This window comes from Rhizobium grahamii (assembly GCF_009498215.1).
In the GTDB taxonomy this organism is placed as follows: domain Bacteria; phylum Pseudomonadota; class Alphaproteobacteria; order Rhizobiales; family Rhizobiaceae; genus Rhizobium; species Rhizobium grahamii_A.
This window is the reverse complement of the sequence record NZ_CP043498.1, coordinates 226,980-283,494: the sequence shown is the minus strand read 5'-3', so window position 1 is coordinate 283,494 and position 56,515 is coordinate 226,980. Positions and strand designations below refer to the sequence as shown.

The window sequence follows — 56,515 nt, the reverse complement described above, 5'->3', positions numbered from 1 at the left end:
GCCGGGGCTTCTTCAGCGTAAGCCGGGGTCACAAAAAACATGCTCACCTCCAGGTGTACTGCAAATGCAAAGGATCACGGCTTGCGGTCTGCAGGCCGTGATCCTTCAGTGCGCCGAAATTAAACGGCGAAGAGCAGGAGGAGAGCGACGAGCAGCGAGAAGATGCCCAGAGCTTCCGTAACGGCGAAGCCGAATACCAGACGGCCGAACTGGCTGTCAGCGGCAGACGGGTTGCGCAGGGCGCCCGACAGGTAGCTGCCGAAGATGTTGCCGAGGCCGAGAGCCGTACCGGCCATACCAAAGCAAGCGAGGCCTGCACCGATGAATTTTGCTGCTTCCGCGTCCATGTTGAACTCCTTTGAAATGGTGTGTTGCGGCGAATTGACTGACGCCCTTGGACGTCAACGTCGGTATCCCTTAGTGGCCACCCGGGTGGATCGCGTCATTGAGGTACATGCAAGTCAGCACCGCAAAGACGTAAGCCTGGAGGAAGGCGACGAGGAACTCGAGACCAGTCAGGGCGACGGTCATGAGGAGGGGAAGGATTGCGCCACCGATGCCGACCGCACCCAGTGCTCCAAGCGAGGCAACGAAGCCTGCGAACACTTTCAGGGTGATGTGACCAGCCAGCATGTTGGCGAAAAGACGAACCGAGAGCGAAATCGGACGGGACAGGAAAGAGATGATTTCGATCGTCACGACGAGCGGCAGAAGAATGCCAGGAACGCCCTGCGGGACAAAAACATTCAGGAAATGGAAGCCGTGCTTATAGAAGCCGTAGACGAGAACCGTGCCGATCACGAGCAGCGCCAGCGCGAAGGTGACGATGATCTGGCTGGTAACCGTGAAGAAGTACGGGAACATGCCGAGCAGGTTTGCGGTCAGCACGAACATGAAGAGAGAGAAGACCAGCGGGAAGAACTTCATCCCCTTGGATCCGGCGCCTTCCTTCAGCATGTTGGCGATGAACTCGTAGGACATCTCGGCAACCGACTGCGAACGGCCAGGAACGATCGCCCGATTCGACGTCGAGAAATAAAGGAAGCCAGCAGCAACGGCTGCGGAAGCCATCATAAAGAGCGAAGCGTTCGTAAACGAGAAATCAATTCCACCGACTTCGATCGGCACAATCTTCTGGATCAGGAACTGATGGGTCGGATCGTTAGACACCGCTTGTTCTCTCTATCTTTAGCCCGCGCGAGACGGGATTATTGCACTGGATCGAACGCCGGAGCGCCCTGCCCTATTTCCGGTTGTCATCGCGCAAATTGGTCTCAGGCTTTGCAACCTTACCCGCAGCGCGCAAAACGTTCAGTACACCGGCACAGAATCCGAGAAGAAGAAGAACAATCAACCCCCAAGGCGCCGTGCCGACAAAACGGTCCAAGAGATAGCCGAGAACGGCACCGACAACGATCGCGGAGATGAATTCGCTCGAAAGCTTCATCGCCTGGGCATAGCCTTTACGGCTCGCCTCGGCGCTGGCTTCGATAGCCTCTTCCTTCCCCGCTTCAACGCGCTTGGTTGCGAGCTCCGCCCCCAGTTGCGCCCGGCGCTTTTCCAGACCTTCCTCTCGGTCATCCGTCATGGTGCTCTCCTCCGCCAGTCATTGTCCGCGATCCCGCTACCCCGGTTTTCAGGACAACGACCCCAAGGTTCGAGAACCTTCCGGCCCGTTTTGAAGTCGCGCGCAACATAGTTTTAGCAAAAAGCATAGTCAAGGCGTAGGCAGTCGATGTCCAGCCATAAAATTATGGCGCAAAAACATATGCTTAGGCCGCGAGAAACGGCTTGCCTGAAAATCGAGGCAAAGAATCCGCTTTTACCGGCGCCGGGAAGCCAGAGAATCTGGTGTTGTAGCCCTTATCAGCTCCAGCCGCCGCCGTAGGTGCGGTAGAAGATGTGGAGCCCGATACGACCGACCTTCTCCATCGTCTTTGCCCATTTCGGGCGAACATAGACGGCATGGTAGTGCGTGGCGGAGCCGACCTGCGGCAACCAGATCTTGCCGGCGGTAACGGCCATCGCGACCTCGCGGGCGATTCTCCAGTGATACTGCGAGTTCACCCGATCCTTGATGTTGTCGCAGGCGAAGGAGAACTGGCAGCGATTGCGCCAGTCCTCGTTCTGATAGACGACACCACAGATCGTTTTCGGGTAGGCCGGATTGCGAACCCGGTTCAGGATGACCTGGGCGACGGCGGCCTGACCCTTCACTGTCTCGCCACGGGCTTCGAAGTAGATGCCGGAGGCAAGGCACTGCTGTTCGGCAGCCGAGAAGACGGACGGCGCCAATACACTTGCTGCCCATGCGTGATCGCGCGGACCGATCTGCGGCACGAAGCGACCGTCGCCGGACTTTTCCGTCAGGATCGAATCGAACGGAGACTGTCGGGAATAATCCGGGCCGGCCGGCGCATAGGCGGTCGCAAGCACGTCCGCCTTGTCGCTTGTCACGAGACCCGCGAGCAGTGGCGACATGCCGCGGTCCGGCTTCGGCGCCTGCTTTGTGTAGAAGCTGGTCGCGATTTCGATCTCCTTGCCCTTGATCTTGGGCTTCACGAAAACCGACTTGTCCTTGATATCGAAGTTCGGCTGCAACAGACGAGTGCGCTGGAGAATGGAGCCGGCGGAGAAATCCTTGGGCGGCTGCACCTGTTCGACTGCGACCACCCGGCCCTTCTTGCCCTGCCGGTTGACGCGATCCTCGTCCGTTGTGTCCTCGTGGCCCTTGTTCTTGGTGACGAAGGCCACCTTGCGCCCATCGGGCAAGACCATTCCGGCGCCCGCGGCGATCGTGCCTGTTACGATGGGATCGGAGAAGGCAAGCTCGGCCTGATGAATGGATCCCGCCGGGGAGTTGGTCATCACCATGCGCCAGTTCTCGCGGCTTTGATCGAGGCCGGCAAGCAGCGCGGCGAGATCGGCATGAGAGGCGACGCTTGGGAAGGCCAGCCATCCGCAGACACCGAAGAATGCGGGAGAGCTCCAGTTTTGAAGCAGAAGGCGCAGTTTGCTACGGGAATGGATATTTCGACGCAACGCGGAACTCCGGCATGGAACGCATGAACATGCCGATGAAAATGTCTTATTAACCTTGATGCTTGGTTAATAGCGGGTGCGAGCCGGCGAAAAGATTAGCATCTTTGAAAATGCAAAAAGCCCGGCAGTGGGCCGGGCTTTCGGGATGAGCGTGGCGCTCGATCAGATAATGACGTGCGAGCCGAGCTCGACGACGCGGTTTGCCGGAAGCCGGAAGTAGTCCGACGGATTGGCCGCGGCGTTGGCGAGCGCAATATAAAGACGGTCCTGCCAGTAAGGCATGCCCGACTTGGCATCGGGAACCAGCTTGCGGCGTCCGAGATAGAACGACGTCGACATGATGTCGAACTTCAGGCCGCTCTTGCGCAAGGTTGCCAGCGCCTGCGAGACGTTCTGCGATTCCATGAAACCGAAGAGCAACTCGACGCGCGAGAAACGCTCGGAGATCGGCTCGACCTTGTAACGATCGGCGCTTGATACGCGCGGCTTGTTGACCGTCCGGATCGTCAGGATCACGTTTTTCTCGTGCAGAACGTGATTGTGCTTCAGATTGTGAAGCAGTGCCGCCGGGGCGGACTCGGGATCGCTGGTCAGGAAGATCGCGGTACCGGGCACTTGCGCCGGCGAATGGTCGCTCTTGCGCTCGATGGAGCTGACGAACGACGCCATAGGGATATCAGTGTGACGGGTCTTTTCCATCAGGAGCGCGCTACCACGGCGCCACGTCCACATGATGATCGTGAAGGCGGCGGCGATCAGCACCGGAATATAACCGCCGTCGTGGATCTTCAGCAGGTTTGCCCCGAGGAAGATCATCTCGAGAACGAGCAGCGGAGCGAGCGCGAGCGTCGCCACCGGGATCGACCAGTTCCAGCGAACGCGGACGAACTCGAACGCCATGATCGAGGTGACGACCATCGCGCCTGTCACCGAGATGCCGTAGGCGGTCGCCAGCGCATCCGAGGTCTTGAAGCTCAGAACGAGGAAGATGACGCCGAAGAACAGGACGACGTTGACCGACGGCACGAAGATCTGCCCGGTATTCGTCTCGGAGGTGAAGAGGACTTCCATCCGCGGCAGGAAACCGAGGTTGATGCCCTGGCGAACCAGCGAGAAGGCCCCGGTTATGACCGCCTGGCTTGCGATGATCGTTGCCGCGGTGGCAAGGATGACAACAGGCAACAGCGCCCACTTCGGGAACATCAGATAGAACGGATCGGACATCGCCATCGGATTGCCGAGCACCAGAGCGCCTTGGCCCAGATAGTTCAGCGTCAGCGACGGGAAGATCAGCGCGAACCAAGCCCACTGGATCGGACGGCGGCCGAAGTGGCCGAGATCCGCGTAAAGAGCCTCCGCTCCCGTTACCGTCAGGAAGACCGCGCCGAGTACGACCACGCCGTAAAAGCCTTCGTGCAGCAGAAAGCTGATCGCGTAATACGGGTTGAACGCCGCCAGGATCCCGAAATCGTCGGAAATGTGGGAGATGCCGGCGGCCGCCATGACGAGGAACCAGAGCGCAGTGATTGGCCCGAAAAAGCGGGCCATGGCGCCGGTTCCGCGCGATTGCACGGCAAACAGCAAAGCAAGGATGAAGACAGAGATCGGTACGATGTAGCTGGTCAAACTGGGCGCGACGAGCTTCAGACCTTCCACGGCCGACAAGACCGACAGCGCCGGCGTGATCATCGCGTCGCCGAGGAAGAGAGCAGCGCCGACGAGACCGAGCAGCATCAGAAGCGCGGTATGTCCGTTGGCCGTCTTCATCAGCAGCGCCAGCAGGGAGAGGGTACCGCCCTCACCTTCGTTGTCGGCGCGCAGCAGGAACAGCACGTATTTGAGGGTAACGATAATGGTCAGAGCCCAGATCATCAGCGAGATCAGGCTGATGACTTCAAAGCGCGTCAGGCCGTCAGCCGCAACCGGCTTCAGGGCTTCGCGGAACGCGTAAAGCGGGCTCGTGCCGATGTCGCCATAGACAACGCCGACGGAACCCAGCGCAAGATAGAAGAGCTTGCGGGGCGACATCGAGCGCTCGTGTGTGTGGCTACCTTCGTGCATGAAATGAAAACAGGCTCTTCAGAGCCAGCCTTTCCATCGAAAAAAGAAGAAGGGAATGATGGCGGACATCACCATGAGCCCGAGGGAAATCGGATACCCGTGGGCAAAGTGCAGTTCCGGCATGAATTCAAAGTTCATGCCGTAGATGGAGGCGACCAGCGTCGGGGGCAAGAAGACGACCGAGGCGATCGAGAAAATCTTGATGATCGAGTTCTGCTCGATGTTGATCAGACCGAGCGACGCATCGAGCAGGAACGTTATGTTGCCCGCGATAAACGACGCGTGCTCGTTCAGCGACTGGATGTCGCGCGACACGGTCTTGCAGAGTTCCTTGGTGTCGCGGTCCTGCTGCACGGCTGGAACGTTGTAGAAGAAGGTCATCAGTCGGGACATCGAGGCCAGACTATCGCGCACCTTGCTGACAAGGCGATGATGGCCGGCGATGTCGCGCAGCTTTTCCTCGAGATAGTTCGAGGGCCGGCGAACCTTACGGGCGCGATCGCCGAAGACGTGCATGGACAGAATATCGATCCGAGCGACCGATATCTCGAGAATTTCGGCGGTGCGGTCGATGATCGTCTCGAAGAGCTTCGACAGAAGGGCGGCGCCGTTTCGGCACTGGGCCGGCACGCGGTGAAGGGCTGCGATGAAGAGCGCGAAGGATTTCGGCAAGGCGTAGCGAATGGTGATCAGGCGCTTGCCAACCAGAATGAACGCGACATCGGTCAGTGTCGGCGCATCCGTCTCCGCCTTCCAGACGAGCGAAGCCGTCATGAACACGGCATCATTCTCGACATAGAGACGGGCCGAGGGCTCGATATCCTTCATGTCGTCGCGTGTCGGCACTTCGATGCCGAGGGCCTTTTCGAGATAGAGCTCTTCCTCGCGAGTCGGCTCGATCATATCGATCCACATGACGTCGTCAGGCAGGGTGCTCGCCTGCGAGATATCGCCGAGTTCAACCGTCTTGCAATTGGAGCAGTAGGCCGCGATCACCGGAACCACCTCCGGCAATCGTTCAATCCTGCTGGAATCACGTGCATCATCGAATGACCTTCCACGGCACTCCGGATACGGGAGCGCCAACGATGCATGGCATCGGTATCTGCGGAAGCGATTGAAGAAAGCTCATGTAACTCCTGGCACATCGGGCCGTGGCCCGGATATGCATTATGCTCAACCGTATCGCAGTCACCAAGCCTTCGACCAAGACAACTCCGATCATGCACTGGCCGAGCCCCAACCGGGACGGCCATCATCGAGCATTCGCAAAGTCGCCCTCATGGCGACGGCGCGCCATATGCAGGAAAGCTGCGAAAGAATCAAGACATCTTACGTACACTGCGCCCTTTGAACACATTTCCTCCGCAATTGGGAGTCTAGGCGCGGCGAAGCGCTTATTCGAATACGATGGCTGGTGCAGGGCGCTCAGGCTGGCCGCCCAGCTGCTCCCAGACCCTGGTTGCGATGTCCCGGTAGATGCTTGCAACGATACCATCCGGCTCGGTGGCGACGAGCGGCGTTCCGGCATCGGACGTCTCGCGGATATTCATCGTCAACGGCACCTCTCCGAGGAACGGAACGCCGATGCGTTCGGCCTCGTTGCGGGCGCCGCCGTGTCCGAAGATGTCGTAGCGCGTGCCGGTATCCGGCGCGATGAAGTAGCTCATGTTCTCGACAATGCCGAGCACCGGGACCTCGACCTTCTTGAACATGTTCAAGCCCTTGCGGGCATCGATGAGGGCAAGATCCTGCGGCGTCGACACGATGACGGCGCCGGCGAGCGGCACCTGCTGCGCCATCGTCAGCTGCGCGTCGCCCGTGCCCGGAGGCATGTCGACGACGAGAACGTCGAGTTCGCCCCAGGCGACCTCGCGCAACATCTGCATCAGTGCGGATTGCACCATCGGGCCGCGCCAGATCATCGCGGTCTCCTCGTCGACGAGGAAGCCCATCGACATCACCTTGAGACCGTAATTCTCCATCGGATTGATGATGCGACCGTCTATCTGGGTCGGGCGTCCGGAGATCTTGAGCAGTCGCGGCATGGACGGGCCATAAATATCCGCATCGAGGATGCCGACCCGCAGGCCGTTTGCCTTTAGACCGAGCGCCAGATTGACCGCCGTCGTCGACTTGCCGACGCCGCCCTTGCCCGATGCGACCGCGATGATCGCGTTGATGCCGGGACGCCGAGCTTGCCGGACCGCTGCTGCGGCGGATGAGGGTGAGCATGGGAATGACCATGATGCTCGTGGCCGCCCTGTCTCTGTGGCTGCGGCTGCGGCGCGGCGCCGGCCTTCTTGTCAGCCGTCAGGGCAACCAGCGCGCCCTTGACGCCGGGTATCTCCTTGATGACACGCTCGGCGGCCGAGCGAAGAGGCTCGAGTTCCTTGGCGCGATCGGCCGGTACGGTGATGGAGAAATAGACCTTGCCGTCGGAGATGAAGACATCGGAGACCATGCCGAGCTCAACGATGTTGTGCTCGAGATCGGGACCGCGAACGGTTTTCAGCGTTTCGAGAACTTGTTCCTTGGTGACGCCGCTCATTCCATCCTCACTGCCTGTTTCGGCAAACTAGATAGAGGAGAGCCGCGGCTTCGCCAAACAAAATCGCAGCGGGCGGCCCGTCGACAGAGCGTGAAGAATGACCGTTGCGCCACCAAGTCCGCCGGGCTTTCGCCCTGATCGCACAACGGCCATCTCCAATCAGTAGATTTTGTAGGGTAGCCGCGGCGAAAGACCAGCCCAGAGCGAGTTAACAATTGCTTCGACGGGCGATGCAGGAAACCGAGTATCAAAAATGCAACAACCGCCGTTCGAGGCCAAGCACGCCAAAAGGCGGCCGCGGCATCGAACGGCGGTGTGCAGGTCGCGCCATTCATACGGCGTCGTTACCAGGTCCCCTCTGGACCGCTGAAAATAAAGAAGCAGAAAATGTGCCAGTTGAAAAGATGCTGTTTGAACGCCGTATTCCTAAAGTGCGGCACAACGGCCGCGCGGAATTTGATGCAATTTTAGGCTTGGAGCAGACATTCGCCTGCGATTTGAGCAAACGTCACTTTATGAGGCCGATGCGCAAAGCCTTGGCGACGGCCTGCGTGCGATTGACCGTGTCGAGCTTCTTTGTCGCGCGGTTGAGGTAGTGATTGACCGTGTGCTCCGACAATCCAAGGATATCGGCGATTTCCACGCTCGTCTTGCCCGCCGCCGTCCAGTTCAAGCAGTCGATCTCGCGGTCGGTCAGGGCTTCGACGACCCTATTGTCGAGGGTCCGAATTTCCGCCAGGCGGTCAAAAACGTGGCTCGAGAGGTAGTGCAGTTCGCGCATCTCTTCCGGGGTAAAGGGCTGCCGGTCTCCCGAGAACGATACCGCGCCACGGCTACCCGAGGGGTCATGCGTCGGGAAATAGGCACAGCGCATCATGCGAAAGCGCTCGAACAGAGCGGACACGATACCCGCCTTGCCGTCCGGACGGTCCAGCTTGGCCTTGGACAGGTCGTTGGAGAAGGGAACCGTCGAGCCTCGCAGCCGGCGCATGACCGGGCTGTGGATCAGCAAGCCTTCGTGATCATAGGCGGAGAGAAGCTCTACCGGCCAGTTGGTAATGACGGTGTTGCTTTGCAGATCGCGTGTCGTTGTCGACGGCAGGTTGAAAACCATGAAGGCACGCGCCTGATACGCCTCCGTCACTCGTTTCATGAAACGGAAAATGTCGAACTGAGTGTTCAGTCCGGCGAGTTCACTTACGTAGACGTCTACGGAAGTAACAGAGTGTGAGGCGTTCATCGATGCATTCAACTTCAGAATTTCGGGACTTCGACTTGCAACACCTCTCCGCGCAAGCCTTGAATGCGCGCGGACGATGTGTGCTAACTGGACATACACCCCAGGACGGGGGATTGACAGGGTGCAATTGTGACGATTCGTCAGAAAATCACAAGACTGTGAGCGGAATACCCGCAATTAGCGTTAAGGGCGCGGCCCAAGGCCGATGCGGATGCCGGCCGAAATGCGGTTTGCGGTCTGCCTGACAGCTTCGGCCCACCCCTCGAGCCGCTCCATGGTCAACCGATATGCAGGCCCGGTGACCGAGATCCCGCCGACATAGGAGAGATTTTCGGATGAAATCGGCGCGGCGACGCAGCGGATGCCAACTTCATGCTCCTCGCGATCGAACGCCACGCAGTTTCGGCGGATCTCACCGATCTCGGCAAGCAGCGTTTCGTGGGTGTGGGTGGCAGGCGTGAAGCGCTGAAAGGTCACTTCCGACAAGAGTGCATCAATGCGGTCATCGGGCAGCAGCGACAGCGCAGCCTTTCCGACCCCAGTGCAATAGATGGGCGAGGCATTGCCGATCTGCGAATACATGCGAACCGGCTGCCGACCTTCAACCTTGTCGAGATAGATGACGGATGCGCCCCTGATCACGCCGAGATGGACGGTTTCGCCGGTCAGATCCTGCAGTTCGCGCAGATACGGCTCGGCGACTAGACGCAGTTCGTTGCGTGCCCAACTTCGCGACGCAAGCTCCAGCAATCGCAGGCCCGTGGAATAGCGGCCATCGGCATCGAGTTCGAGCAGGCCTTCCTCGACGAGGTGAACGAGTTGACGATGAAGCGTGCCACGCGGCTGGCCGCTTGCCGCCGCGATGTCGGTAAATCGCAGGGGACCCTCGGCGTAGGCGACCATGTCCAAGAGAACCATGAGCTTGCCGAGCGTTCCCGTTTCGCGACGCTCCCTCGTCTCATTATTCAATGTGGCCATGATCGCGCGCCCGGATACCTTGACAGAGTGGGTAGCCTAATCCGATAATTCCACATAGTCAAATAAAGTTCCAAATAATGGAACAATCGGAGGAGGAGCATGCATGGCGGAACTTCGGACCCAGTTTCCGGAATTCAGGGACCGGAGCGTGCTCATCTCGGGCGGCGGCTCGGGCATCGGTGCGGCTGTCGTCGAGGGCTTTGCCAAGCAGGGGGCGAAAGTTTCTTTCATCGACATCGCTGAAGACGAAAGCCGCGACCTCGCTCAACGCCTGTCGCGCGACAGCCTGCATCCCGTCCGCTTTCACAAGACCGATCTGCGCGACATCGGCGCGATCCGGCAGACCGTCGAGGAGATCGCGGCCCATTCCGGTCCGATCAGCGTGCTCGTCAACAATGCGGCGCGCGACGATCGACATGAGTTCGAGACGGTGACGGAGGAATACTGGGACAACAACCAGGCGACCAACCTCAGGCATGTCTTCTTCATGTCGCAGGCCGTCGCACCGCACATGCGGGCGGCAGGCGGTGGCGCCATCATCAACATGTCGTCGATCGCCTTTTTGCTCAACATGCCTGACTTCCCGGCCTACTCGACCGCCAAGGCCGGGGTTATCGGCCTGACGAAGAGCCTTGCCGGCAAGCTTGGCAGTGACAACATCCGGGTGAACTGCATCCTTCCCGGCATGATCGTGACCGATCGCCAGATGAAACTCTGGCTGACCGAAGACGGCATTGCCCGCACGGTCGAGCGCCAGTGCATCAAAAAAGTTCTGCACGCCGACGCTATTGTCGGGCCGTGCCTGTTTCTAGCATCCGACTGCGCCTCCGCCGTGAGCGCACAGTCTCTTATTGTCGATGGAGGCATTTTCTGATGGCAAATCCCGCTTATATCGCGGTCGATTGGGGAACGAGCAGCTTCAGGCTGTGGCTGATCGGCGCCGACGGCAGCATTCTCGGTGAGAGCCGCAGCGGCGAAGGCATGACGACAGCTGCCAAGACCGGCTTTGAAACCGTGCTTGCCGCACATCTGGCGAAGGTCGAAGCCCCCGCCGACCTGCCCGTCATCGTCTGCGGCATGGCGGGCGCAAAGCAGGGATGGGTGGAAGCTGGCTATGTCGATGTACCGACGCCGCTCTCGGCCATCCTGAGCAAAGCCGTTTCCGTTCCCGGCCAGAGCCGCGACATCCGGATACTGCCGGGGTTGGCGCAACGCGACAAGGCGACCCCTGACGTCATGCGCGGAGAGGAAACGCAGCTCCTCGGCGCTCTCGGCACCTCAAGCGCCGGCGCGCAGGCGGTGTGCATGCCCGGCACGCACTCGAAGTGGGTGCATGTGCGCGACAGCAACGTCACCGGCTTCTCGAGCTTCATGACGGGTGAGCTGTTCGATGCGATCAGCAAGCATACGATCCTGTCGCACGCCGTTGCCGGCGCCGAGGATCAGCCCGCCGACCCTGCCGCTTTCGAAGCTGCCGTCAGGGCCGCGTTCGAGCGCCCGGCCATGGCCACCAACCTGTTCTTCACGGCCCGTTCCGGCCAACTGCTGCATGGACTGGGCGCAGCCGGCGCACAGGCGAAGATCTCGGGCACGCTGATCGGCCTCGAGATCGCCGGAGCGCTCTCCGCAGCGGATGCCAAGGTCGATATCAGCCTCGTTGCATCCGGCAGGCTGCAGGGCCTTTATGAAGCGGCCTTCCAGACACTATCTTTGTCCTACACCACCATCGACGCCGACGCCGCGGTACGCCAGGGGCTCGCGGCAGCCGCCAAAGCCATCTGGCCGAACTGAGAAAGCAACAGCAATGAACCGTATCCCCTTTCCCGCCATGAAACGCCCGCTGATCGCCATTCTGCGCGGCATCAAGCCTGCGGAAACAGAAGCCGTCGTCGGCGCGCTGATCGAAAACGGCCTCACCGCCATCGAGATCCCGCTGAACTCGCCGGAGCCGTTCAAATCCATCGAAATCGCCGCCAAGATGGCTCCCGCCGATTGCCTGATCGGCGCGGGCACCGTGCTCACGACCGAAGCCGTGGACAGCCTGCATGCGGCCGGCGGCAAGCTTCTGGTGACGCCGAACGTCGAGCCTGAAGTCATCATCCGCGCCCGCGACTACGGCATGGTCACCATGCCCGGCGTCTTCACGCCGACGGAAGCCCTGGCGGCCGCACGTGCCGGCGCGACGGGGCTGAAGTTCTTCCCCGCCAGCGTGCTCGGCCCTTCGGGCATCAATGCAATCCGCGCCATCCTGCCGCCGGAACTCGTCATCGCCGCGGTCGGTGGCGTCTCCGACAAGAACTTCGCGGACTATACGAAGGCCGGGATCATGGCATTCGGCCTTGGAACCAGCATCTACAAGCCGGGAATGACTGTCGCAGAGGTTGCCGAGCGCGCCAAGGCGACCATCTACGCTTACGACGCAGCGGTAGGAGCTTGAGCGTATGACTGACATTCATGAGTTCGGAGGCACGACACTTTGCAGCACCAATTCGGTGCTTGGCGAAGGGCCGACCTACGATCCCGATACCAATACGGTGTGGTGGTTCAACATTCTCGGCAAGGAGCTGCACGAACTGCGGCTTTCGACGAGGGAGAAGAAGGTCCACCCCCTGCCGATGATGGCAAGCGTGCTTGCCCGTATCGACGCCGGCCGACAGTTGCTGGCGACCGAACAGGGGCTTTTCGTCCGCGACACTGAGACCGGCAACCTGACCTTCCATGCCGCACTCGAAAACGACAAGCCAGAGAACCGCTCGAACGACGGCCGCACGCATCCCTCGGGCGCGCTGTGGATCGGCACGATGAGCAAGCGCGCGGAAACCCACGCGGGCGCGATCTATCATGTTGCGCGCGGCAAGGTGACGAAGATCTTCGACGCCATCAGCATCCCCAACTCCATCTGCTTCTCGCCTGACGGTACGATCGGCTACTTTACCGACACCCGGATCAGCAAGCTGATGCGGGTCATGGTCGATCCGGAGACCGGCCTGCCGACCGGCGAGCCGATCGTTCTCGTCGACACCATGGAAGAGCCGGGGGCATCGACGGCTCCGTTGTCGATGCCGACGGCTACATCTGGAACGCGCGCTGGGGTGCCGGAACAGTCGACCGCTACAGCCCGGACGGACTTCGCATCGCGCGCTACAAGGTGCCGGCAGCGCAGCCGTCCTGCCCGGCCTTCATTGGCGCGGACGCGGATGGCCTTGCGGTCACGACAGCCTGGGAAGGTCTGGATGAAGCAGCGCGCGCCATGCAACCGGATGCGGGCGCGCTGCTCGAGCTCGGCATTGCGGTAAGAGGCCGGTTCGACCCGGCCTATATTCTCTAGTCGTCACGCAGTCGGCTTCTTGAAAGGCGCCCAGGTCGGCGCCTTTTTCGTTGCCAGCTGGAGCGGTAGCGCGCGGGAAGCACGGAAAAAGTTCCCTCAATACTATCAATTTTTCGATGTGTTTTTATCGGAACCAATAGCCAAGCCATTCATTTCAATTGGGAACCGGCCGGGTAGATACACCAACGAACAAGGTGAGCCAGGCTAGAGATCACTCGAAGGAATACAAAGGTAGGTTCGATATGACACGCAAACTTTTGACGACTGTTGCCGCCGGCGCCCTGTTTGCAGCGGCGTTCGCACCCACGGCTTTTTCCCAGAGCGCGACCCAGCCTGCAACGCCCGGCGCACCTGCTACGCAGGCAGCCCCGGCTGATCCGGCTGCACCGCCGAAGGTTCCGGATGCAACTGCAGCGAGCGGTGATGCGGCCCAGGCTCCTGCACCAGCGACCACCGTCGACACGGCCCAGGCTGGCGGCGACACGTACCTGACGGAACAGTCTGCCGATCAGGTCAGCGCCAACACCTATATCGGTCAGTCCGTTTATAACGGCCAGAACGAAAGCATCGGTAGCGTGAACGACCTGATCATGAAGAAGGATGGCGGCCTCGTCGCTGCGGTGATCGGTGTCGGTGGTTTCCTTGGTATCGGCGAGAAGAACGTCGCAGTGCCGATGGACAAGGTCACGGTCGCCCAGAACACGCAGGACGGCAGCGTCAAGCTGACGACCTCCGAAACGGCCGAGTCGCTGAAGGCCGCGCCTGAATTCAAGACGCTGAAGATGCTGTCGGCCGAAAAGGCCCCGGCTCCGGGCGCCATGGATACCACGGCAACCGGTTCGACGACCAACAAGTAGAATACTGCGCAGTGAGTATAGCGTAACCGGTGGCGTCCCTCAGGGGGGCGCCATTGGCGTTTATGCACTCACGCGTTCGCTTGAATCGTAATAGTTCTCGTGGAGATAGCGCAGCGTCGCAATGCTGTCGGCCGGCTTGCCGAAATGGTAGCCCTGCCCCATTCCGCAACCAAGCGCACGCAGCTTGGTGGCCTCCGCATAGTCTTCAATACCTTCGGCAACGACTTCCAGATCAAGCCCCTCGCACATGGTGAGGATCGCCTTGATGATATGCTCTGACGCGCGATCCGAGTTGATGCGGGAAACGAAGGCGCGATCGATCTTTATCTTGTCGAACATGAAGTCGCGCAGGCGTCCGAGGCTCGATTGGCCGGTCCCAAAATCGTCAAGCGAAATCCGAACGCCGGCCTGACGAAGATCGGCGATGATCCGGTTTGCGGTATCGGCGGAGCCCATGACCGCGGTTTCGGTGATTTCCAGCTCCAGCCGGTGCGGATCGAAACCGACACGCCCGAGGATCGACAGCACGCTGCTGCTGGTGCCGGGGTCCATCAACTGGGCGGAAGACAGGTTGAACGACAGGAAGAGTTCGCGAGGCCAGGAGAGTGCGGCTTCCGCCGCCTTTCGCAACAGTGCCTCGGACAAGGCGTCGATGAAGCCGCGCTCTTCCGCAAGCGGAACGAAGACGCCCGGCGACACGAAGCCGAGATCGGCATCGTTCCAGCGCGCCAGAGCCTCGAAGCCGACGACCTGGCTGTTGGCCAGTGAAACGATCGGCTGGAAATGCACATCGATGGCGTCGGAGATGATCGCGTTTCTCAAGGCCTGCTCGAGCTGCGTGGCCCGCTTCATTTCCTGGGCGATCTCACGCGAATAGACGGTGATCTGACCACGGCCGCGGCGTTTCGAGCGATAAAGCGCCGTCTCGGCGCTCTTCAGAAGTTCGTCGAACTCCTCGCCCGCGAAGGGATAGATGGCAAAGCCGAAGGATGCCGACAGGCGGACGTTGCGATCGCCGAGATCGTAGGGCGCGGACAGCACCTCGCGGATCATCTGGCCGAACTTCTCGGCGCCGGCGCGCTCGAACACCAGCGGCAGGACAAAGGCGAACTCATCGCCATCGTGGCGTGTCACCAACGCACCGTCAGGAATACATGCCTTCAGCCGGTGCGCGACCTGGCAGAGGATCTCGTCGCCGGCCGACGATCCGAAGAGATCGTTGATCGGTTTGAAGGAATCGAGGTTGGCGATGCCGATGGTAAAGGGCGCCGGATCGCTGGCGCGTTCGGCCGATATCTGTGCAACGCGATCGCGCATGCGGTAGCGGTTGCCGAGTCCGGTCAACGGATCCGTATAAGCCATAGTCTGAAGCTCGTTCTGGCTTACGGGCACCAACGGCATATCCGCCAACATCATTACTCAGACCCAGCTGTCCCAAATCGATTGCAGGATGGCCGCCAAGTCTTAAAAATTCGATATTGAGAGAGCCCTGAAACAAGGGGCGATAATCCCAAGATTTGGGGAGTTGACGGCCTTTCGCCTAGCGCTGCGCGCGCAGGCCTTCCGTGCCCAAATGCTTCTGGAAAACCGTTTCCAGAATATCGGGGCTGACGGGTTTCATGATCACGTCGTCCATGCCGGCTTTTATGCATTCGGCGCGGTCGCGCTCGAAGGCTTGCGTCAACACGCCGATGATCGGTGTGCGGAGGCCGGCGTCTCCTTCGACCTGGCGGATCAGGCGAGCCGCTTCAAAGCCGTTGAAGCCGGGAAGCGAGATATCCATCAGGACGATCTTCGGTTTGTGTTCCGTCCAGAGCCGCACCGCCTCATCGCCGCTGGGGGCAATCAGGTAGCGGTAGCCCAAACCTTCGAGGATCTGGGAGAAGACGATCTGGTTGATGTCGTTGTCTTCGGCGACGAGCACGTCGAGCGAACCATCATCCTCGGAGGTCGAGATCTCCCAGGTCGTGTCGATGTTGCCGACCATGCCGCTGCGGTTGCTGCGGTTGAAATGCCGGGCCACAAGGAAGGTCAGCTCGTTGGCAAGCTGGAAGCCGTCCATGACAAGGGAGGGAATGCCGTATTGCTCGGCGAGCTCCAGGCAGCGCATGCCCATCTGGTTGTCGATGATCAGCAGGTCGAGCGACAGGCCGGCGGAGCTGGCGATTTCCAGGAACTGCTCCTGCTCTTCCTCACGGCGCACCGAACAGGCCTCGAAGCCGTACTTCGCCAATGCTCTCAGGGCCGAGGTTTCGGCAGCGATATCGCCGGTGACGACCAGGATCTTCCGGCCGGAAAAATTCTCGGGGACGATCGCTTCCATCGCCGCCGGCTCACGCCGTTCGCCGCTACCGTTTATCGGAACATAGGCGCGACGATAGGAATTGCGGCTGGAGGTGGTGATCGCGGAAGCCAGTTCGAACTCGTCGAGATCCGCTCCATCGCGCGGCAGGTCCTGCATCGTCGAAATGAGGAAATAGCGGCCGGGCTTGCCAATGCGCTGCTTGCGGGTGACGATATCGCGCTCCGAGCCACCGCGCGAAATCTGCCGCTGCCGCGAGATCGACATCTCGCCCGTCTCCAGCACATGGCGATCGCTTTCCTCGAAACGCTGCGCGATCTCTGGCGAAAACAGATCGGCACTCTTGCGGCCGAGGATCTCGTCGACCGTGGTCTGATACTTCTCGCAGAACGCGATGTTGACCGCGACGTAGTTGAGGTTCCGGTCCTTGACGAACAGCGGGAACGGCAGGTTGTCGAGAATGTCTTCCGTCAGCTGAACGCGTTCGAGATCGAGCCGCCACTGCTCTTCGCGCTTCTTGTCCTCGGAGATGTCGGAGATGACACAAACGCCGTAGCCGCTTGGAAGACGCCGCTTCTGGAAGCGGATCCAGCAATCGTCGCCTTGCCGCTCGACAGCCTCGAAGCGCTCGCGCCAGTGCGACGCGATTTTCTGGGAGAGCCAGTCCTCACGGCCGACGGCGGCCTGCTTGCCGGCCGAGTTGGTTCGGATCCCGGTGTCGTAGATGGCTCCGAGGAAATCGCGCAGACGCGTTCCCGGGCTCAGCATCTCGGCGGCGATCGGGAAGAAGTCGAGAACCTGACGGCTGGCGAAAATCAGATGATCGGTCTTGTCGTAGACGACGAAGGCAGAGGCGAGGCTGTCGCACACTGCATCGAACAGCGCAGTTTGCAGGCTGTTGTCAGCCGGCAAATCGCCATTCAAAGATGACGTGTCCGCTTTTTCGAAGCCGGCACTCATGCTCACGCGTCCCACATGTCCGATTGAAATGCATTCTCGGAGGTACAAATCAAAATGGCAGTTTTGTCTTAAAGCGCGCTTAACGTTAAGCAGCGGGCGACAGCGAGCGGGACAAGCCTTTGTGGAAACGCTTTCCCGCTTCCCAGGAGCCGGCGAATCCGCGAAAATAGCAGCATGGCCATTCGACAGCTCTCCGAGACACTTATCAACCAGATCGCAGCCGGCGAAGTCATCGAGCGCCCGGCAAGCGCCGCCAAGGAATTGATCGAGAACGCGCTCGATGCCGGGGCGACCCGTATCGAGATCGCCACGGCGGGCGGCGGCAAGGCGCTGCTGCGCGTGTCCGACAACGGATCGGGCATGGACGCCGCGGACCTCGAGCTTGCCGTCCGGAGGCACTGCACGTCGAAGATTTCGACCACGCTCGATGACATCCGCACACTCGGCTTCCGCGGGGAAGCGCTGCCCTCGATCGGTTCGGTCGCCCGGCTGAGCATTTCCAGCCGCCGCCGCGATGGCGTCGACGGCCACGAAATCGCGATGGCGGGCGGCAAGCTGCTACATCTGCGTCCCTCCGCTTCCAATCCAGGCACGATTGTCGAAGTCCGTGATCTTTTCTTTGCCACGCCCGCGCGCCTGAAATTCCTGAAGACGGAGAAGGCCGAAGCAGCCGCGATCACCGAGACCGTCAAGCGCATGGCAATCGCCTTCCCGGGCGTGCGCTTCGTGCTTTCGGGGTCTGACCGCTCTACCCTGGAACTGCCTGCTACCGGCGACGATCATCTGGCGCGGATTGCGCAGGTTCTCGGCAGGGAGTTCCGGGAGAACGCAATCGAGATCAACGCAGAGCGCGAGGAGATCTCGCTGACCGGCTTTGCCGGGGTGCCGACGTTCAACCGCGGAAACTCGGCGCATCAATACGCTTTCGTCAACGGCCGGCCGGTGCAGGACAAGCTTATCTTCTCGGCAATCCGCGGCGCCTATGCGGAAACCATTCCTTCCGGACGCTACGCAGTCGCCGTTCTGTCGATCGAGCTCGATCCGGCGCTTGTCGACGTCAACGTGCATCCGGCGAAGTCCGATGTGCGGTTTCGCGACCCGCAGCTGGTGCGCGGTCTTATCGTCGGGGCTATTCGCGAGGCGCTTGCCCGCGACGGCAGCCGCGCCGCGACCACCGGCGCAGATGGAATGCTGCGCTCCTTCCGACCGGCATTTCAGCCGCAGGCGCCGCAGCCAAAGCAGCCGTGGTCTGCCGAGCGGTCTCCATCACGCCCCTATGAATTTCCTGCCAATGGCAGCTTTCGCGAGCGCCCTCAACCATCGTTCGACGGGCTGGTGATGCCGACGGCACGTGCGGAGACATCGGCATCTTCGTGGTCACCACCAGCTGCGGAGGCGGAAACGCCGGCGCGTTATCCGCTCGGTGCGGCGCGCGCGCAGATCCATGAGAACTACATCGTCGCGCAGACCGACGACGGCCTTGTCATCGTCGACCAGCATGCGGCCCATGAGCGCCTGGTGTTCGAGGCGCTGCGCAAGGCGCTGCATTCCAAACGCTTGGCGTCCCAGGTTCTGCTCATTCCCGAGATCGTGGATCTGCCCGAGGAGGATTGCGACCGGCTGATGCAGTTTGCCGCCGAACTCGGCGAGCTTGGCCTGGCGATCGAGCGCTTCGGCCCCGGCGCGATTGCCGTTCGCGAGACGCCGGCGCTGTTGGGGGAAGTCGACGCCTCGGGCCTCGTTCGGCAACTGGCCGACGAGGTGGCGGAGTGGGATACCGCGTCCGGCCTTTCGGCCAAGCTGGAATATGTGGCGGCGACGATGGCCTGCCACGGATCGGTGCGTTCCGGCCGGCGGATGCGGCCGGAAGAAATGAACGCGCTTCTGCGTCAGATGGAAGTTACGCCCGGCTCCGGCCAGTGCAATCACGGACGTCCGACCTATATCGAATTGAAGCTTTCCGATATCGAGCGGCTGTTCGGCAGAAGCTGAAAAAGCTGGCAATGGCCGCTGCCGCGGGTTATGGCAGGGAAATGACAGCCTGCAAGGAATGGAGCGCATGAATTTGTTTGAGGGACATGGAAACCGCGAGGCGCAGATCCGCTATCTGGATGCCGATTTCCAGATCCTGTCGCCCGGCTCCTATGTCGTTTGCGCCATCACCGGCAAGCAGATCCCTCTCGACGAATTGCGCTACTGGAGCGTCGCGCGGCAGGAGCCCTATGCCGATGCCGTGGCCTCGCTCGAGGCCGACAAGCGCGCCGGCGTTTTGCCGAACCAGAAGCGTTAAGGCCTAGAGCCTTTCCGGGTTATATTGAACCATTCTGTTGGCTCAAACGGAGTCGAATGGTCGACCGGCTGGCGCGCGTCGTAGCCACGTCCTACGGCCAAGCCGGCCGGTCGATCAAGCGGCCCGTTTCAGCCAACCCGAAGGGCCGGGCATCTTTCCGCCAGGATCAAAGGCGATCGGCTCTGACGTACCAAGGGGTATGCCCTTCGCCAATCGCCTTTGCCCTGTCGAAAACCTGCTCCGGCAGAATGGTTCAATATAACCCGGAAAGGCTCTAAGCTGCGGACTTCTCTTTCATCCGGCGCTCACGGCATGCGTCGATGGCGCGGGTGATGATCAGGTTCGGCGCGAGATGATCCTCGAACGCCATCTCGACTTCGATCACCACGCAACGCTCGGCGAGTTGTTTCGCCTTGCCATTGTGGCCGGCCAGCCGGACAAAATCCTTTGACGTCGTGACGATCTTCAAGCCATCGCGTTCCGCGGTTGACAGGATATCGTCAACCTCGTCTTCTGTCAGGTGCTCGTGATCGCCGAAAGACCGCCGGGCGGCGATCTCGCAGCCGATCGACTCCACCGTTCGAAAGAACTTTGCAGGATCCGCGATGCCGGCAAAGGCCAGCACGCGCTGGCCCGCAAGCTCGTTGCCGGCAGCAACCTTAATAGACGCGGTGAAATAAGGCTTTGCCGCGCGGGCGGCGATACGCACGATCTTGTCGGCCGCCGTTCCAGCCCCGACCTTCAGCAAGGCGGTCGCATAACGCAGCTGCTGGCGGATCGGCGCGCGCACCGGCCCGCCGGGAACGATGTGGCCATTACCCAGGCCGCGCGTCGCATCGATGACGAGCAAGGCATAGTCGATCGCAAGCCGCGCGCTCTGGAAGCCGTCATCCATGATGATCAGGTCAGCGCCTTCCTTGACGAGGCGCTTGGCGCCTTCGACCCGGCGCCGGGATATGACAGTCAAAGCCTCGCGGGCGAGCAGCAACGGCTCGTCACCGACAGCAACCGCGCGATGGTGCTCGGGATCAACAACCGTCGTGACGTCGAGCGAGCCGCCATACCCCCGACTGAGAAAGCCGGGCTTCAGCCCCCTCGCCTTCGCGGCCCGGGCGATCGTCAGGGCCGTCGGCGTCTTGCCGGCGCCGCCCACGGTGAAATTGCCGATGCAGATTACCGGAACCGGGACGGATGCACGCTTGGCATGCGCCATGCGATAACCGGCGATACGTCCATAGAGGAATGAAACAGGAGAGAGTGTCCAGGCACGCCAATCAGCCTTCGTCCACCAGAAAGGCGGCGCTTCCGATACCATTCTTGCTGTCCTGCCTTTTGTGCCGCGGGCGTTACGCCGACGGCTCTTTTCCTCAACCCCGCGAAAAGAGAAGGCAATTTTCAAGAAAATGCAAGCCTTCGGTCGATCAGGCGAGCTGCAGGTCCGGCAACAGACCTTCCAGCTCGGTGATATCATTCAGGCAATAGTCGGAGGCGGCAGCCAGGGATTCGCGCGAGCCGGTACCGGTCAGAACCGCGACCGTCACGCCGGCCTTGGCGTTGCGGCCCATATGCAGATCGTGATTGTTGTCGCCGACGACAGCGACCTCCGACGGTTGCAGGCCGGTGGCCGCGCAAAATCCGAGCACCATGCCGGCCTCGGGCTTCGACCCGAAGCCGCTGTCGTATCCGGCGATGTAATCCACGTACTGGGTGAAGCCGAAACGCGCGGCCGTCTGGCGGATGGATCGCTCGTTGTCACTGGAGGCGACGCCAAGACGGAATCCGCGTGCATGCAGGCGAGAAAAGAAGGCCGACAGGTCCGTCACCGGAACGGAAAAATCGGCGGCGTGCGCAAACAGATCGTCGAGGCGAACAGTCAGATCGGACACGTCGAGCGACGATCCGGCCGCTACCAGGCCTTCGGCGATCTGGCGAGTGTTGCCGGCGGCGAGAAGGCTGTCCGGAACGATATGGCCGGTCACCGGATCCATTCCGCAGGCGGAAAGCAGCCGATCGGCCAGGGCAGCGTCGCCGTCGGAGGCGATGCGGGCGAGCTCCCGGTTTACCGGCAGCCAGCTTTCATCATAGTCCAGAAGCGTTCCGTCCTTGTCGAACAGGATACCCTTGATCGCGTCCATGGAATCCCTCAGCGCTGCGCGGCCGTCTTCGGCAGCAAGCGCGCCTTCACCGTCAACGGGTTGATATAAGGTTCAAGGCCCTTCAGCGTCGCCGTCAGCGCCCCACGCATTTCTTGCACGGCAACAACGCCGGCCTCGATCATTTTGCGTCGTGCGTCGTCGTTGGTCAGCAAATAGTGAACGCCCTTGGCCAGCATCTCGGTGTCGCGCACCATACGCGCACTGCCGCGGCGGGCGAGCCTCTGATAGGCCTCCCTGAAATTCTGGACATTGCTTCCGGAGAGGACCGCGCAGCCGAGCATCGCCGGCTCAAGCGGGTTCTGACCGCCTTCGGCAAACAGCGAACGGCCAACGAAGGCGACCTCGGTCAAACGCAGATAAAGCCCCATCTCGCCGATCGTGTCGCCAAGGAAGACGTCGACGTCGGGCGAGAGAACGTCGTCACGGGTGCGGCGCGCGACCTTCAGGCCCTGCTTTACGAGTTCTGCTTCAATGGCATCCGACCGGTCCGGATGGCGCGGAACGATGATGGTCAGCTGGCCATCCCGCTCCTTGAGGGTGCGGTGAACGATGCCGGCGGCTTTTTCCTCGCCGTCGAACGTCGAGATCGCCGCCCAGGTCCGGCGGTCGCCGATCTGCTTCTTGTAGCGGGCAAAGACAGCCGCGTCATAGGAAGGAGCGTCGGTATCGACCTTCAGATTGCCGGACATGATGACCTGGCGCGCGCCGAGATCGCGGAAGCGCTCCGCATCGACATCAGACTGGGCGATGACAAGCGCGAGGTTCTCGAACAGCGCGTCAGCCAGCGAAGGACGACGGCTCCAGCGCGCGAAGGAGCGATCCGACATGCGCGCATTGACCAGTATCTGCGGAATGCGGCGCCGGCCGAGCTCCATGATCGTTGCCGGCCAGATCTCGGATTCGGCAATCAGGGCGCAGTCCGGCTGCCAGTAATCTAGAAAACGGCTGACGGCGGGCTTCAGATCGAGCGGCACATATTGATGGATGGCCTCGTTGCCGACGCGCTCTGCAGCGAGCTTTGCCGAGGTGACGGTGCCGGTCGTGAGGATGACGTGAATATCGCGACGGCGGATCTCGCGGATCAACGGAATGACCGCATTCATCTCGCCGACGCTTGCGGCATGAAACCAGATCAGCGGGCCGGCAGGCCGGTCGGCGCTTGCATAGCCCGAGCGTTCCAGCCGGCGCGCGCGATCTTCCTTGCCCTTCGCGGCCCGGTAGGTCAGATACCCACCGACGAAAGGCGTCATCAGCGTGCCGGCTGCCTGATAGGCGCCTAGCGCGAGCCGCGCCATACGGCCGCTCATATGATCTGCCCCCGATCAATTACGATCGTCATTAACCCATTCCCAATTCTTGTTGCGGCCGGAAATGACCGATCACTTTGTTCAGAATGCGTCAGCAGCCGGTAGAGCGGCCGAGAGGAGCGCGTGGCGCTTCACAATTATTTGCCGGACTTGTTTTCCGGATCCAAAAGGCGGTGCATGTGTACAATGAAATAACGCATGTGCGCATTGTCGACAGTCGACTGCGCCTTACCCTTCCACGCGGTCAACGCAGTGGCATAATCCGGAAAAATACCGACGATATCCAGATCCTTGAGGTCACGGAACTGAACGTCATCAAGACTTTCCAGTTCGCCGCCGAATACAAGGTGCAAAAGTTGTTTCTTTTCGCTGGAGTTCGTCATTTTCGTCTCTTTCTTTTCTGCTCCTCCGCCGTTTCATCTGAGGGATTTTGACGGAAACGTCAACTGCCTCATCGACGCACAGTGCGGGTTATCAGATCGTTCAATTCGGAGTGCGATGCCGCGCAGAGTTCGTCGTGGCTAACGCGCGGCCTGTTGTAGATTACATCACGGCCGGCGAGATCGACGAGGCGCCCGCCTGCCCGCTCCAGGATCAGATCGGCTGCCGCCAGGTCCCAGTCGTGGGAGTTGCGCTTCACGAAGGTTCCGTCGATACGGCCGTCCGCGACCATGGCGATGCGGTATGCCAGGGACGGCACATGCTTGACGCGCTCGATCCGGGTTCTGAGCTCATCCGGAAAGCCGGCGAGCACATCTTCGGCGATGGCGAAACGCGAAGTGCCCTGCTGCGGGGCGGATACGGTGATCACCTCGCCGTTCTTGCGCGCCACGCTCGAAGCGGTTGCTTCGTAAAGTTCATTAAGCGCAGGTGCGTAGAGCACGCCCGCAACCGGTCGGCCATCGTGAACCACGGCAACGCTGACGCACCACAGGTTCAATCCGCCGATGAAGGCGCGCGTGCCGTCGATCGGATCGATGATGAACAGGGTCGAACGCGACAGGCGCTGCTCGTCATCGTCAGTCTCTTCCGACAGCCAGCCATAATCAGGCCTGGCGGCCCGCAGAACGGCTTCCAGCGTTTCATTCGCAGCAAAGTCCGCCGCACTGACGGGCGAGCGGCCCTCGTTCTTCCACCAGACCTCAGGCGCCTGATTGAAGTAACCAAGAGCAACCTGGCCAGCCTGTTTCGCCGCATCGACGATCAGATGCAAATCGTCCTGCCAGCGGGCTGCACTCGCTTCGCTCATATCCGTCAATCCAATCCGTCAGCGCCCGGCCAGCGTCATTCCTTCAATCGCGAGCGTCGGGGCTGCAACGCCGTACTTGCGGTCGATATCGTTTGCGGGCGTCACGCGCATGAACATGTCTTTCAGGTTCGATGCGATCGTCACTTCCGAGACAGGGTAGGTCAACTCACCGTTCTCGATCCAGAAGCCGGTGGCTCCACGGCTGTACTCGCCGGTGATCATGTTGACGCCCTGGCCGATGAGCTCGGTGATATAGAAGCCGTTGCCGACACTGCGGATCAGATCCTCGGGCGAGATATCGCCGGGTTCGAGCGCGAGATTGGTCGATGCGGGCGTTACCGAAGTTCCACCGCGAACGCCGCGGCCATTGGTCTCCATGCCGATCTCGCGGCCTGTCGAGGTCGAGAGGAACCAGTGCTTGAGGACGCCATCCTCGATCATGACAAGCCGCTCGCCGGAAATGCCTTCGCCATCAAACGGGCGAGACGACGGACCGCGGACGATCAACGGGTCATCGGTGATCGACAGTCCCGCCTTCAGGACCTGCTGGCCCATCTTGTCGCGCAGGAAGCTGGTTTTGCGCGCGACGGCGGCGCCGTTGATCGCGCCGGCGATATGGCCAACGAAACCACGGGCAACGCGTGGATCGAAGACAACGGTTACGTCCTTGCCTGTCGGAACCTGGCGCGGATTGATGCGCTTGATCGTTCTCTCGCCCGCACGGCGACCGATCTCTGAGGGGTCATCGAGATCGGCGAAATAGATGCGGCTATCGTAATCGTAGTCGCGCTCCATGCCGGTGCCTTCGCCGGCAATGACGCTGACGGAGCGACCAAAGCGCGACCCCATGTAGCTGCCTTCGAAGCCGTGCGACGTAACCAGAACCAATCCGCCCATTCCCGACGATGCGCCGGCACCGGAGGAATTCGTGACGCCGTTGACCGCAAGTGCTGCCGCCTCGGCGGCCAGAGCCGCCTCGCGAAGCTGTTCGGAGGAAACCTCCGTCGTGTCGAGCAACTGCAGGTCCGGGTAGGATTTCGCGAGCTTGTCTTCGTCCGCAAGGCAAGCGAACGGATCTTCCGGCGAAACCTTGGCCATGGCGACCGCGCGCTCGGCAAGTGCTGCGAGATCGAAGCCCGGATTTGCAGAAACGCTGGCGACGCGCTTGCCGACGAAAACGCGCAGAGCGAAATCATCGCTTTCGGAGGACTCGGTGCCCTCAACCTTGCCAAGGCGGACACTGACGGACTGTGAGCGGGAACGCACCACCACCGCATCGGCGGCATCAGCTCCGGCCTTCCTGGCCAGGTCGATCAATTGGCTTGCGCGGGAAAGAAGCGTCGAGGAGTCGATTTCAGAAGACATGATTTGGCCTTTCCTTCGCGTTCCATTTATTGTGCGGTACAAAAAGCATCAAGGCCGACAGCGCCGATTCTTTTTTCCTCCTCAGTACATGCCCTTACGGAAGCCCGCATCATGTCCGAACCCAACGCGCTTTTTTCCGAAACGATCCTGCTGCTTGGCGGCGCCGTCGTTTCGGCGCCGATCTTCAAACGGCTCGGATTGGGCACCGTTCTCGGCTACCTTGCGGCCGGCGTCGTGATCGGGCCGATCTTTCACGGGCTTACCGACGGCGACCAGATCCTTGCCGTTGCCGAGCTCGGCGTCGTCTTCCTGCTCTTCATCATCGGCCTGGAACTGAAGCCCAGCCGATTGTGGCAAATGCGGCGGGACATCTTCGGGCTTGGTACGGCACAGGTGTTGCTGACCGGCGCCCTGCTGTCGCTCGTCGCGTGGCTTTCGGGCGTGCTCGACTGGCGCGGCGGCATCATTGCCGGGTTCGGGCTCGCGCTGTCTTCGACCGCCTTTGCCATGCAGATCCTCGACGACGAAGGCGACGTCAACACGCGCTACGGCCAGCGATCCTTCTCGATGCTGCTCTTTCAGGATCTGGCGATCGTGCCCCTGCTGGCATTGATCAACATCCTCGACACTGGAAAAGGCCATGGCGCGCCGGTTCTCGATTTCGCCATCGCGATCGGCGCTGTCGGCGCGATGATCATCATGGGGCGTTATCTGCTGACGCCGTTGTTTCAGATCATCGCCCGCACCGGCGCGCGCGAGGCGATGATCGCTGCCGCCCTGTTCGTCGTGATGGGATCGGCAAGCCTGATGCAGCTTGCGGGCCTGTCGATGGCAATGGGCGCCTTTCTCTCGGGAGTGATGCTTGCCGAGTCCTCCTACCGGCATGAGTTGGAAGCCGACATCGAGCCTTTCCGCGGCGTGTTGCTCGCTATCTTTTTTATCGCCGTCGGCCTGTCGCTGCAGCTGGATGTGCTGTGGGACAATGCGCTGCTGATCGTCATCGCCGTCCCTGTGGTGATGATCGCGAAGGGTCTCGTCATCTACGCAATCAGCCGGATCGCAGGCTCCTCCCACGACGACGCCATCCGCATCGCGTTTCTGCTACCGCAGGGAGGCGAGTTCGGTTTCGTGCTTTTCTCGGCTGCCGGCGCGGCCGGCCTGATGCCGTCAAGCACGGCTTCGCTGCTGATCGCCATCGTGACATTGTCAATGGCGCTGACACCGATCGGAACGATGCTTTCCAAGCGATTGCTGACGGGCGACAAGCAGGAAGAGCAGCTTGACGAGGACTTCGAGGGAGCCGGGGCTGACGTTCTGATGATCGGCTTCTCCCGTTTCGGCCAGATCTCAGCGCAGATCCTGCTTGCCGGCGGGCGCGCGGTGACGGTCATAGACACCTCCGCCGATCGTATCCGCCAGGCGTCGTCCTTCGGCTTTCGGATCTACTTCGGCGACGGAACCCGCAAGGATGTGCTGCGCGCCGCCGGCGTGGAGCACGCGAAGATCGTCGTCGTCTGCACCCAGAAACGCGAGGTGACCGACAAGATCGTCGAACTGGTGCAGGATGAATATCCGCACGCCAAGCTTTTCGTACGCTCCTACGACCGCATTCATTCGATTGCGCTCCGCAACCGCAACGTCGACTACGAACTGCGCGAAACCCTGGAATCGGGTCTGCTCTTCGGCCGGAGGACGCTGGAAGCGCTTGGCGTCAGCGAGGTCGATGCCTACGAGATCGGAGAGGATATCCGCCGCCGTGACGAACAACGGCTGGTGCTGCAGGTCTCCAAGGGGCTCGAAGCCGGTCGCGACATGCTCTACTCCGAGCCCGTCAAGCCGGAGCCACTGGTCAAGCCGAAACGGACAATGGATTTCTCGGCGGACCCGCTGGCGGGGACGGCCGAAGTGACGGCCGACGCTTAGTAGACTAAGCTCTTTGATGCGCCTCGATGGCACCGTCGAGCGCATACTTCAGTTCGTCCTTGACGCCCGCAGACATCGCCAGAACTTCGCGGGCCTTGAGGAAATCCATGACGCCGGTTCTGCCGACGGCGGGTCGAAGGAAGATATGCGGCGCCTGGAGCCGGAGCTTCAACGATATCGCCGTCTGCATCATCAGCTGCCCTGAGCCGAAAATGCTCTCCATGCGGTTCGGGATATGCGTTCCGTCTCCCTCAGGCGCACCCACGACATCGATGCCGATCACGATGTCGGCCTTGTCCATGAGGCATTCGTAGGGAACCGGATTGCTGATACCGCCATCGATCATCACCCGCCCGTAAAGGCGAACGGGCATGAAAACCGCCGGGATGGCGGAGGATGCGGCGAGCGCCGGAAAGAGAGCCCCTTCCTCGACGATCACTTCGTTCTGGCCGTAATAGTCGGTCGCGATCACCCGCATCGGGATCTGAAGATCGGAGAAATGGTCCGGCAGATCGGCGGGGAGAAACGCCTTCAGGATCCGCTCAAGATTGAACTGGCCGATGCGGACGCCGTTGGCGACTGCGTCACGCACCGTTTGCGGACGCAATCCCCAGAGGCGGCTGACCACCGCCGTCTTGTTGCCGACGGTCATGAGCGCATGTTCGCGAATGTCGGCGCCGCTCATTCCGGCCGCCATGCCCGCACCCATGATCGCACCGATCGAGGAGCCCGCGATCGCGACGGGGCGAATGCCGAGTTCGTTCAGTGTCTCGATGACATGGATGTGCGCAAGGCCACGGGCGCCACCGCCGCCGAAAGCGACGGCCACGCGCGGACCATCGGACCTTGAAGCATCTTGGGGGCAGGCAACTCGACAATTGACGTTTCTGCCTGCACCACTGCCCCCAATTGCGCGCCGCCGTGCTACTGGGGCTGATAGCGGTAGAAATGAACCCGTGTATCGCCGAAGATGCGGCTTTCCAGGAACAGATAGGAAGGGTCGACCGAAACGACAACATCGGAGCGCTCTTCGAGCACTGCAATCGCACCGGGTACCAGCCAGCCGCCTTTTGCCGCGGCAGCCATCGCCTTCTCTCCCAGTCCCTTCCCATAGGGCGGGTCTGCGAAGAGGATATGAAACGGCTCGAGATTGCCGACGCTGCCGAGGTCGGTCGCGTCGCGCCTGAGGATGCGCGTCCGGCCATGCAGGCCGAGCGCATCGATGTTTTCCCAGAGCAGGCCCCTGCCCTCGACACTGTTTTCAACGAACAGCGCGTGGCGGCAGCCGCGTGAGACAGCTTCAAGGCCGACGGCGCCGGTGCCGGCAAAGAGATCCAGTATCCGGGTGCCGTCGACGCATTCCGGATAGGCATGGCTCAGAATATTGAACAGGCTCTCACGCGTCCGGTCGGCAGTCGGCCGGATGTCATTTGATTTTGGTACGGCGAGCGGCCGTCCGCGAAACTCACCGCCGACGATCCGCACCGCGTGTCATTCCCTTTCCTTTGGGTCCACCCGCGACGGCCCGCCCGAAGGCTTGCCACCACCGCCCGGCCTGTCGCCCTTCGGCTTGCCGGAGAAACTCTTGCCGCCGCCGGGTTTGCCGCCGAAGCTCTTGCCGCGTGGCTTGTCACCAAACGACTTGCCAGCCGGACGCTCCGAGCGGGCCTCATCCGAGAAGCTCTTCGAACGCGGGCGCTCATCACCCTCCGCGCGCGGGCGCCTGTCGCCACGCGGCTTGTCGCCGAACGGACGGTCACCGCGGGGACGATCGCCTTGCGGTCTATCGCCACGAGCGGGACGGTCACCGAACGAACGGTCGCCGCGTGCCGGACGATCACCGAAGGAACGCGGACGTTCGTCGCCCTCTTCGCGTGGTCTGCGATCGCCACGGGGACGGTCGCCACGCGGAGGACGATCACCTTGCGGCCTGTCGCCACGGGCAGGACGGTCGCCGAACGAGCGCTCGCCACGTGGCGGACGGTCACCAAAGGAACGCGGACGTTCATCGCCGTCCTCGCGCGGCCGACGATCGCCACGGGGGCGGTCGCCGCGCGGAGGACGATCGCCTTGTGGTTTGTCTCCGCGGAAAGGACGGTCACCGAACGAGCGTTCGCCGCGTGCCGGACGATCACCAAAGGAACGCTTGCGGCCGAAGCCCTCATCGCCGTCGTCCCTCGGTGAGCGGACGATCTCGCTGGAGCGGATCCATTCGCCCTCGTCGTCGCTTGCGCGGTTGATCTGGACGCGCGGCCGGTCGTCGCCATGACCCGAACGTTCGGGCTTTGCGGAGCGGGGCTCCTCGCCACGACGGCGGGCGGTCTGGGCGTTCTTCTCGGCCTTGGCGGCTGCCTTCTCGCCGAGTGGGCGGGCGCCGGGCGCCATCCACACATTCGCGTTGCGACGGCTGCCGAGCGCGGGGCGCTTCGGACGATCGTCATCATTGCGGCCACCATCACGGCGGTCGTCGCGGCCACCGTCGCGCCGGGCATCGCGGCCGCTGTCGCGGCGATCGTCGCGCTTGGTATCGAGGCGGCTCAGCGCACGCTCGCGCTTGTCTTCAGGCTTGCGCGGGCGCTCGCGACGTTCCGGCTTTGCTTCGACTTCTTCTTCGGCGGCAACGGCCGGCGAATTGTAGATGGGCGCGTCGAAATTGGCCTTCGCATCTTCGATCAGGCGCGGGCCAAGCTGGTCGCGCAGGGTGCGGCCACGTACTTCGACCACATCGCGCTCCGGCAGATCGCCGAGCTGGAAGGGACCGTAGGAGATGCGGATCAGGCGATTGACGTCGAGACCGAGTGCGCCGAGCACGTTCTTGATTTCGCGGTTCTTGCCTTCGCGCAGGCCCATGGTGAGCCAGACGTTCGAGCCCTGGGTGCGATCAAGCGTGGCTTCAATCGAACCGTAGAGCACGCCGTCAACGGCGATGCCGTCCTTGAGCTTGTCCAGCGCGTCCTGATCGATATCGCCGTGGGCGCGCACGCGATAGCGGCGCAGCCAGCCCGTCGTCGGCAGTTCCAGCGCGCGGGCGAGGCCGCCATCGTTGGTCAGCAGCAACAGACCTTCGGTGTTGATGTCGAGACGGCCGATCGACATCACCCGGGGCAGGTCATCCGGCAGATTGTCGAAGACGGTTGGGCGCCCCTCGGGATCCGCGTTCGTGGTCACCAGTCCTGCCGGCTTGTGGTAGAGCCAGAGCCTGGTGCGCTCGATGCCGCGGATCGGGACGCCATCGACCTCTATCTTGTCGGTCAGCGTCACGTTGACTACGGGCGTGTCCAGGAGCTTGCCGTTCAGCGTGACGCGGCCTTCCATGATCATGCGCTCGATGTCACGGCGGGAGGCGACGCCAGCGCGCGCCATCACCTTGGAGATGCGCTCGCCTTGTCGTCGCCACCAGCAGCGCCGTCTTCCGTCTTGGCGAAAGCCTTCGCGGGCTTTCCGCTCGATTTCGCGCCGGTATCGCGCGGGGATGGCTTGCCACCCGGCCGTTTTGGCTTGTCTTTGAATGTCATTTGTTGTTTGCCTGCCTTTTGGGGCCTGTCTATCAGTTCGCGCCCCCGCGGTTAAGTGGAAATTGTCGCATCGTGAAGACAAATCAATTTATGGAGCTTGCGCTTGACGAAGCCCGTGCCGCAGGCGAACGCGGCGAAGTCCCGATTGGAGCCGTGCTGGTGCTCGACGGGGCGGTGATCGCACGAGCGGGCAACCGCACACGCGAGCTGAACGACGTCACGGCGCATGCCGAAGTTCTCGCCATCCGCATGGCTTGCGAAGCGCTCGATCAGGAGCGCCTGACCGGCGCCGATCTCTACGTGACGCTCGAACCGTGCACCATGTGCGCGGCCGCGATCTCCTTTGCCCGCATCCGGCGCCTCTACTACGGCGCGGAAGATCCGAAGGGTGGCGGGGTGGACAACGGCGTTCGGTTTTACGGACAGCCGACGTGTCATCATGCGCCAGAGGTTTATTCCGGGCTGAACGAGGTGCGGGCGGCGGAGATGCTGCGGGGGTTCTTTCAGGGGAAGCGGGATTAGAGAGTGTGAGGGTTGGGTACGGCTAGGGTGTGCCGTGGGATACCCCCCTCTGCCCTGCCGGGCATCTCCCCCTCAAGGGGGGAGATCGACTCGTGGCGAGGTCTACGCCAAACAATTGAGGTTGGAGCGAGCGCGTGCGCCCAGCCGATCTCCCCCCTTGAGGGGGAGATGTCCGGCAGGACAGAGGGGGTGCCACGCGGCACACCGCTCAAAGCCGGAAAACCGCAGCCCTACTGCAGGAGATTCCACCACTGCTTGCCGCTACCGGCGACAGCTGCTTCCTTCTTGCGCTTCTTCTGCTTCTTCAGCTCAGGCTCGCCGACGTCATCAAGCTTCGCCGGGTCGTCCACCTGGCGATACTCGGTCGGCGGATCGGAAATGTAGCGGCGCTGGTCGAGATAGGCGCCCTTCTGGATGGCGCGGGCTTCGCGATAGGCCTTGGTCTGCTCTTCCGTCGTGCGGCGACCACCTTCGATGGCGGAGCTGGCGAGCGGCGAGCGGTAGTGCGGATTGTCGCTGTTGTCGTCGGCTTCCTTGACGAGACGCGCGCGGGTCTCTTCAGGCGACTCGATCCACTGCGGATTGTCCTTGCTGGCGATCGACTGCTGCGGCTCGACCAGCGTTTCCTTTGCTGTATCGGACGGCAGGACGAGCGAGGGGCGCGGAGCGTAGCGGACACCCTTGTTCTTGGGATCCTTGCCGGTCAGCGAAACGGAGTCACCGAGGTCGTCCGTCAGCTGCTGGAATGCCGTCTTGTCGGTTCCGTAACGCGGGCCGCTCGTGCAGCCAGTGATCATCGCGCCGCCTGCCATCGCCACGGTCAGGCAGACGCCCAAATGGAACCAACGTTTCGATAACATGAAAACCCTTCCAGCCATGCCGGTGCATCATCGCCCAAAACCGGACAATCGTCCCCTGACGGAAAAATCCGGCCATTTTCAGGCAGCTTTTACCGGATGAACAGCAATTGCGCAATTCACCCGGCAATATTCTTCGTTATTGCACAGCCAGTTCGCGAAGTGCCGCCGCGTCACGAGCGGAGACATCGGGGTAATCAGGATCGGACCCGACGTCCGTCGTGATACGCCATGAACGGGCGCACTTCGTACCTTCCGCAAGCTTCGGTTCGACGCTGACGAGAGGAACTTCCGGCAGGCGGAACGCATCCACCGGGCCTTCGGAGCCGTCGATGGTGATGCCCGAAGTGATGCAGATTTCCTCGAAATCCTGCCCCTCAAGCGCCTTCAGCAGCTCGGCATCGGTGATGTGCACGACGGGCGCGGCTTCCAGCGAGGAACCGATGCGCTTGTCCTTGCGCTCGATCTCCAGCGCGCCTGTCACGACCGTGCGAACCGCGCGGATCTTCTTCCACTTCTCGGCCAGCGCCTCGTTCTTCCAGTCGGCCGGAATGGTCGGGAACTGCTCGAGGTGAACCGAGACGGCGTCGGGGTTGCGCGACAGCCAGGCTTCTTCCGTCGTGAAGGGCAGCATCGGCGCCAGCCAGGTCACCATGCAATCGAAGATCGCGCGGATGACATGCAGCGAGGCGCGGCGGCGCAGCGACGACGGAGCGTCGCAATAGAGCGCATCCTTGCGGACGTCGAAGTAGAAAGCAGAGAGCTCGACATTGGCGAAGTCGATCAGCGCGCGGGCGATCTTCTTGAAGTCGAAGGCGTCGTAGTTCTCGCGCACCAGCTGGTCGAGCTCAGCCAGGCGGTGCAGCATCAGCTGCTCGAGCTCCGGCATTTCGGAAACCGCGAAGGTCTCGCCCTTGTCGTGTGCCAGCGTGCCGAGCATCCAGCGGATGGTGTTGCGCAGCTTGCGGTAGGCATCGACATTGGTCTGGATGATGGTCTTGCCGACGCGCAGGTCGTCGGCATAGTCCGAGGTCATGACCCAGAGGCGCAGGATGTCGGCGCCGGCATCCTTCATGATCTCCTGCGGCGAGGTGACGTTGCCCTTGGACTTCGACATCTTCTCGCCCTTCTCGTCCATGGTGAAACCATGGGTGAGGACGGCGTTGTAAGGCGCGCGGCCACGGGTGGCGGCGGATTCCAGCAGCGACGAGTGGAACCAGCCGCGATGTTGGTCGGAGCCTTCGAGATAGAGATCGGCCGGCCACTTCAAGTCCGGGCGGTCTTCGAGCGTAAAAGTATGGGTCGAGCCACTGTCGAACCAGACATCGAGGATGTCCATGACCTGGGTCCACTTGGCGTGGTCGTGACCGTTGCCGAGGAAGCGATCCTTGGCGCCCTCGGCGAACCAGGCATCGGCGCCCTCGACGTCGAAGGCCTCGAGGATGCGGGCGTTGACATCGGCATCCTGCAGGACGTTGCCGTCCTCATCGGCGAAGACGCAGATCGGAACGCCCCATGCTCTTTGACGCGAAAGCACCCAGTCCGGGCGCTGCTCGATCATGGCGCGCAGGCGGTTCTGGCCGGCGGCGGGCACGAAACGGGTATCGTCGATTGCCTTGAGCGCACGGGTGCGCAGCGTCGTGCCGTCCTTCAGGTCCTTGTCCATGTAGACGAACCACTGCGGCGTGTTGCGGAAGATGATCGGCTTCTTGGAGCGCCAGGAATGCGGATAGGAATGCTTCAGGCGGCCACGGGCAAACAGAGCGTTGCGCTCGATCAGCGTCTTGATGACGCGCTCGTTGGCATCGCCCTTCTTGCCGTTGTCGTCCATGACGCGGGCGCCTTCGAAGCCGGGGGCGTCCGACGTGTAGGTGCCGCTGTCGTCGACCGGGAACGGGATGCGGGTGTCGATACCCTTTGCTTCGAGCTGCTTGGCGGAGGACATCCAGGCCTCGAAGTCTTCGCGGCCGTGCGACGGGGCGGTGTGGACGAAGCCGGTACCTGCGTCATCGGTGACGTGGTCGCCAGGGAGCAGCGGAACAGCGAATTCGTAGCCGCCGCCGAGGCCCTTGAGGGGGTGGGCGGCGGTGATGCCGGCCATCTCATCAGCCGAGAGGCCACGCAGGCGCTGGAAGGTGAGCTTGGCCTTCTTGGCGGACTCCTCGGCAAGCGCGTCGGCGAAGATCAGCTTCTCGCCGGGCTGCGGACCGAAGTCGTTTTCGGCGGCCGTGATTTCATAGAGGCCGTAGGCGACCTTCGGCGAATAGGCGATGGCGCGGTTGCCCGGGATCGTCCACGGCGTGGTCGTCCAGATGACGACATGGGCATCGGCAAGCTCGCCGGCGCCACCCACGACCGGGAACTTCACCCAGATCATGTCGCTCTCGACGTCGTGGTACTCGACTTCGGCTTCCGCCAGCGCCGTGCGCTCGACCACCGACCACATGATCGGCTTGGAGCCGCGATAGAGCTGGCCGCTCATGGCGATCTTCAGGAGTTCGCCGGCGATGCGGCTTTCGGCGTGGAAGTTCATCGTCAGGTACGGATTGTCGAAATCGCCCTCGATGCCGAGGCGCTTGAACTCGTCGCCCTGGATCTTGATCCACTTTTCGGCATAGGCGCGGCATTCCTTGCGGAACTCGATCATCGCGTCGGCCTGCTTCAGGTCAGGCTTTGCCTTGCCCTTGGCGCGGTAGTTCTCTTCTTCGATCTTCCATTCGATCGGAAGGCCGTGGCAATCCCAGCCGGGAACATAGTTGGCGTCGAAGCCGCGCATCTGGAACGAGCGGTTGATGACGTCCTTGAGGATCTTGTTCAGCGCGTGGCCGATGTGGATGTTGCCGTTGGCATAGGGAGGGCCGTCGTGCAGGACGAATTTTTCACGGCCGGCGGCGGAGGCGCGCAGCTTCTTGTAAAGACCCATCTGCTGCCAGCGGGCAACGGTTTCCGGCTCCTTCTGCGGCAGGCCGGCGCGCATCGGGAAATCGGTTTCCGGCAGATAGAGGGTCTTCGAGTAATCGATCTTTTCGGCTGTATCGGTCATGTCTAGCAATCGTCTCTAGGCGCCACGGAAGCGGGCGCAACGGGCTTGAAAATTGGTGACGGAGGCGCTCGTCGTCCAAGCGCCAAAAACCCGGACCTTCCGGCCGCTTAGCGCGCGCGGAAGGCCGGGCCGATAATTCGCATCGTGATCGCCAGCCGGAACTTGTTCATCGCGCCGGTTCATAGGCGCTTTTAGAGGGAAAAGGAAGAGGCGAATTGGCTGGTAACGGCGCATCCGATTCAGGTTCAGGCGGTTTGCCGGTTGGCAAAGTGTCATAGAATAGGCTACAATCTGACCATCTGACTAGTTGTGGGGTTCAGCCATGTGCGCGGAACATATACGAAAGCTGCGACGGAACGGGCAGCGCTGGAAGCTAGAGGATGCCAAGGCGCGGTTCAGCGAGGTGGTACGGATGGCGCATAGCGAAGGGCCACAGCGCGTGACCGTTCGTGGTCGCGACAGCGTTGTCGTCATCAGCGCCGAAGAGCTGGACCGCCTGATGCAGACGGCACCGAAGCAGCTGCTGGTGGAATTCCTGGAGGGACTAGCGCTTGACGGACTGGAAGTCGAACGCGACCGCGACGAAGGACGCGATGTGGCGCTGTGATCGGTTGGCTTCTCGACACGAATGTCATCGCGGCACTCATCAATCGAAACGGCGCGCCATCGGTCAAGAACTGGGCCGCCACGCAGGACGAGACGTGTATGTTTCTCAGCATCCTGACTCTGGGCGAATACGACAAGGGGATCGAGAACCTCCCGCCCGACGACCCCAATCGTTACGTCTATGGTGCAGCGCGCGACGCGCTTGAAGAACGGTTTTCAGGCCGAGTTCTCTCGCTCACCGACAACTGCGTCAGGCGTTGGGGCGCGATTTCAGGACGGGTCAAGCTGGCAACAAGCCATGCGCCGCCCGTCATCGACACCATGCTGGCGGCCACGGCCATCGAGCACGACCTCTATCTTGTCACGCGTAACGTCAAAGACACGCGCTTTTCCGGCGCGGCAGTATTCGATCCGTGGTCGGACGATCCGGCACGATTTCCGCTGAGCGGAAAATAAGCGGACCGCGGCTTTACCCGCGGCCCCACGTCACAACACGCTCACGCCCGTGCGACCGCCTTTGCCGGTGTCGCGGCATTGACGACGACGGCGACGACGATGTTTGCCGCCAGTGCCAGCAGGCCGATGTAGACGGTGAACGAGGTCTCGCCGAAGGCAATCGGCTGAAGCGGCTTCAGGCCGTTGATCCAGACAAGCAGCGTGCCGCCGAAGAAACCGACAAACCAGCCGGCCAGCAGGCCGGGGCGCGGAACCATCCCGTGTAAAGGCCGAACACGAGCGCGGGAAGCGTCTGCAGAATCCAGACCCCGCCCAGCAATTGAAGATCGAGGGCGAACTGCGTCGGCAGGAAGATGATGACGAGCAGCGCGCCGACCTTGACGACCAGCGACGTTACCTTGGCGACCTTTGCCTCGCCGGCATCGGAGACCGCGGGGTTGACGTAGGCTTTCCAGAAGTTGCGGGTAAAGAGGTTGGCCGCCCCGATGCTCATCACCGCCGCCGGCACCAGCGCGCCGATGGCAATCGCCGCGAAGGCAAAGCCCGCAAACCAACTCGGGAACAGCGTCTGGAACAGCGCCGGAACCACATCGTTGGCGCTATCGAGCTTCAGCCCGGCGGCATGCCCCATGTAACCGAGGAGCGCCAGAAGGCCGAGCAGCAGCGTATAGGCCGGCAAGAGAACGGCGTTCTTGCGGATCGTGTTGCCGCTGTTGGACGCAAAGATACCGGTCAGCGTATGCGGATACATGAAGGCTGCGAGCGCCGAGCCGAGCGCGAGAGTGGCGTAGGCGACATACTGGTTGCCACCGAGCAGCAGGCTTCCCGATCCCTTCGCCTGGAACGCCGCATCCGCCGAAGCGAAGACGTTGGCATAGCCGCCAAGCTTCGAGGGGATGAGCGCGACAGCGGCGATCACGACGATGTAGATCATGATGTCCTTGACGAAGGCGATCAGCGCCGGCGCGCGCAGGCCCGCCGAATAGGTATAGAGCGCCAGAACGATGAAGGCGATCGCCAGGGGTATTTCACCGTGAAGGCCCAATGCCTTCAGCGCCGCCGTCATGCCGACGAGCTGAAGCGCGATATAGGGCATCGTCGCGATCACGCCGGTCGCCGCGACGGCAAGCTCCAGCCCGCGCGACCCATACTGGCCGTGGACGACGTCGCCCGCCGTCACGTAGCCGAAGTCCCTCGCCCGCTTCCACAGCACGGGCATGACCATGAAAACGAAGGGATAGACCACGATCGTGTATGGCAGGGCAAAGAAGCCGTAGGCGCCGACGGTGTAGACGAGGGCCGGAACGGCGATGACCGTGTAGGCGGTGTAGAAGTCGCCGCCGACCAGGAACCAGGTAATCCAGGTGCCGAAGCTGCGGCCGCCGAGGCCCATTCATCGATGTGGGCGAGCGTTTCGGGCTTGCGCCAGCGGGAAGCAACGAAGCCCATGACCGTGACGAGCACGAAGAAGAAGATGAAGACGGAAAGCGCGGTGGCGTCGAGTTCAGTCGTCATCGCGCATGCTCCGGTAGGCAATCCAGGTCAGGACGGCGGTGATCGGCACCCAGGCCAGCTGATACCAGTAGAAAAAAGGGAACCCGAGCAGGACCGGATCGTGAAAATTATAGAAGGGAACCCATAGGAGCCCGATATAGGGAATGATGAGCAGCCAGCAGGCCGCCGTTCCAAACCTCTTATCCATGTGATGATTGCCTTTCGGTGCTGGGGCGCAGCGAATCCGCGTCTTATCAAATAGATGAGATATCCCCGCAAGCGCGCACGGCAAGCGCGGCTGCCCCGAAAGAGCCACAATTTTCGAAGGCGACTGGAACGTCAGGCGAAGCAGATCTTGCGATCGAGTTCGCTGAGCGGCTGGACGCCTGCAAGGAGAGCGCGCGCCTCTTCCTTGTCGCGGTTCATCTGCTCGACGAGCGGGTCGAGGCCATCGAACTTCAGTTCGGGGCGCAGATAACCGAAGAAGGAGACCGAACAGATCTGCCCGTAGAGATCGCCGCTGAAATCGAAGACGTAGGTCTCGAGCAAGGGGGCACCATTGTCGGTGACCGTCGGGCGGCGACCGTAGCTTGCGACACCATCATGAACCGTGCCGTCTGCCAGGCGGAACTTGACGGCGTAGATACCGGCCTTCAGGGCGGCTTCGGGTAGAAGTCGCATGTTCGCCGTCGGGAACCCGAGCTGCCGGCCAAGCTTCTCGCCACCGATGACTTCCGCTTCCACGGTATAGTGATAGCCGAGCATTCCTGCCGCTGCGCTGACGTCGCCGCCCTTCAGCAGCTCGCGAATGTTGCTGGAGGAGACGACATCGGCATTCTCGTCACGAAAAGCATCGACCAATGTTACGCCGAAGCCGTATTTCTGGCCGGCATCCATCAGGAAGGCCGGGCCGCCCTCGCGATTGTGGCCGAAATGAAAGTCGAAGCCGGTAACGACCTCGGAAGCGCCCAGCCAGTCCTTCAGGACCGTGTGGACGAAATCCTCAGGCGTCCTCTGGGCGAAAGCACGGTCGAACGGATATTCGACAACCGCCTTGAAGCCAGGGCCTCGAGGATACGGGCACGCAGCGGCGCCGGCGTGATCCGGAAAACCGGCGCATCGGGCTTGAAAACGGCGCGCGGGTGCGGTTCGAAGGTCAGCACCAGAGCCGGGATGCCACGGCGTTCGGCAATCTGCAGCGCACGTTCAAGAACCGATTGATGGCCGCGATGAACGCCGTCGAAATTGCCAACGGCGACCACTCCGCCCCTCAGGTGGGCCGGCAGGGGTTCACGGGTTTCATTGCGGTGGAAAACGGTCATCGGGCAGGACTTTTCTCGGGCGGTAGGCTTATGCGAGACGCGGCATCCACCACTTCGGGGTGGCACGCTCGCGTTCCAGATAGGCCGTCAGAATGGCCTCGTCCGTCTCGCCGTTGAGCGTGTATTCCTTAGCGTGGATGCCGCCGCTGATATAGAGCAGATCGAGACCATAATCGAGCGCGCCGCGCACATCGGTCGGCATTCCGTCGCCGATCGCAAGGATACGGCCAAGCGGGACATCGCCGCGAACCTCGCGGGCCACCGACAAAACGGCGTCATAGATCGGGCTATGCGGCTTGCCGGCAATGCGGGTCTCGCCGCCGAGCTGATTGTAGTAGGCCGCCATGGCGCCTGCGCACGGGATGATCTTGTGGCCGCGCTCGACGACCAGATCGGGATTGGCGCAGATCATCGGCACGTTGCGCGCCTGAAACTCCTTGAGCATATCCGTGTAGTCTTCCGGCGTCTCCGTTTCGTCGTCGAAGAAGCCGGAGCAGACGACCGATGTCGCCTCCTTGGCATCGACACGCTCGACGCCGAGGCCCTCTATGAGGGCAACGTCGCGCTCGGGGCCAAGCAGAAATACTTTCTTCGGGCCCTGCGCGATCAGGCCGCGCGTCACGTCACCCGAGGTGACGATCTGGTCATAGGCTTCGTCGGGCACGCCGATCTGGCGCAGTTGTGCCACGACCTGCGGGGCGATGCGCGGCGAATTTGTGATGAGGACGACGGTGAGGCCTTGTTCCCGCGCTGCCGCAAGTGCGGCGCCGGCCTTTGGAAAGGGATCGACGCCATTATGGAGAACGCCCCAGACATCACAGAAGACAGCGTCGTACTGACTGGCGATTTCTGCAAAGGTTTCGATCCGCTTGGCCATTCCGATTTTCCGATCCTCGTTCAGTCAGGGCGTGACATCGCAAAGGCATGGCGGGAAGGCAAGGCATTTTTCCGGGCTATCGAACCAAAATGCCAGCGGGAAACTCAAAGGAATGCTTCGCCGAGCTTGATCGCGAGACCGGCCAGGGCCGATACACCCAGGATCTTGACCACGCCAGCCTTGAAGCGGAAGAGCATAATCGCGGCGGCGACGAAAAGCGCGACCGCACCGATGTCGATGCTGCGCCATTCCGGCCATGCAAGGCTTATCAGAGGCAACCCGACGCCTGTCGACAAGATCGCGACGCGCCCCACCTCCGCGAAGAGGACATGCAGACCGAACCAGACGGCGAGATTGAGAATGACGCCGACGATGGCGGCGGTGATGGCCGACAAGGCGGCCGAAACCATCGCGTTGCTGCGCAGTCTTTCAATGAAAGGTGCGCCTGCGAAAATCCAGACGAAGCTCGGGACGAATGTTGCCCAGGCGGCAAGGAAGGCGCCGAAGACGCCGCCCGCAAGCGGCACCATCGCGACAGGATTGCGGTAGCCGGCGAGAAAACCGACGAAACAGAGAACGAGGACAAGCGGCCCCGGCGTGGTTTCCGCCAGCGCCAGACCATCCAGCATCTCGCCGGGTTTCAGCCAGGCATAGTGGCCGACGGCAATCTGCGCCACATAGGTAAGCACGGCATAGGCTCCGCCGAAGGTGATGACGGCCATCTTCGAAAAGAAGATGAAGACGGCACCGAACACGTTGGCCTCACCACTCAAGGCTTCGGCGAGCAGATCCGTCGGGGCGTCAAGCGCACGCACGATCAAAAGCGGCGATTGCCAGATCAGAACCCAGCCCACTAGCACTAGAAGAGGACGCGCGATCGATCTCGTCGTCGGACGCGTTGGCAGCGAGCGCGGCCCGGCTTTCGGCTCGGCCTCTTGTCGGGCACGATAACGAGCCAGACCAAAGCCTGCGGCGCCTGCCAGCACGACCACCAGCGGAAACGGGAGGTTTAGCAGGAAAAGCCCGAGGAACGACGCGGCCGCCACGATATGATGAAAACGGTTCTTGAGCGCCCGGCCACCCAGCCTCAAGAGCGCTTCGATCACGATGGCGAGGACCGCCGCCTTCAGGCCGAAGAACACTGCTGTCAGCCATCCGGTCTCATGAAACTCGGCATACAGTCCCGACAAGAGAAGAATGACGGCGAAACCGGGAAGTATGAAAAGCAGACCGGCAAGCAGGCCGCCGCGAACGCCGTGCATGAGCCAGCCGATATAGGTTGCGAGCTGCTGCGCTTCCGGGCCGGGCAGCAGCATGCAATAGCTCAAGGCGTGCAGAAAGCGTTCCTCGGATATCCACCGCTTTTCCTCGACCACGACCTTGTGCATCAGCGCGATCTGGCCGGCTGGACCTCCGAAGCTCAGGCAACCGATGCGCGCCCAAACGCGAACGGCCTGGCCAAGAGGCGGCGCCGCCACGATTTCGTCTGTCGCAATCGCCGTGTTCACCGATGTCATTCCCCTGCCCCGCTACGGACGTTCGATAGCATCGGCCAAGGGGCACGACAATCCTCCGGCAATCGAGGGCGGATGCTGGAAAGATTCACGACAGGCGCGGCTGTCTCACTTCCGACAAGGATATGCTGTTAAGCCTATTGCCGAGCGCGGCGAAGAAAAATTGCGGTCGTTCTTGACTCCCCGCCGGGCCACTCCTAAATGCACGCCGCTAGCACTCATCAAGCACGAGTGCTAACACCCATCCGCGCGGGTCATCACGGCTCGCAGATGTCATTTGATCGAGGGATTAGACAATGGCAAGCACCAACTTCCGCCCCCTTCACGATCGCGTCGTCGTTCGCCGCGTTGAGTCCGAAGAAAAGACCAAGGGCGGCATCATCATTCCTGACACCGCCAAGGAAAAGCCGCAGGAAGGCGAAATCGTCGCCGTCGGTTCCGGCGCTCGTGATGAATCCGGCAAGGTCGTCGCTCTCGACGTCAAGGCTGGTGATCGCGTTCTGTTCGGCAAGTGGTCCGGCACCGAAGTCAAGATCAACGGCGAAGACCTTCTGATCATGAAGGAAGCCGACATCATGGGCATCATCGGCTGATCTGCCGGTTATCCCGACCCGTTTATCGCTGACACCCCTATTCAGGAGTAACCAAAATGGCAGCTAAAGAAGTAAAGTTCGGCCGCTCTGCGCGCGAAAAGATGCTGCGCGGCGTCGACATCCTCGCTGACGCAGTGCAGGTCACCCTCGGCCCGAAGGGCCGTAACGTCGTTATCGACAAGTCCTTCGGCGCTCCGCGCATCACCAAGGACGGTGTATCGGTCGCCAAGGAAATCGAACTCGAAGACAAGTTCGAAAACATGGGCGCCCAGATGGTCCGCGAAGTTGCTTCGAAGACCAACGACATCGCCGGCGACGGCACCACGACGGCAACCGTTCTGGCCCGCGCTATCGTTCGCGAAGGCGCCAAGGCAGTTGCTGCCGGGATGAACCCGATGGACCTGAAGCGCGGTATCGACCTCGCTGTTGCAGAAGTCGTCAAGGACCTGCAGGCCAAGGCAAAGAAGATCTCCACCTCGGCTGAAGTTGCTCAGGTCGGCACGATCTCCGCAAACGGCGACAAGCAGGTCGGCCTCGACATTGCTGAAGCCATGCAGAAGGTTGGCAACGAAGGTGTTATCACCGTCGAAGAAGCCAAGACCGCTGAAACCGAACTCGAAGTCGTCGAAGGCATGCAGTTCGACCGCGGCTACCTCAGCCCGTACTTCGTCACCAACCCGGAAAAGATGGTTGCTGACCTCGAAGACGCTTTCATTCTCCTCCACGAGAAGAAGCTCTCGAACCTCCAGGCTATGCTCCCGGTTCTCGAAGCTGTCGTTCAGACCGGCAAGCCGCTCCTCATCATCGCTGAAGACGTTGAAGGCGAAGCTCTTGCTACGCTCGTCGTCAACAAGCTGCGCGGCGGCCTGAAGATCGCTGCCGTCAAGGCTCCTGGCTTCGGCGACCGCCGCAAGGCCATGCTGGAAGACATCGCCATCCTCACGGGCGGCACCGTCATCTCCGAAGACCTCGGCATCAAGCTCGAATCCGTTACGCTCGACATGCTCGGCCGTTCCAAGAAGGTTTCGATCTCCAAGGAAAACACCACGATCGTCGACGGCGCTGGCGCCAAGTCCGACATCGAAGGCCGCGTTGCGCAGATCAAGGCTCAGATCGAAGAAACCTCTTCGGACTATGACCGCGAAAAGCTGCAGGAACGCCTTGCCAAGCTCGCTGGCGGCGTTGCCGTCATCCGCGTTGGCGGCTCCACGGAAATCGAAGTCAAGGAAAAGAAGGACCGCATCGACGACGCTCTCAACGCGACGCGCGCTGCTGTTCAGGAAGGTATCGTACCGGGCGGTGGTATCGCTCTGCTGCGCTCCTCCACGAAGATCGCCGCCAAGGGTGAGAACGACGACCAGGAAGCTGGCATCAACATCATCCGCCGCGCTCTGCAGGCTCTGGTTCGCCAGATCGCAGAAAACGCTGGTGACGAAGCTTCGATCGTTGTCGGCAAGGTTCTCGACAAGAACGAAGACAACTTCGGCTACAACGCTCAGACGTCTGAATATGGCGACATGATCGCCATGGGCATCGTCGACCCGGTCAAGGTCGTTCGTACGGCTCTGCAGAACGCAGCTTCGGTTGCTTCGCTGCTGATCACGACGGAAGCCATGATCGCCGAGCTGCCGAAGAAGGACGCACCGGCCGGCATGCCTGGCGGCATGGGCGGCATGGGCGGCATGGACATGATGTAAGACCTTCGGGTCTCATGTCTGAGCCATCCGGTTCAGGTTACGGAAGGGCGGCTCTCGGGTCGCCCTTTTCATTTTCATGTGATTCGTTTGCTCCCTAATCAATTGCGTGCTGTTAAACGTTTAAGCAGTCACGCCCAGCGCGCCGGACCTTTCCTGGAGCTTGCCGCACTGCCGATTTTTTGATTTCGATTGAAATCATCTCCCACCACACTTTGTGAGCAATTTTCACATTCAAACACGCCTAAAACCGTTTCCGGTCCATCATTTTATGATTATTTAGCCGAAACCGTGCGGGATTTTGGTGTTTTCCGCTCAATTGCGATCTAGGTTCCCGAAACGCAGGCGTGTGAAAAGACGATTGCCGTTTTGAAAAAAGGCCCTATAAATTCGCCCAGCAATCGCCACCGTGGCTACTGCCGAGTTTGCCTGTTTTCAGGCTATCCCGGCTGAAAGGAGACGGCGATGAGCGGGAGCAAAAAGCTCCTTGAATCAATTACTATAGGTTGTATTTATTCGCCGGTGAAAGTGGACAGGCGTAACGCCGTTTTTGTCCGCAACCCCTTTTCCCCGGCCGCCCCAGCATGATGCTCGGTGCAGCTTGAACCTGTTCTGTTTGCCGGGACCGCAGCAGGGGAACGCTGTGGCCAACATGGGGAACATTTTGTTTAAAATCGCCAAGACCGACATTTCGGCACCGCTAATGCCGGGATCGCTCGACCTCAACGACAATAATCCGGAAATGCTGGCGCAATTCTCTGTCGCCGAAACCTGGACCGGGGATTTCTCAAGCGGCACAATCCGCCTCAGGGAACGCAGCGCCATGCTGCATGGTCTCACCGGTGTCGAATGCGGGCTGCTGAGCCTGCTGCGCTGCTATGACCGGAAGGACCACGGCCACATCCTCGATATCTTCGAGCAGGCCTCGACGCTCTCTTCGTCGTCCTTCTGCTTCTCGACGACCATCATTGCCGCAAACGGCCATCGGCAGCCGCTCTTCTGCATGGGAGAGTCGAACGGCTATGAAGATGGGGTCGGTGGCAGCATCCTCGGTGTATTCATCTTTCCGCGCTTCAAGAGCAGCGCGTCCGGCGTGACCGCGCGTCGTCAGTAAGCCTTGCGGGGAGCCAGCACCGGCTGGCTCCTGCGCAGTTGCGATCAGGCCGGCCTTGCGGGGATGTTAAGCCCCTTCTCACTCGCCGGTCGCGCAATGCAGCGCTCCAGCCAATCCATGACGGCAGGGAATTTCGCATATTCCAGCAGCTCGCGACCGCCGTAGAAGACATCCGCGCCGCGCACCCATGGAAACGTCGCTATGTCGGCGATCGTGTAGACATCTCCCATGATCCACTTGCGCCCCTGCAGACGCCCTTCAAGGACGCTCAGAAGTCGCTTGCTTTCGTCACGGTATCGCTCGACGGGATAAGAATTGTTGGCCACCTTGTCGGCGGCGAACTTATGAAAATGCCCGAACTGGCCGAACATCGGCCCGATACCGCCCATCTGGAAAAACAGCCACTGGATCGTCTCATAGCGGCCGACGGCGTCGGCGGGAATGAGATGGCCGGTCTTTTCCGCCAGGTAGAGAAGAATTGCGCCAGACTCGAAGATACCGATCGGCTTTCCGTCCGGTCCGTTGGGATCGATGATGGCCGGTATCCGCCCATTGGGATTGAGGGAGACGAACTCGGGAGACTTCTGGTCGTTAGTGCCGAAGGAGACCAGATGCGGCTCATAAGGCAGACCGAGCTCTTCAAGGGCGATCGAGATCTTCACGCCGTTCGGCGTCGGCAGCGAATAGAGCTGGATGATGTCAGGGTTGCCAGCCGGCCAGCGCTGGGTGATCGGAAATGCGGATAGGTCTGCCATTTTAGTTCTCCATATGGGCGGGCCGACCATAGAAGAGCGCAAAGGGTAATGGCAACCGGGGAGCGCATCGCCCGCCCGTTCACTATTGCTGAACAAACTGTCCCCAGCGTCTATCTTTCCACAACGGCAAAAATGAAGGACAACGGCCTCACAAGAGATCGACAACCGTGCCGGGGCACAGCGGTCTCGGTTCATTCAAACGGAGACACTTCCATGTCGACTGCTCAGAACACCGTTATTCTCGTCGCACGCATCCTTCTGTCGTTCATCTTCATCTATTCTGGCTTTGGCAAGCTGACCGATCCCGCAGGCACTGCAGGCATGATCACCGGCGCCGGCCTGCCGGCCGCGACCGCTCTCGCCTACATCGCCGGCCTGTTCGAACTCGTTACCGGCCTTGCCGTTCTCGTCGGCTTCCAGACGAAGATCGTCGGCTGGGCACTGGCCGCCTTCTGCATCTTCACCGGCGCTGTCTTCCATTCCGGTACCGTTGCCGTTGAAGGTTGGCCGGATGCCGCTCTCGGCTGGATCAACGCGCTGAACGGCATCATGCTGATGAAGAACTTCACGCTGGCCGGCGCCTACATCCTGCTCGCCACCTTCGGCCCGGGTCTCTTCTCGATCGACGCGCGCCGCGGCGCCCTGCCGGTCACTGCATAACCCAGACAGCATCCTCCCAAGCATGCGAAAACCCGCCGTCTCGCGACGGCGGGTTTTTCGTATTCGGTCATGCCTTGAAATCAGAGCGCGCCGCGAACCGCTTCGATCAGACGCGCGACAGCCGGCTCGTCGGCGTGGCTTTCCTTGCGGGCGCGCACCAGGCATGCTTCCGAGCGCAGGATAACGCCATCGCTCAGAACCTTCAGATGGTTGGCGCGCAACGTCGAGCCGGTGGAGGTGATATCAACGATGATGTCGGCGGAGCCCGATGCCGGCGCCCCCTCGGTGGCGCCTAGGCTCTCGACGATACGATAGAGCTGGATCCCGTGCTGGCTCGAAAAGAACTGCTGCGTCAGCCGCCAGTATTTCGTCGCAATCGCGAGGCGGCGTCCATGGCGGGCGCGGAAATCGGCTGCGACATCGCCGAGGTCGGCCATGGTGTCGACATCCAGCCAGATCTCGGGGACGGCGACCACGACGTCGGCATGACCAAATCCCAACCGCGCACAAACTTCCACACGCTTGTCGGCTTCCGCCAGGCCTTCGCGGATCAGGTCCTCGCCGGTGACGCCGAAATCGACGCTGCCGTTGCCGATCTCGCGGGAGATTTCAGACGCCGACAGGAAGGCGACCTCGACATCGTCAAGGCCTTCGACCCTACCGCGATAGGAGCGGTCGTTGCCGACCGCCGTTATCTTCATTCCGGCGCGTTCGAAGATGGCGGAAGCATCTTCCTTCATGCGACCCTTCGAGGGCAAAGCGATGGTAATCGTCATCAGGCCGCCCTCGCCGCATCAATACGATCGAGCCACAACGAGAAGCCGACCGCCGGGATCCGCTCCTTGGCGCCGAGGAACGTCATCAGCTTGTCGAAACGACCGCCACCGACGAGAACCGAGTCGGAACCCTCGACGCCGATCTCGAATACGAGGCCGGTGTAGTAATCGAGCGGACGCCCGAAGGCGGCGCGATATTCGACCATGGAGATATCGACGCCGGCATTTGCCAGTGCGGCGACGCGGCCATCAAAGCGTGCGAGCGCGTTGCCGAGCTTGAAGCCCGCGGCGTCCGCAAAACCGGCGAGAGCCGCCGATGCATTGGTCAGCGGCACCTGCAGCGACAGAAACTCCTGCAGCACCGCGAAGGCAGCATCATCGAGACGGATTTCGGAAAGTACGAGCTTTTCCTTCAGGCGCCGCGCAATGTCCGCCGGAGAACGGCTGGCATTGGTCGAATAGCCGGTGGCCTGCATGGTCTCGTCGATGTGCCTCACTAGCGCGTCTTCGTCGCCCGAGTTCAAAAGGCTGGCGACCTGATCATCGAGACCGGTTACGAATTGCGGGCTGACGAGACGCCCAAGCAGGGCCTCGAGCTGCGCCATGTTGCCGAAGGCGTGGGTGAGGCGCTTTTGCCATCCGAGCGGAAGACCAAGAGCCTGCACAACCGCTTCGAAGACGGCCTGATCACCCAGCGTTACCGCGAGCTGCCGGCCGGGCAGAAGCCGGGACAGGATACCGACCGCATCACCAATGATGCGGGCATCGGCCGCCGAAATGTTGATGTCGCCGAGATCTTCGATACCGGCCTGATAGAACTCGCTTCCGCCCTCGCGCCGCTGCCGGAAGACTTCGCCGAGATAGGAATACCGCTTCGGGGTGCCGGTGGCGCTTTCGATGTGGCGCAGACAGACCGGAATCGTGAACTCCGGCCGCAGGCACAGGCTTGCACCGGTTTCGTTCTCGGTCATGAAGATCCGGCGACGGAGATCCTCGCCGGCGATATCCAGAAACGGCTCGGCCGGCTGGATGATCGGCGTGTCGACGCGCTCTGCCTTGCGGCCCGCGAATTCGGCCAGCAGGTCGGCGGAGAAGTGAGGAAGGTCGATCAGGGGCATGGGCTCAGTGTCTCCGGGGATACCCCCTCTGTCCTGCCGGACATCTCCCCCTCAAGGAGGGAGATTGGCTGGGCTCATCCGCCCGCTCTACATCGATTGTTTGGCGTAAACCCAGCCACGATTCGATCTCCCCCCTTGAGGGGGAGATGTCCGGCAGGACAGAGGGGGGTGCGCCCCGCTCAAACATTCGACGCTCGCTTGCGGTCTTCAGCCTGCGCCGCGAGAATTTCCCTGACCTTGGAAACGAGATCGCCTTCCGGAACCGTCTCCTGGGCAACCCGCGCCTCACGCCAGCTTGCGTTGTCCTCGATCTCACCCGACAGGCGCTTGCCCTCGATCAGGTCCTTGATCTGCACGACGCCCTCGGCACGCTCGTCGCCGCCCTGGATGATCGCAACAGGGCAGCCGCGACGGTCAGCATACTTCAGCTGGTTGCCGAACTTCTTCCAGTTGCCCTGGAACATCTCGGCGCGAATGCCGGCGGCGCGCAACTCCTGCGTCAGGCGCTGATAACGGCCCATCGCCTCGACGTCGCCGTCCATGACAGTGATCAGGACTGGCTCGATGACCTCGGCCTGACCGAGCTTGCCGAGGTTCTTCAGCGCCGTCATCAAACGGGAGACGCCGATGGAAAAGCCGGTGGCCGGAACGGGCTGGCCCATGAAGCGGGAGACGAGGCCATCATAGCGACCGCCGCCACCGACAGAGCCGAAGACGACCTTCTCGCCCTTTTCGTTGGTCACGTCGAACAGAAGCTCGGCTTCGTAGACCGGGCCGGTGTAATATTCGAGGCCGCGCACGACCGACGGATCGATCTTGATGCGGTCAGACCGGTAGCCCGCGCTTGTGACCAATGCGCCGATGAAGTTCAGCTCCTCGACACCCTCGGCGCCCTTGGAGGTGCCGGCGACGAGTTCCGCCAGCTGGGCGGCGCTCTCCGCGTAATCCTTGATACCGACGAAGAAGAGGACCTTGTCGATCTGGCTCTGGTCGAGGCCGGCGCCCTTGGTGAAATCGCCTGATTCATCCTTGCGGCCGGGGCCGAGCAAGAGGGCCACGCCCTCCGGGCCGAACTTGTCGAGCTTGTCGATGGCGCGCAGCACGTTGAGACGCTGAGCAGCCTTGTCGTCGCCGCCGAGGCCGATCGCTTCCAGAACGCCATCGAGAACCTTGCGGTTGTTGACGCGGATGACGTAGTCGCCGCGCTTGATGCCGAGCGCTTCCAGCGTATCGGACATCATCATGCACATCTCGGCATCGGCCTGCACGCCGGGCGCACCGACGGTATCGGCGTCGAACTGCATGAACTGGCGGAAACGGCCCGGGCCCGGCTTTTCGTTGCGGAAAACATAGCCGGCGCGATAGGTGCGGTAGGGCAGCTGGATGTCGTTGAAGTTCTCGGCGACATGGCGGGCGAGCGGCGCCGTCAGATCATAGCGGAGCGACATCCATTGCTCGTCGTCGTCCTGCAGCGAAAAGACGCCTTCGTTCGGCCGGTCCGCATCCGGCAAGAACTTGCCGAGCGCATCGGTATATTCGAAGAGCGGGGTTTCGACAGGATCGAAACCATAATGCTCGTAGACTTCCCGGATCTTCGCGGTCATTTCATTGACGGCGCGAATATCGGCTGCCGAACGATCGACGAAGCCGCGTGGGAGTCTGGCCTTGAGCTTTTGTGGTTTCTTCTTGATGTCGTTCATTTCCAACGTCTTCCGCTCACTGTGACAGTGGCGGTTTCCTAGCGGAAAGGGCCGGATGCGGCAAGGGTGAAGGGCCTTGATCAGGAACACAGAATCGATTGAACGAGTGTAAACGGCGAACGAGAGAACCATAGAATGATCGCAGAAGCGCTTCTTTATGCAGCGACCCTGCCCATGACGCAGACATCGCATCGGCCATTCGTCCGCTATTCCGTCAATCTCTGGTCCCGTGCGGGCCGCTGCAGCAAGGCGTGGGCGGAGCACGAGGCCAACAGCAGACGGGCGATCCTTTCGGCGATGGCTGATTGCAAGCAGCGGCGGACGGCCGTGGTGCTGGGCTCCGGGCTGCTGCGCGACGTGCCGATCCGCGAATTGGCCGCCGCCTTCGATACCGTGGTGCTGATCGATCTCGTGCATATCGCGACGGTGCGACTGAAGATGCGGCGCAAGACCTACCGCAATGTCCGGCTGATCGAACGCGATCTCTCCGGCTACGATGAGCTTGCCGCCGGAAAGGTGCCGGAGCCGCTCGGCTTTCTGCGCAACGTGCCCTACCTCGATTTCGTGATTTCGGCCAATCTCCTCTCGCAGATCGGACGCGGCGTTCAGCGGCGGTTCGAGGCCGAGCGGGCGCGGATGCCTGATGATACAGTGGAACAGCTGATCGCTGCGCATTTGTCCGGCCTGTCGCGTATGCCATTCAAAAGCTGCCTCGTTACCGACGTCTCGTACGCGGTGATCGACCGCAACGGCAAAACCCACGAGGAGGCCGATCTCATGCATGGGGTCGAGGTGGCCGACGCGCGGGCGAGCTGGACGTGGCCGGTGGTGCCAACAGGCGAGGAAAGCCCGGATTACCAAGTCATCCACCAGGTGATTGCGGCCTATTGAATTGCAAGATATCGTGATGCAATCAAAGATTTATTGTATCACTTTTATTTTGCGATATCGTATCGATGAAGATCGTTTGGGATGAGCCGAAACGGCTGGCCAACCTCGACAAGCACGGCCTTGACTTCGCCGATCTCGACGAGGTGTTTTTTCTTGGGGCCATATTGCAGCCAGCCAAGCGCGGACGATTGATGGCGATCGGTCGTTTTGCCGATGGCTCGATTGCGGTGATCTTTGCGGTGCTGGGTTCGCAAGGGATTTCCATTGTCTCCATGCGCCCTGCGCGCAAGAGCGAAAGGAGACTGCTCGATGACAGCGAAGAAGACTGAACTGCAGATCGAGTTCAAGGAAGGGCGCGGCTATTCCAAGGAAGATTGGGACGACGTTTCCGACAGTCCCGAATGGACCGAAGAAGACTTCAAGAACGCCCGGCCGTTTGCCGAGGTTTTCCCCGAACTTGCCGAGAGCATCCGGCGTTCGCGCGGTCGCCCGGCGGTGGAGCAACCGAAGCGGCAGATTTCGCTGCGGCTCGATCCTGACGTGATCGACGCTTTCAAGGCGACCGGAAAGGGTTGGCAGGGCCGGATCAACGAGGCACTGCGCAAGGCCGCCAAGCTTCGATAAAGCACGGGCCATCTTGGCAGCGGCGACACGTTTGCCTATCTTCGCCGCATGCGCTTGCTGGCCATCGTGACAATGATCTTTGCCTGGCTCGCCTACGGGACGATGTCCGCGTGGGCCGGATGTCCGATGTGTGCGTCGATGCACCAAGCCGCCAGTCCAGATATGACGGCAAGCGGGCAACACCATCACATGGCCGGCATGGAGATGGACGGCACGGTAACGGCCAACTCGCCGGCGAGCGATCCTTGCCCGGTCGGGGGCATGGCACATATGCCGTTCTGTTCCGCCTGCCTCGTCGTGCCGCCTGACGTTGCTGTTGGCACGGACGGCAAGCAAGTATTCTCCTACCCATCCCCGGCGATAGAGCGCTCCTTTCCGGGTGCACGACCGGCACCGCTGGCACCGCCTCCCCGAACCGCCTGACAATCCGATTTTCGACCACATTCGCGGCCTCGCGCCGCGTTTCGAATTCCATTGCCAGACAGAGGAAGAATATCCATGTCACCGAGACTATTTGCCCTGGCCGCAAGCCTTGCCTTCATCGCCATTCCGGCATCCGCAGAGGACATGCAGATGGACATGAGCAAGCCGATGGGCGACCACAGCCCGTCGAGCCACGCCTTTGCCGCCGCCAACGACAAGATGCACAAGGACATGATGGTCGATTATAGCGGAAACGCGGATGTCGACTTTGTGCGCGGCATGATCCCCCACCATCAGGGCGCGATCGATATGGCCAAGGTTGAACTCAAATACGGGAAAGATCCCGAAATCCGAAAGCTCGCAGAAGGTGTCATCAAGGCACAGGAGGCCGAAATCGCCGAGATGCAGGCTTGGCTGAAGAAGCACGCAAAGTAAGATCGTGACGCCGGCGCCCTTTCCGAGCGCCGGCGTCCGTCCATCAAGCCTTGGGTTCGAACGGTTGCGGCCGGCGGCCCGCTCCCTGACGTGCCAGCATCCATCCCGGATATTCGGGTGCGAGCGCACTGACGGCATCGAGCTTCTCCAGATCATCACCGTCCAGCTTCAGGCCAACGGCGGCCAGGTTCTGATCGAGTTGTTCGACACGCTTGGCGCCGATGATGACAGTGGTGACGAAGGGCTTGGCGAGAATGTAGGCGAGAGCGACCGTCGCAACGCTGCTATCGTGCTTCTTCGCGATCTCGCGCATGACCGCGACGCACGCCCAGGCGCGATCCTTGTCCACCGGCGGAAAGTCGAAACTGGCGCGGCGCCCCTCGCCGTTTCCCGGCGCTCCCGGTCCGTATTTCCCCGACAGCAACCCGCCTGCAAGCGGCGACCAGACCATCAGGCCAAGCTTTTCTTCCTGCATCATCGGCACGATATCGCGCTCCAGATCGCGGCCGGCGATCGAGTAGTAAGCCTGGACGGTTTCGAACCGGGCAAAGCCGCGGCGCTCCGAAACTCCGAGCGCCTTGGCGATGCGCCAGGCCTGCCAGTTCGATACGCCGATGTAGCGAACCAGCCCACGCGACACGAGATCGTCAAAGGCGCGAAGGGTCTCGTCGATCGGGGTCACGGTATCGGTCGCGTGGATCTGGTAGAGATCGATGTGATCTGTCTGCAAACGCTCCAGACTGGCCTCGACCGAATCCATGATATGGCCGCGGGAAGCGCCGCGATCGTTGGGCTTGTCGCCCATGACGCCATAAACCTTGGTGGCGATGACGACATCCTTGCGCGGCACGCCGAGGTTCTTCAGGGATTGCCCGAGCAGCTTTTCGGACTCGCCGAACGAGTAGACGTCGGCCGTATCGATGAAGTTGACGCCAGATGCCAGGGATCGCTCGACGATCCGGTCCGCGGCTTTCTGATCGACATCGGCGATCGCTCCCCACGTCATGGTGCCGAGGCAGATTTCCGAGACGAAGAGGCCGGTATTTCCAAGCTGATTGTAGCGCATGTTCGGACACTTTCCCTTGAGGTCGCCGAAACGCGTCGGCGACGGATCAGACCTGTGGTGATTGGCGGCGATAGGCTTACGACGGTCGCCATGGCCGATGCCGGAGGATGAGACGCCTGAAACTTATGGCGGACGGGCGCTGTTTCAACGGCTCGCACCATCTTTCGACATGTGATCCTTTCTCTTGTTTCTCGGCGATCCCGCTATTAACTTTTTTCCGGAAACCTTACGGTGCGCCCATGACGACACGCACATTGACAACGATCGGCTTCGACGCCGACGACACGCTCTGGCAGAACGAGCAATATTATCGCCTGACCGAAACGCACTTCACCGAACTGCTGGCAGAGTTTGCCGATGGCCCGAAGATTTCCGAACGACTGCTGGAAGCCGAGAAGCGGAATCTCCGTCACTACGGCTTCGGCATCAAGGGCTTTACCCTCTCGATGATCGAGACGGCCATCGAGATCACCGAGGGCAAGGTCCCCGGTGATATCATCGCCCAGATCCTCGATACCGGCCGCGATCTCCTGTCACATCCGGTCGAAACGCTGCCGCATGTGCGGGAAACGCTGGAAGCGCTTGCCCATAACTACCTGCTTGTGATGATCACCAAGGGTGACCTGTTCGATCAGGAACGCAAGCTTGCGCAATCGGGCCTCGGCGATTTCTTTCATGCCGTGGAAATCGTCTCCGACAAGACGGCCGTCACCTATCGCCGCGTCTTCTCGAAGATCGGGGGCGGCCCCGAGCGGGCGATGATGGTCGGCAATTCGCTGAAGTCCGATATCGTGCCGGCTATCGCGGCCGGCAGCTACGGCGTCTTCGTGCCGCATGAACTGACATGGGTTCTCGAACATGTCGACGAGCCGAAGGATGCGCCGCGCTTTCGCAAGATCCCGCATCTCGGCGAACTGCGCGGGCTGATCGACGGGCTTGAGTGACTACGGCTGCCGCGCCGGGAACAGCGGCGACGGTTTGCCGTCATCCGCCGGCGCAGGGGTTGGCGAGGGCGGCGCCGATGCCTGCGGCTCGACGAGGATGCTGTAGGGCGCTCCGAGACCGCGGCGCGGCGATGCCTTGGAATAATAGGGCCGAAGCAGCCAGGTCGTGTTGTTCTTGACGGTCACATTGTAGGTTTCGCCATCCTCGTCCGTGCCGAAGATCGCCTCGTCGTCGGGCGCAGCAAGGTCGAAGATCGCCAGGAACGCGAACTTGCTCTTCGTCGAGAAGCTCACCTTGACGTGCTGGCCGGCTTTCACCGGCAGCGTGTAGACGCGGCTGTTGCCGAACTTGGTCCACCCCTTGAGTTCCATGGTAGCCGCTGGGAACTGCAGCTTCTCGAGGCGTTCGCCTGGCTGGAGTTCGGGGGACTGCGCCTGCGCCGAAAGCGCGAGCAGGGCATAGACGAGACCTGTCGCCAATGCCTTTCTCATGGTCGCACCAACACGGCGCGCATCGCCTCTACTTCGGTGCGGCAAAAGCATCCTTCCAGATGATCGTTGACGAGACCCATAGCCTGCATGAAGGCGTAAACTGTGGTGGGGCCGACAAAGGTCCAGCCGCGCTTCTTCAAATTCTTGGATATAAGAACGGAGGTCGGCGTGGTCGGGTTCGCCACGAGCGTCGCGCGGTCAACCACCTTCGGCCGGTCGTTGTGACCGGGCTCGAAGCTCCAGAAATAATGGGCGAGAGAGCCGAACTCGTCGCGAAGCTCGATCGCGCGCTTGGCATTGTTGATGGTCGAAACGATCTTACCGCGATGGCGGATGATCCCGGCGTCGGCGACGCAGCGCTCGATGTCATGATCGTCGAAACGCGCCACCTTCTCGAAATCGAAGCCGGCGAAGGCAGCCCGGAAATTCTCCCGCTTGCGCAGGATGGTCAGCCACGAAAGCCCCGACTGAAATCCTTCAAGGCAGATCTTCTCGAAGAGGCGAATGTCATTCGTGACAGGACGACCCCACTCCTCGTCGTGGTAGCGCAGATAATCCGGCAGGTTGCCGTGCCAGTGGCAGCGAGCCTTGCCGTCCTCACCGATGATGATGCCTGTTTCGCTCATGATTCCGCTTCGCTTTCCGACTGCGAATCCGGCTTTACCACTTAGAAACCCTGTTTCCAAACCGAACGATAACCCTGACGAAAAGTTTATTCTGCCCGCCACGTTTTAATGAGTTCGAATTTACCTTTCGCTTGCGGGCTGGTGGCAGCATGGCTGCTGACGGCGGACATGCCGCCAGCGCTTTTTCGGCTTTTTGTAGAGAGTTCGTCCGATGATGAAATCCATCCTGCTCGCAGCAGCATTGCTTGGCGTTTGCGCCACGTCCGCCCTCGGCGACGACCGTTATGCCACTCGTCCACCCGTCGTGCTGAGCCCGGATCTCGCCGCGCCGTGGATCATGCAGCTCGGCGGGCGAAATGTACGCCCGGTCGTCTACCAGCGCCCCGTCGTCTACCAGCAGCGCGGGCTTTTCGCGCCGCGCGCCACCCGTCGCGTACCCTCGGCGCTGACCCAGCCGGTTTCGGCGATCAACCCCGGCGTTCCTGTCATCCGCCATCAGATCGAACCGCAGTATCTGCCGCAGATGGTCAACTACGAGACCAAGGAGAGACCGGGAACGATCGTCATCGATACCAACAACCGCTTCCTCTATCTCGTCATGGATGGCGGCAAGGCGCGGCGCTATGGCGTTGGCGTCGGCAAGCCAGGCTTCGAATGGGCCGGCGTGCACAAGATCACCCGCAAATCCGAGTGGCCGGACTGGACGCCGCCATCGGAAATGATCAGCCGCGAAGCCGCCAAGGGCCACTATCTCCCGGCGCGGATGGACGGCGGCCCGGAGAACCCGCT

The 56,515-nt window shown here is 61.5% G+C and carries 52 protein-coding genes and 5 pseudogenes (2 of these 57 only partly in view); 21 read left to right on the top strand and 36 right to left on the bottom strand.

The genetic code is table 11. The features are described from left to right. The 10 genes and pseudogenes from FZ934_RS01415 to FZ934_RS01370 form a co-directional block, all read right to left on the bottom strand. A protein-coding gene (locus FZ934_RS01415; protein ID WP_113364361.1) for a F0F1 ATP synthase subunit B crosses the window boundary here: on the bottom strand, positions 1-41 show its start. The gene continues 598 nt to the left of window position 1, outside the view; only the first 41 of its 639 coding nucleotides appear in the window; the start codon lies at positions 39-41; its stop codon lies off the left edge, out of view. Between the two features lie 78 nt (positions 42-119). Beyond that, complete coding sequence (locus FZ934_RS01410; RefSeq protein ID WP_015338972.1) at positions 120-347, bottom strand: F0F1 ATP synthase subunit C; 228 nt, start codon at positions 345-347, stop codon at positions 120-122. Between the two features lie 70 nt (positions 348-417). Beyond that, positions 418-1,170, bottom strand: a complete 753-nt coding sequence (locus FZ934_RS01405) for a F0F1 ATP synthase subunit A (RefSeq protein WP_153269600.1) — start codon at positions 1,168-1,170, stop codon at positions 418-420. Between the two features lie 73 nt (positions 1,171-1,243). Continuing rightward, entirely contained in the window at positions 1,244-1,588 is a 345-nt protein-coding gene (locus tag FZ934_RS01400; RefSeq protein WP_153269599.1) for an AtpZ/AtpI family protein, read from the bottom strand. Between the two features lie 278 nt (positions 1,589-1,866). Continuing rightward, entirely contained in the window at positions 1,867-3,042 is a 1,176-nt protein-coding gene (locus tag FZ934_RS01395; RefSeq protein WP_153269598.1) for a cell wall hydrolase, read from the bottom strand. 162 nt (positions 3,043-3,204) lie between these two features. After that, positions 3,205-5,103 carry a potassium transporter Kup gene (locus FZ934_RS01390; RefSeq protein WP_153269597.1) on the bottom strand — a complete coding sequence of 633 codons (1,899 nt, stop codon included), beginning with the start codon at positions 5,101-5,103 and terminating at the stop codon, positions 3,205-3,207. Between the two features lie 18 nt (positions 5,104-5,121). Further along, a complete protein-coding gene (locus tag FZ934_RS01385) occupies positions 5,122-6,099 on the bottom strand; it encodes a magnesium transporter CorA family protein (protein WP_153272332.1) in 978 nt (325 codons plus the stop codon). Positions 6,100-6,500: 401 nt separating this feature from the next. Beyond that, positions 6,501-7,654, bottom strand: a pseudogene (gene apbC, locus FZ934_RS01380) (iron-sulfur cluster carrier protein ApbC). 508 nt (positions 7,655-8,162) lie between these two features. After that, entirely contained in the window at positions 8,163-8,894 is a 732-nt protein-coding gene (locus tag FZ934_RS01375) for a helix-turn-helix transcriptional regulator (RefSeq protein WP_153269596.1), read from the bottom strand. A gap of 183 nt (positions 8,895-9,077) precedes the next feature. Next, positions 9,078-9,872: an IclR family transcriptional regulator gene (locus FZ934_RS01370; protein ID WP_194273744.1), complete on the bottom strand. Its 795-nt coding sequence runs from the start codon at positions 9,870-9,872 to the stop codon at positions 9,078-9,080. Positions 9,873-9,975: 103 nt separating this feature from the next. Between FZ934_RS01370 and FZ934_RS01365 the strand changes: the two genes are divergently transcribed. From FZ934_RS01365 to FZ934_RS01345, 5 genes and pseudogenes are all read left to right on the top strand, one after another. Next, positions 9,976-10,746: an SDR family NAD(P)-dependent oxidoreductase gene (locus FZ934_RS01365; RefSeq protein WP_153269595.1), complete on the top strand. Its 771-nt coding sequence runs from the start codon at positions 9,976-9,978 to the stop codon at positions 10,744-10,746. Beyond that, complete coding sequence (locus FZ934_RS01360) at positions 10,746-11,663, top strand: 2-dehydro-3-deoxygalactonokinase (protein WP_153269594.1); 918 nt, start codon at positions 10,746-10,748, stop codon at positions 11,661-11,663. Before FZ934_RS01365 ends, FZ934_RS01360 begins: the two co-directional genes overlap by 1 nt. Positions 11,664-11,676: 13 nt before the next feature. After that, positions 11,677-12,309: a 2-dehydro-3-deoxy-6-phosphogalactonate aldolase gene (locus FZ934_RS01355; protein WP_153269593.1), complete on the top strand. Its 633-nt coding sequence runs from the start codon at positions 11,677-11,679 to the stop codon at positions 12,307-12,309. Between the two features lie 4 nt (positions 12,310-12,313). Then, positions 12,314-13,200, top strand: a pseudogene (locus FZ934_RS01350) (SMP-30/gluconolactonase/LRE family protein). Positions 13,201-13,442: 242 nt separating this feature from the next. Next, positions 13,443-14,057, top strand: coding sequence for a PRC-barrel domain-containing protein (locus tag FZ934_RS01345; protein ID WP_153269592.1), 615 nt, complete (start codon positions 13,443-13,445; stop codon positions 14,055-14,057). A 60-nt stretch (positions 14,058-14,117) separates the two neighbouring features. Here FZ934_RS01345 and FZ934_RS01340 read toward each other — a convergent pair whose 3' ends face one another. Together FZ934_RS01340 and FZ934_RS01335 are read right to left on the bottom strand one after the other, a co-directional pair. Beyond that, entirely contained in the window at positions 14,118-15,473 is a 1,356-nt protein-coding gene (locus tag FZ934_RS01340) for a putative bifunctional diguanylate cyclase/phosphodiesterase (protein WP_153269591.1), read from the bottom strand. A 124-nt stretch (positions 15,474-15,597) separates the two neighbouring features. After that, positions 15,598-17,319 carry a response regulator gene (locus FZ934_RS01335; RefSeq protein ID WP_153269590.1) on the bottom strand — a complete coding sequence of 574 codons (1,722 nt, stop codon included), beginning with the start codon at positions 17,317-17,319 and terminating at the stop codon, positions 15,598-15,600. 174 nt (positions 17,320-17,493) lie between these two features. On the opposite strand from FZ934_RS01335, the gene mutL reads away from it, so the two are divergent. Continuing rightward, positions 17,494-19,311, top strand: a complete 1,818-nt coding sequence (gene mutL / locus FZ934_RS01330) for a DNA mismatch repair endonuclease MutL (RefSeq protein WP_153269589.1) — start codon at positions 17,494-17,496, stop codon at positions 19,309-19,311. 67 nt (positions 19,312-19,378) lie between these two features. Further along, complete coding sequence (locus FZ934_RS01325) at positions 19,379-19,609, top strand: DUF2093 domain-containing protein (protein ID WP_113364498.1); 231 nt, start codon at positions 19,379-19,381, stop codon at positions 19,607-19,609. Between the two features lie 274 nt (positions 19,610-19,883). Here FZ934_RS01325 and lpxK read toward each other — a convergent pair whose 3' ends face one another. From lpxK to FZ934_RS01290, 6 genes are all read right to left on the bottom strand, one after another. After that, positions 19,884-20,924, bottom strand: coding sequence for a tetraacyldisaccharide 4'-kinase (gene lpxK / locus FZ934_RS01315; RefSeq protein WP_153269588.1), 1,041 nt, complete (start codon positions 20,922-20,924; stop codon positions 19,884-19,886). Between the two features lie 106 nt (positions 20,925-21,030). Beyond that, complete coding sequence (locus tag FZ934_RS01310) at positions 21,031-21,744, bottom strand: HAD family hydrolase (protein WP_153269587.1); 714 nt, start codon at positions 21,742-21,744, stop codon at positions 21,031-21,033. Between the two features lie 8 nt (positions 21,745-21,752). Next, positions 21,753-23,072, bottom strand: coding sequence for a lipid IV(A) 3-deoxy-D-manno-octulosonic acid transferase (gene waaA / locus FZ934_RS01305; protein ID WP_113364376.1), 1,320 nt, complete (start codon positions 23,070-23,072; stop codon positions 21,753-21,755). Between the two features lie 137 nt (positions 23,073-23,209). Next, positions 23,210-23,455 (bottom strand): DUF4170 domain-containing protein, encoded by a 246-nt coding sequence (locus FZ934_RS01300; RefSeq protein ID WP_153269586.1) that lies wholly within the window; start codon positions 23,453-23,455, stop codon positions 23,210-23,212. A gap of 68 nt (positions 23,456-23,523) precedes the next feature. Then, positions 23,524-24,321, bottom strand: a complete 798-nt coding sequence (locus FZ934_RS01295; RefSeq protein ID WP_153269585.1) for a 3'(2'),5'-bisphosphate nucleotidase CysQ — start codon at positions 24,319-24,321, stop codon at positions 23,524-23,526. Positions 24,322-24,339: 18 nt separating this feature from the next. Then, the gene (locus FZ934_RS01290; protein ID WP_153269584.1) at positions 24,340-25,686 is read right to left on the bottom strand and encodes a TldD/PmbA family protein; all 1,347 of its coding nucleotides are present in this window, start codon (positions 25,684-25,686) and stop codon (positions 24,340-24,342) included. 111 nt (positions 25,687-25,797) lie between these two features. On the opposite strand from FZ934_RS01290, the gene FZ934_RS01285 reads away from it, so the two are divergent. Continuing rightward, a complete protein-coding gene (locus FZ934_RS01285; protein ID WP_153269583.1) occupies positions 25,798-27,609 on the top strand; it encodes a monovalent cation:proton antiporter-2 (CPA2) family protein in 1,812 nt (603 codons plus the stop codon). Between the two features lie 4 nt (positions 27,610-27,613). On the opposite strand, the gene FZ934_RS01280 is transcribed toward FZ934_RS01285, so the two are convergent. From FZ934_RS01280 to FZ934_RS01270, 3 genes and pseudogenes are all read right to left on the bottom strand, one after another. After that, positions 27,614-28,438 (bottom strand): patatin-like phospholipase family protein, encoded by an 825-nt coding sequence (locus tag FZ934_RS01280; protein WP_153269582.1) that lies wholly within the window; start codon positions 28,436-28,438, stop codon positions 27,614-27,616. Between the two features lie 95 nt (positions 28,439-28,533). Beyond that, positions 28,534-29,094: a 16S rRNA (guanine(966)-N(2))-methyltransferase RsmD gene (gene rsmD, locus FZ934_RS01275; RefSeq protein WP_153269581.1), complete on the bottom strand. Its 561-nt coding sequence runs from the start codon at positions 29,092-29,094 to the stop codon at positions 28,534-28,536. Continuing rightward, positions 29,075-31,124, bottom strand: a pseudogene (locus FZ934_RS01270) (pseudouridine synthase). Before FZ934_RS01270 ends, rsmD begins: the two are co-directional and overlap by 20 nt. A gap of 90 nt (positions 31,125-31,214) precedes the next feature. Here FZ934_RS01270 and FZ934_RS01265 point away from each other — a divergent pair. Continuing rightward, complete coding sequence (locus FZ934_RS01265; RefSeq protein WP_194273787.1) at positions 31,215-31,646, top strand: nucleoside deaminase; 432 nt, start codon at positions 31,215-31,217, stop codon at positions 31,644-31,646. Positions 31,647-31,876: 230 nt separating this feature from the next. Here FZ934_RS01265 and FZ934_RS01260 read toward each other — a convergent pair whose 3' ends face one another. Then, positions 31,877-32,506 (bottom strand): hypothetical protein, encoded by a 630-nt coding sequence (locus FZ934_RS01260; protein WP_153269580.1) that lies wholly within the window; start codon positions 32,504-32,506, stop codon positions 31,877-31,879. Between the two features lie 136 nt (positions 32,507-32,642). Further along, positions 32,643-35,546: an isoleucine--tRNA ligase gene (ileS, locus tag FZ934_RS01255; RefSeq protein WP_153269579.1), complete on the bottom strand. Its 2,904-nt coding sequence runs from the start codon at positions 35,544-35,546 to the stop codon at positions 32,643-32,645. Between the two features lie 322 nt (positions 35,547-35,868). On the opposite strand from ileS, the gene FZ934_RS01245 reads away from it, so the two are divergent. Together FZ934_RS01245 and FZ934_RS01240 are read left to right on the top strand one after the other, a co-directional pair. Next, positions 35,869-36,153 (top strand): type II toxin-antitoxin system Phd/YefM family antitoxin, encoded by a 285-nt coding sequence (locus FZ934_RS01245; RefSeq protein ID WP_153269577.1) that lies wholly within the window; start codon positions 35,869-35,871, stop codon positions 36,151-36,153. Further along, positions 36,150-36,608: a type II toxin-antitoxin system VapC family toxin gene (locus tag FZ934_RS01240; RefSeq protein ID WP_153269576.1), complete on the top strand. Its 459-nt coding sequence runs from the start codon at positions 36,150-36,152 to the stop codon at positions 36,606-36,608. Before FZ934_RS01245 ends, FZ934_RS01240 begins: the two co-directional genes overlap by 4 nt. Before the next feature lie 41 nt (positions 36,609-36,649). Here the strand turns inward: FZ934_RS01240 and mctP are convergent. The 5 genes and pseudogenes from mctP to chrA all read right to left on the bottom strand — a co-directional run bounded on the left by mctP (position 36,650) and on the right by chrA (position 41,818). After that, positions 36,650-38,123, bottom strand: a pseudogene (gene mctP / locus FZ934_RS01235) (monocarboxylate uptake permease MctP). Next, a complete protein-coding gene (locus tag FZ934_RS01230; RefSeq protein ID WP_113364386.1) occupies positions 38,113-38,310 on the bottom strand; it encodes a DUF3311 domain-containing protein in 198 nt (65 codons plus the stop codon). Before FZ934_RS01230 ends, mctP begins: the two are co-directional and overlap by 11 nt. A 131-nt stretch (positions 38,311-38,441) precedes the next feature. Further along, positions 38,442-39,424: pseudogene (locus FZ934_RS01225) on the bottom strand (bifunctional riboflavin kinase/FAD synthetase). A 28-nt stretch (positions 39,425-39,452) separates the two neighbouring features. Next, positions 39,453-40,301, bottom strand: a complete 849-nt coding sequence (locus tag FZ934_RS01220; RefSeq protein ID WP_153269575.1) for a TIGR01459 family HAD-type hydrolase — start codon at positions 40,299-40,301, stop codon at positions 39,453-39,455. 104 nt (positions 40,302-40,405) lie between these two features. Beyond that, entirely contained in the window at positions 40,406-41,818 is a 1,413-nt protein-coding gene (gene chrA / locus FZ934_RS01215) for a chromate efflux transporter (RefSeq protein WP_153269574.1), read from the bottom strand. Between the two features lie 293 nt (positions 41,819-42,111). On the opposite strand from chrA, the gene groES reads away from it, so the two are divergent. The 3 genes from groES (at position 42,112) to FZ934_RS01200 (ending at position 45,216) form a co-directional block, all read left to right on the top strand. Continuing rightward, positions 42,112-42,408, top strand: coding sequence for a co-chaperone GroES (groES, locus tag FZ934_RS01210; RefSeq protein ID WP_004675403.1), 297 nt, complete (start codon positions 42,112-42,114; stop codon positions 42,406-42,408). Positions 42,409-42,464: 56 nt separating this feature from the next. Beyond that, the gene (gene groL, locus FZ934_RS01205) at positions 42,465-44,105 is read left to right on the top strand and encodes a chaperonin GroEL (protein ID WP_153269573.1); all 1,641 of its coding nucleotides are present in this window, start codon (positions 42,465-42,467) and stop codon (positions 44,103-44,105) included. A 661-nt stretch (positions 44,106-44,766) separates the two neighbouring features. Further along, positions 44,767-45,216: a hypothetical protein gene (locus tag FZ934_RS01200; RefSeq protein ID WP_153269572.1), complete on the top strand. Its 450-nt coding sequence runs from the start codon at positions 44,767-44,769 to the stop codon at positions 45,214-45,216. Positions 45,217-45,260: 44 nt separating this feature from the next. On the opposite strand, the gene FZ934_RS01195 is transcribed toward FZ934_RS01200, so the two are convergent. Next, positions 45,261-45,971, bottom strand: a complete 711-nt coding sequence (locus tag FZ934_RS01195) for a glutathione binding-like protein (RefSeq protein ID WP_153269571.1) — start codon at positions 45,969-45,971, stop codon at positions 45,261-45,263. Between the two features lie 213 nt (positions 45,972-46,184). Here FZ934_RS01195 and FZ934_RS01190 point away from each other — a divergent pair, with 213 nt between their 5' ends. After that, complete coding sequence (locus tag FZ934_RS01190) at positions 46,185-46,631, top strand: DoxX family protein (protein WP_153269570.1); 447 nt, start codon at positions 46,185-46,187, stop codon at positions 46,629-46,631. 80 nt (positions 46,632-46,711) lie between these two features. Here the strand turns inward: FZ934_RS01190 and hisG are convergent, their stop codons facing one another. The 3 genes from hisG to hisS all read right to left on the bottom strand — a co-directional run bounded on the left by hisG (position 46,712) and on the right by hisS (position 50,225). Beyond that, positions 46,712-47,407: an ATP phosphoribosyltransferase gene (gene hisG, locus FZ934_RS01185; protein ID WP_153269569.1), complete on the bottom strand. Its 696-nt coding sequence runs from the start codon at positions 47,405-47,407 to the stop codon at positions 46,712-46,714. Beyond that, complete coding sequence (locus FZ934_RS01180) at positions 47,407-48,525, bottom strand: ATP phosphoribosyltransferase regulatory subunit (RefSeq protein WP_153269568.1); 1,119 nt, start codon at positions 48,523-48,525, stop codon at positions 47,407-47,409. The genes hisG and FZ934_RS01180 overlap by 1 nt, the downstream gene beginning before the upstream one ends. Positions 48,526-48,704: 179 nt before the next feature. Further along, the gene (gene hisS, locus FZ934_RS01170; RefSeq protein WP_153269567.1) at positions 48,705-50,225 is read right to left on the bottom strand and encodes a histidine--tRNA ligase; all 1,521 of its coding nucleotides are present in this window, start codon (positions 50,223-50,225) and stop codon (positions 48,705-48,707) included. 135 nt (positions 50,226-50,360) lie between these two features. On the opposite strand from hisS, the gene FZ934_RS01165 reads away from it, so the two are divergent. The 3 genes from FZ934_RS01165 (at position 50,361) to FZ934_RS01155 (ending at position 51,740) form a co-directional block, all read left to right on the top strand. Beyond that, positions 50,361-51,116: a hypothetical protein gene (locus FZ934_RS01165; protein WP_153269566.1), complete on the top strand. Its 756-nt coding sequence runs from the start codon at positions 50,361-50,363 to the stop codon at positions 51,114-51,116. A gap of 65 nt (positions 51,117-51,181) precedes the next feature. Beyond that, positions 51,182-51,445 carry a BrnT family toxin gene (locus tag FZ934_RS01160; RefSeq protein WP_153269565.1) on the top strand — a complete coding sequence of 88 codons (264 nt, stop codon included), beginning with the start codon at positions 51,182-51,184 and terminating at the stop codon, positions 51,443-51,445. After that, the gene (locus FZ934_RS01155; RefSeq protein ID WP_153269564.1) at positions 51,426-51,740 is read left to right on the top strand and encodes a BrnA antitoxin family protein; all 315 of its coding nucleotides are present in this window, start codon (positions 51,426-51,428) and stop codon (positions 51,738-51,740) included. Before FZ934_RS01160 ends, FZ934_RS01155 begins: the two co-directional genes overlap by 20 nt. A gap of 185 nt (positions 51,741-51,925) precedes the next feature. Here FZ934_RS01155 and FZ934_RS28505 read toward each other — a convergent pair whose 3' ends face one another. After that, positions 51,926-52,072, bottom strand: a complete 147-nt coding sequence (locus FZ934_RS28505) for a hypothetical protein (protein WP_203437282.1) — start codon at positions 52,070-52,072, stop codon at positions 51,926-51,928. A gap of 166 nt (positions 52,073-52,238) precedes the next feature. Between FZ934_RS28505 and copM the strand changes: the two genes are divergently transcribed. Beyond that, positions 52,239-52,598: a CopM family metallochaperone gene (gene copM, locus FZ934_RS01145; RefSeq protein WP_153269562.1), complete on the top strand. Its 360-nt coding sequence runs from the start codon at positions 52,239-52,241 to the stop codon at positions 52,596-52,598. A 43-nt stretch (positions 52,599-52,641) separates the two neighbouring features. On the opposite strand, the gene FZ934_RS01140 is transcribed toward copM, so the two are convergent. Beyond that, entirely contained in the window at positions 52,642-53,664 is a 1,023-nt protein-coding gene (locus tag FZ934_RS01140; RefSeq protein WP_153269561.1) for an aldo/keto reductase, read from the bottom strand. 239 nt (positions 53,665-53,903) lie between these two features. Between FZ934_RS01140 and FZ934_RS01135 the strand changes: the two genes are divergently transcribed. Then, the gene (locus tag FZ934_RS01135) at positions 53,904-54,608 is read left to right on the top strand and encodes an HAD family hydrolase (RefSeq protein WP_153269560.1); all 705 of its coding nucleotides are present in this window, start codon (positions 53,904-53,906) and stop codon (positions 54,606-54,608) included. Here FZ934_RS01135 and FZ934_RS01130 read toward each other — a convergent pair whose 3' ends face one another. Both FZ934_RS01130 and FZ934_RS01125 read right to left on the bottom strand, forming a co-directional pair. Then, positions 54,609-55,100 carry a hypothetical protein gene (locus tag FZ934_RS01130; RefSeq protein WP_153269559.1) on the bottom strand — a complete coding sequence of 164 codons (492 nt, stop codon included), beginning with the start codon at positions 55,098-55,100 and terminating at the stop codon, positions 54,609-54,611. It lies immediately after the preceding gene. Further along, complete coding sequence (locus FZ934_RS01125; RefSeq protein ID WP_153269558.1) at positions 55,097-55,726, bottom strand: DNA-3-methyladenine glycosylase I; 630 nt, start codon at positions 55,724-55,726, stop codon at positions 55,097-55,099. The genes FZ934_RS01130 and FZ934_RS01125 overlap by 4 nt, the downstream gene beginning before the upstream one ends. A 211-nt stretch (positions 55,727-55,937) precedes the next feature. On the opposite strand from FZ934_RS01125, the gene FZ934_RS01120 reads away from it, so the two are divergent. Then, a protein-coding gene (locus tag FZ934_RS01120; protein ID WP_153269557.1) for a L,D-transpeptidase crosses the window boundary here: on the top strand, positions 55,938-56,515 show its 5' portion. It continues 169 nt past the right edge of the window; 578 of the gene's 747 nt are visible here — the first part of the coding sequence; its start codon is at positions 55,938-55,940; its stop codon lies beyond the right edge, outside the window.

Excerpts from the sequence above, each read along its gene's own strand:
- FZ934_RS01285 (WP_153269583.1), top strand. The coding sequence starts at position 25,798 with ATGTCCGAACCCAACGCGCTTTTTTCCGAAACGATCCTGCTGCTTGGC.
- hisG (WP_153269569.1), bottom strand. The coding sequence starts at position 47,407 with ATGACGATTACCATCGCTTTGCCCTCGAAGGGTCGCATGAAGGAAGAT.
- groES (WP_004675403.1), top strand. The coding sequence starts at position 42,112 with ATGGCAAGCACCAACTTCCGCCCCCTTCACGATCGCGTCGTCGTTCGC.
- lpxK (WP_153269588.1), bottom strand. The coding sequence starts at position 20,924 with ATGGTATCGGAAGCGCCGCCTTTCTGGTGGACGAAGGCTGATTGGCGT.
- chrA (WP_153269574.1), bottom strand. The coding sequence starts at position 41,818 with ATGACATCGGTGAACACGGCGATTGCGACAGACGAAATCGTGGCGGCG.
- FZ934_RS01160 (WP_153269565.1), top strand. The coding sequence starts at position 51,182 with ATGAAGATCGTTTGGGATGAGCCGAAACGGCTGGCCAACCTCGACAAG.
- FZ934_RS01310 (WP_153269587.1), bottom strand. The coding sequence starts at position 21,744 with ATGGACGCGATCAAGGGTATCCTGTTCGACAAGGACGGAACGCTTCTG.
- FZ934_RS01165 (WP_153269566.1), top strand. The coding sequence starts at position 50,361 with ATGATCGCAGAAGCGCTTCTTTATGCAGCGACCCTGCCCATGACGCAG.
- hisS (WP_153269567.1), bottom strand. The coding sequence starts at position 50,225 with ATGAACGACATCAAGAAGAAACCACAAAAGCTCAAGGCCAGACTCCCA.
- FZ934_RS01365 (WP_153269595.1), top strand. The coding sequence starts at position 9,976 with ATGGCGGAACTTCGGACCCAGTTTCCGGAATTCAGGGACCGGAGCGTG.
- FZ934_RS01140 (WP_153269561.1), bottom strand. The coding sequence starts at position 53,664 with ATGCGCTACAATCAGCTTGGAAATACCGGCCTCTTCGTCTCGGAAATC.
- FZ934_RS01265 (WP_194273787.1), top strand. The coding sequence starts at position 31,215 with ATGGAGCTTGCGCTTGACGAAGCCCGTGCCGCAGGCGAACGCGGCGAA.
- FZ934_RS01335 (WP_153269590.1), bottom strand. The coding sequence starts at position 17,319 with ATGAGTGCCGGCTTCGAAAAAGCGGACACGTCATCTTTGAATGGCGAT.
- FZ934_RS01220 (WP_153269575.1), bottom strand. The coding sequence starts at position 40,301 with ATGGCCAAGCGGATCGAAACCTTTGCAGAAATCGCCAGTCAGTACGAC.
- FZ934_RS01190 (WP_153269570.1), top strand. The coding sequence starts at position 46,185 with ATGTCGACTGCTCAGAACACCGTTATTCTCGTCGCACGCATCCTTCTG.
- mutL (WP_153269589.1), top strand. The coding sequence starts at position 17,494 with ATGGCCATTCGACAGCTCTCCGAGACACTTATCAACCAGATCGCAGCC.
- FZ934_RS01295 (WP_153269585.1), bottom strand. The coding sequence starts at position 24,321 with ATGAGCGAAGCGAGTGCAGCCCGCTGGCAGGACGATTTGCATCTGATC.
- FZ934_RS01180 (WP_153269568.1), bottom strand. The coding sequence starts at position 48,525 with ATGCCCCTGATCGACCTTCCTCACTTCTCCGCCGACCTGCTGGCCGAA.
- FZ934_RS01130 (WP_153269559.1), bottom strand. The coding sequence starts at position 55,100 with ATGAGAAAGGCATTGGCGACAGGTCTCGTCTATGCCCTGCTCGCGCTT.
- FZ934_RS01125 (WP_153269558.1), bottom strand. The coding sequence starts at position 55,726 with ATGAGCGAAACAGGCATCATCATCGGTGAGGACGGCAAGGCTCGCTGC.
- FZ934_RS01370 (WP_194273744.1), bottom strand. The coding sequence starts at position 9,872 with ATGGCCACATTGAATAATGAGACGAGGGAGCGTCGCGAAACGGGAACG.
- waaA (WP_113364376.1), bottom strand. The coding sequence starts at position 23,072 with ATGAGCGGCCGTATGGCGCGGCTCGCGCTAGGCGCCTATCAGGCAGCC.
- ileS (WP_153269579.1), bottom strand. The coding sequence starts at position 35,546 with ATGACCGATACAGCCGAAAAGATCGATTACTCGAAGACCCTCTATCTG.
- FZ934_RS01290 (WP_153269584.1), bottom strand. The coding sequence starts at position 25,686 with ATGTCTTCTGAAATCGACTCCTCGACGCTTCTTTCCCGCGCAAGCCAA.
- FZ934_RS01230 (WP_113364386.1), bottom strand. The coding sequence starts at position 38,310 with ATGGATAAGAGGTTTGGAACGGCGGCCTGCTGGCTGCTCATCATTCCC.
- copM (WP_153269562.1), top strand. The coding sequence starts at position 52,239 with ATGTCACCGAGACTATTTGCCCTGGCCGCAAGCCTTGCCTTCATCGCC.
- FZ934_RS01155 (WP_153269564.1), top strand. The coding sequence starts at position 51,426 with ATGACAGCGAAGAAGACTGAACTGCAGATCGAGTTCAAGGAAGGGCGC.
- FZ934_RS01340 (WP_153269591.1), bottom strand. The coding sequence starts at position 15,473 with ATGATGTTGGCGGATATGCCGTTGGTGCCCGTAAGCCAGAACGAGCTT.
- FZ934_RS01260 (WP_153269580.1), bottom strand. The coding sequence starts at position 32,506 with ATGTTATCGAAACGTTGGTTCCATTTGGGCGTCTGCCTGACCGTGGCG.
- FZ934_RS01345 (WP_153269592.1), top strand. The coding sequence starts at position 13,443 with ATGACACGCAAACTTTTGACGACTGTTGCCGCCGGCGCCCTGTTTGCA.
- FZ934_RS01135 (WP_153269560.1), top strand. The coding sequence starts at position 53,904 with ATGACGACACGCACATTGACAACGATCGGCTTCGACGCCGACGACACG.
- FZ934_RS01390 (WP_153269597.1), bottom strand. The coding sequence starts at position 5,103 with ATGCACGAAGGTAGCCACACACACGAGCGCTCGATGTCGCCCCGCAAG.
- groL (WP_153269573.1), top strand. The coding sequence starts at position 42,465 with ATGGCAGCTAAAGAAGTAAAGTTCGGCCGCTCTGCGCGCGAAAAGATG.
- FZ934_RS01325 (WP_113364498.1), top strand. The coding sequence starts at position 19,379 with ATGAATTTGTTTGAGGGACATGGAAACCGCGAGGCGCAGATCCGCTAT.
- FZ934_RS01355 (WP_153269593.1), top strand. The coding sequence starts at position 11,677 with ATGAACCGTATCCCCTTTCCCGCCATGAAACGCCCGCTGATCGCCATT.
- FZ934_RS01375 (WP_153269596.1), bottom strand. The coding sequence starts at position 8,894 with ATGAACGCCTCACACTCTGTTACTTCCGTAGACGTCTACGTAAGTGAA.
- FZ934_RS01195 (WP_153269571.1), bottom strand. The coding sequence starts at position 45,971 with ATGGCAGACCTATCCGCATTTCCGATCACCCAGCGCTGGCCGGCTGGC.
- FZ934_RS01400 (WP_153269599.1), bottom strand. The coding sequence starts at position 1,588 with ATGACGGATGACCGAGAGGAAGGTCTGGAAAAGCGCCGGGCGCAACTG.
- FZ934_RS01360 (WP_153269594.1), top strand. The coding sequence starts at position 10,746 with ATGGCAAATCCCGCTTATATCGCGGTCGATTGGGGAACGAGCAGCTTC.
- FZ934_RS01300 (WP_153269586.1), bottom strand. The coding sequence starts at position 23,455 with ATGACGAACTCCAGCGAAAAGAAACAACTTTTGCACCTTGTATTCGGC.
- FZ934_RS01410 (WP_015338972.1), bottom strand. The coding sequence starts at position 347 with ATGGACGCGGAAGCAGCAAAATTCATCGGTGCAGGCCTCGCTTGCTTT.
- FZ934_RS01245 (WP_153269577.1), top strand. The coding sequence starts at position 35,869 with ATGTGCGCGGAACATATACGAAAGCTGCGACGGAACGGGCAGCGCTGG.